This is a genomic window from Pseudomonas rhizozeae (genome assembly GCF_031583775.1).
GTDB lineage: Bacteria > Pseudomonadota > Gammaproteobacteria > Pseudomonadales > Pseudomonadaceae > Aquipseudomonas.
The window spans coordinates 1-57,671 of the sequence record NZ_JAVLSB010000046.1 but is presented as its reverse complement, the minus strand read 5'-3'; the positions used below and the strand labels follow the sequence as shown (position 1 = coordinate 57,671).

44 protein-coding genes (1 of these 44 running past the window's edge) are annotated in these 57,671 nt (G+C 60.6%); 26 read left to right on the top strand and 18 right to left on the bottom strand.

The window, feature by feature from the left end; all coding sequences use genetic code 11:
* Window positions 1-84, bottom strand: partial view of an isonitrile hydratase gene (inhA, locus tag RG836_RS15455; protein WP_310847016.1) — the 5' portion only. It extends 600 nt beyond the left edge of the window; 84 of the gene's 684 nt are visible here — the first part of the coding sequence; the start codon lies at window positions 82-84; its stop codon lies off the left edge, out of view.
* 91 nt (window positions 85-175) lie between these two features.
* On the opposite strand from inhA, the gene RG836_RS15450 reads away from it, so the two are divergent.
* The gene (locus RG836_RS15450) at window positions 176-1,168 is read left to right on the top strand and encodes a GlxA family transcriptional regulator (protein ID WP_310847015.1); all 993 of its coding nucleotides are present in this window, start codon (window positions 176-178) and stop codon (window positions 1,166-1,168) included.
* On the opposite strand, the gene RG836_RS15445 is transcribed toward RG836_RS15450, so the two are convergent.
* Entirely contained in the window at window positions 1,137-2,039 is a 903-nt protein-coding gene (locus tag RG836_RS15445) for an alpha/beta fold hydrolase (protein WP_310847013.1), read from the bottom strand. The genes RG836_RS15450 and RG836_RS15445 overlap by 32 nt on opposite strands.
* 459 nt (window positions 2,040-2,498) lie before the next feature.
* Here RG836_RS15445 and RG836_RS15440 point away from each other — a divergent pair, with 459 nt between their 5' ends.
* Entirely contained in the window at window positions 2,499-2,909 is a 411-nt protein-coding gene (locus tag RG836_RS15440; RefSeq protein WP_310847010.1) for a DUF6124 family protein, read from the top strand.
* A 305-nt stretch (window positions 2,910-3,214) separates the two neighbouring features.
* On the opposite strand, the gene RG836_RS15435 is transcribed toward RG836_RS15440, so the two are convergent.
* A complete protein-coding gene (locus RG836_RS15435; protein ID WP_310847009.1) occupies window positions 3,215-5,041 on the bottom strand; it encodes a glycoside hydrolase family 15 protein in 1,827 nt (608 codons plus the stop codon).
* The gene (locus RG836_RS15430) at window positions 5,034-5,834 is read right to left on the bottom strand and encodes a glucose 1-dehydrogenase (protein WP_310847007.1); all 801 of its coding nucleotides are present in this window, start codon (window positions 5,832-5,834) and stop codon (window positions 5,034-5,036) included. The genes RG836_RS15435 and RG836_RS15430 overlap by 8 nt, the downstream gene beginning before the upstream one ends.
* A 269-nt stretch (window positions 5,835-6,103) precedes the next feature.
* Between RG836_RS15430 and RG836_RS15425 the strand changes: the two genes are divergently transcribed.
* The gene (locus tag RG836_RS15425; RefSeq protein WP_310847005.1) at window positions 6,104-6,832 is read left to right on the top strand and encodes a thioesterase II family protein; all 729 of its coding nucleotides are present in this window, start codon (window positions 6,104-6,106) and stop codon (window positions 6,830-6,832) included.
* Between the two features lie 1,153 nt (window positions 6,833-7,985).
* Here the strand turns inward: RG836_RS15425 and RG836_RS15420 are convergent.
* The 3 genes from RG836_RS15420 to acnA all read right to left on the bottom strand — a co-directional run bounded on the left by RG836_RS15420 (window position 7,986) and on the right by acnA (window position 13,493).
* On the bottom strand, window positions 7,986-9,551 hold the full coding sequence (locus tag RG836_RS15420; protein WP_310847003.1) for a methyl-accepting chemotaxis protein: 1,566 nt from the start codon (window positions 9,549-9,551) through the stop codon (window positions 7,986-7,988).
* Between the two features lie 109 nt (window positions 9,552-9,660).
* Window positions 9,661-10,452, bottom strand: coding sequence for a CPBP family intramembrane glutamic endopeptidase (locus tag RG836_RS15415; RefSeq protein ID WP_310847000.1), 792 nt, complete (start codon window positions 10,450-10,452; stop codon window positions 9,661-9,663).
* Between the two features lie 299 nt (window positions 10,453-10,751).
* Window positions 10,752-13,493, bottom strand: a complete 2,742-nt coding sequence (gene acnA / locus RG836_RS15410; RefSeq protein ID WP_310846998.1) for an aconitate hydratase AcnA — start codon at window positions 13,491-13,493, stop codon at window positions 10,752-10,754.
* 222 nt (window positions 13,494-13,715) lie between these two features.
* Here acnA and rlmM point away from each other — a divergent pair, with 222 nt between their 5' ends.
* The 3 genes from rlmM (at window position 13,716) to pdxB (ending at window position 16,485) form a co-directional block, all read left to right on the top strand.
* Window positions 13,716-14,789: a 23S rRNA (cytidine(2498)-2'-O)-methyltransferase RlmM gene (gene rlmM / locus RG836_RS15405; protein WP_310846997.1), complete on the top strand. Its 1,074-nt coding sequence runs from the start codon at window positions 13,716-13,718 to the stop codon at window positions 14,787-14,789.
* 180 nt (window positions 14,790-14,969) lie between these two features.
* The gene (gene tusA / locus RG836_RS15400) at window positions 14,970-15,221 is read left to right on the top strand and encodes a sulfurtransferase TusA (protein ID WP_310846995.1); all 252 of its coding nucleotides are present in this window, start codon (window positions 14,970-14,972) and stop codon (window positions 15,219-15,221) included.
* 121 nt (window positions 15,222-15,342) lie between these two features.
* The gene (gene pdxB, locus RG836_RS15395; protein ID WP_310846994.1) at window positions 15,343-16,485 is read left to right on the top strand and encodes a 4-phosphoerythronate dehydrogenase PdxB; all 1,143 of its coding nucleotides are present in this window, start codon (window positions 15,343-15,345) and stop codon (window positions 16,483-16,485) included.
* 204 nt (window positions 16,486-16,689) lie between these two features.
* On the opposite strand, the gene RG836_RS15390 is transcribed toward pdxB, so the two are convergent.
* Window positions 16,690-16,869: a PA1571 family protein gene (locus RG836_RS15390; RefSeq protein ID WP_310846991.1), complete on the bottom strand. Its 180-nt coding sequence runs from the start codon at window positions 16,867-16,869 to the stop codon at window positions 16,690-16,692.
* 255 nt (window positions 16,870-17,124) lie between these two features.
* Between RG836_RS15390 and RG836_RS15385 the strand changes: the two genes are divergently transcribed.
* Both RG836_RS15385 and RG836_RS15380 read left to right on the top strand, forming a co-directional pair.
* Entirely contained in the window at window positions 17,125-18,894 is a 1,770-nt protein-coding gene (locus tag RG836_RS15385) for an ABC transporter transmembrane domain-containing protein (protein WP_310846989.1), read from the top strand.
* A 31-nt stretch (window positions 18,895-18,925) separates the two neighbouring features.
* A complete protein-coding gene (locus RG836_RS15380) occupies window positions 18,926-19,339 on the top strand; it encodes a Fic family protein (RefSeq protein ID WP_310846988.1) in 414 nt (137 codons plus the stop codon).
* Between the two features lie 92 nt (window positions 19,340-19,431).
* Here RG836_RS15380 and RG836_RS15375 read toward each other — a convergent pair whose 3' ends face one another.
* A complete protein-coding gene (locus tag RG836_RS15375; RefSeq protein WP_310846985.1) occupies window positions 19,432-21,360 on the bottom strand; it encodes a transglycosylase SLT domain-containing protein in 1,929 nt (642 codons plus the stop codon).
* 212 nt (window positions 21,361-21,572) lie between these two features.
* Between RG836_RS15375 and RG836_RS15370 the strand changes: the two genes are divergently transcribed.
* Window positions 21,573-23,492: an ATP-binding cassette domain-containing protein gene (locus tag RG836_RS15370; protein WP_310846983.1), complete on the top strand. Its 1,920-nt coding sequence runs from the start codon at window positions 21,573-21,575 to the stop codon at window positions 23,490-23,492.
* 183 nt (window positions 23,493-23,675) lie between these two features.
* Here the strand turns inward: RG836_RS15370 and RG836_RS15365 are convergent, their stop codons facing one another.
* Entirely contained in the window at window positions 23,676-24,113 is a 438-nt protein-coding gene (locus RG836_RS15365) for a universal stress protein (protein WP_310846982.1), read from the bottom strand.
* A 104-nt stretch (window positions 24,114-24,217) separates the two neighbouring features.
* Here RG836_RS15365 and RG836_RS15360 point away from each other — a divergent pair, with 104 nt between their 5' ends.
* The 7 genes from RG836_RS15360 to RG836_RS15330 all read left to right on the top strand — a co-directional run bounded on the left by RG836_RS15360 (window position 24,218) and on the right by RG836_RS15330 (window position 32,635).
* A complete protein-coding gene (locus tag RG836_RS15360; RefSeq protein WP_310846981.1) occupies window positions 24,218-24,655 on the top strand; it encodes a hypothetical protein in 438 nt (145 codons plus the stop codon).
* Between the two features lie 550 nt (window positions 24,656-25,205).
* Entirely contained in the window at window positions 25,206-27,353 is a 2,148-nt protein-coding gene (fadB, locus tag RG836_RS15355; RefSeq protein WP_310846978.1) for a fatty acid oxidation complex subunit alpha FadB, read from the top strand.
* Window positions 27,354-27,385: 32 nt separating this feature from the next.
* Entirely contained in the window at window positions 27,386-28,561 is a 1,176-nt protein-coding gene (fadA, locus tag RG836_RS15350; protein WP_310846976.1) for an acetyl-CoA C-acyltransferase FadA, read from the top strand.
* A gap of 98 nt (window positions 28,562-28,659) precedes the next feature.
* Window positions 28,660-28,893 carry a DUF1653 domain-containing protein gene (locus RG836_RS15345; protein WP_310846973.1) on the top strand — a complete coding sequence of 78 codons (234 nt, stop codon included), beginning with the start codon at window positions 28,660-28,662 and terminating at the stop codon, window positions 28,891-28,893.
* Between the two features lie 117 nt (window positions 28,894-29,010).
* Window positions 29,011-31,638, top strand: coding sequence for a type I DNA topoisomerase (gene topA / locus RG836_RS15340; protein ID WP_310846970.1), 2,628 nt, complete (start codon window positions 29,011-29,013; stop codon window positions 31,636-31,638).
* Between the two features lie 132 nt (window positions 31,639-31,770).
* Window positions 31,771-32,295, top strand: coding sequence for a DUF6586 family protein (locus RG836_RS15335; protein WP_310846968.1), 525 nt, complete (start codon window positions 31,771-31,773; stop codon window positions 32,293-32,295).
* 106 nt (window positions 32,296-32,401) lie between these two features.
* Window positions 32,402-32,635: a hypothetical protein gene (locus RG836_RS15330; RefSeq protein ID WP_310847031.1), complete on the top strand. Its 234-nt coding sequence runs from the start codon at window positions 32,402-32,404 to the stop codon at window positions 32,633-32,635.
* Between the two features lie 103 nt (window positions 32,636-32,738).
* Here the strand turns inward: RG836_RS15330 and sulA are convergent, their stop codons facing one another.
* Both sulA and lexA read right to left on the bottom strand, forming a co-directional pair.
* The gene (sulA, locus tag RG836_RS15325; RefSeq protein ID WP_310846965.1) at window positions 32,739-33,215 is read right to left on the bottom strand and encodes an SOS-induced cell division inhibitor SulA; all 477 of its coding nucleotides are present in this window, start codon (window positions 33,213-33,215) and stop codon (window positions 32,739-32,741) included.
* A 10-nt stretch (window positions 33,216-33,225) separates the two neighbouring features.
* Window positions 33,226-33,834 (bottom strand): transcriptional repressor LexA, encoded by a 609-nt coding sequence (lexA, locus tag RG836_RS15320; RefSeq protein ID WP_310846963.1) that lies wholly within the window; start codon window positions 33,832-33,834, stop codon window positions 33,226-33,228.
* A gap of 241 nt (window positions 33,835-34,075) precedes the next feature.
* Between lexA and RG836_RS15315 the strand changes: the two genes are divergently transcribed.
* The 4 genes from RG836_RS15315 to RG836_RS15300 all read left to right on the top strand — a co-directional run bounded on the left by RG836_RS15315 (window position 34,076) and on the right by RG836_RS15300 (window position 40,006).
* Window positions 34,076-34,783 (top strand): TetR/AcrR family transcriptional regulator, encoded by a 708-nt coding sequence (locus tag RG836_RS15315; protein ID WP_310846961.1) that lies wholly within the window; start codon window positions 34,076-34,078, stop codon window positions 34,781-34,783.
* A 155-nt stretch (window positions 34,784-34,938) separates the two neighbouring features.
* Window positions 34,939-35,937: a beta-N-acetylhexosaminidase gene (gene nagZ, locus RG836_RS15310; RefSeq protein ID WP_310847028.1), complete on the top strand. Its 999-nt coding sequence runs from the start codon at window positions 34,939-34,941 to the stop codon at window positions 35,935-35,937.
* 12 nt (window positions 35,938-35,949) lie between these two features.
* Complete coding sequence (locus RG836_RS15305) at window positions 35,950-36,687, top strand: S-methyl-5'-thioinosine phosphorylase (RefSeq protein WP_310846958.1); 738 nt, start codon at window positions 35,950-35,952, stop codon at window positions 36,685-36,687.
* A 10-nt stretch (window positions 36,688-36,697) separates the two neighbouring features.
* On the top strand, window positions 36,698-40,006 hold the full coding sequence (locus RG836_RS15300; protein ID WP_310846956.1) for a DEAD/DEAH box helicase: 3,309 nt from the start codon (window positions 36,698-36,700) through the stop codon (window positions 40,004-40,006).
* 105 nt (window positions 40,007-40,111) lie between these two features.
* Here RG836_RS15300 and RG836_RS15295 read toward each other — a convergent pair whose 3' ends face one another.
* The 3 genes from RG836_RS15295 to mfd are packed head-to-tail and all read right to left on the bottom strand — an operon-like array spanning window position 40,112 to window position 46,843.
* On the bottom strand, window positions 40,112-42,805 hold the full coding sequence (locus RG836_RS15295) for a DEAD/DEAH box helicase (protein WP_310846954.1): 2,694 nt from the start codon (window positions 42,803-42,805) through the stop codon (window positions 40,112-40,114).
* 11 nt (window positions 42,806-42,816) lie between these two features.
* On the bottom strand, window positions 42,817-43,383 hold the full coding sequence (locus RG836_RS15290; RefSeq protein ID WP_310846953.1) for a CsiV family protein: 567 nt from the start codon (window positions 43,381-43,383) through the stop codon (window positions 42,817-42,819).
* 10 nt (window positions 43,384-43,393) lie between these two features.
* Window positions 43,394-46,843 (bottom strand): transcription-repair coupling factor, encoded by a 3,450-nt coding sequence (gene mfd, locus RG836_RS15285; RefSeq protein ID WP_310846952.1) that lies wholly within the window; start codon window positions 46,841-46,843, stop codon window positions 43,394-43,396.
* A gap of 353 nt (window positions 46,844-47,196) precedes the next feature.
* On the opposite strand from mfd, the gene RG836_RS15280 reads away from it, so the two are divergent.
* Entirely contained in the window at window positions 47,197-48,660 is a 1,464-nt protein-coding gene (locus RG836_RS15280) for a glyceraldehyde-3-phosphate dehydrogenase (protein WP_310846950.1), read from the top strand.
* A 117-nt stretch (window positions 48,661-48,777) separates the two neighbouring features.
* Here the strand turns inward: RG836_RS15280 and tcuC are convergent, their stop codons facing one another.
* A complete protein-coding gene (gene tcuC, locus RG836_RS15275; protein ID WP_310846948.1) occupies window positions 48,778-50,076 on the bottom strand; it encodes an MFS transporter in 1,299 nt (432 codons plus the stop codon).
* Between the two features lie 277 nt (window positions 50,077-50,353).
* On the opposite strand from tcuC, the gene RG836_RS15270 reads away from it, so the two are divergent.
* Entirely contained in the window at window positions 50,354-51,340 is a 987-nt protein-coding gene (locus tag RG836_RS15270) for an FAD:protein FMN transferase (protein WP_310847026.1), read from the top strand.
* Between the two features lie 210 nt (window positions 51,341-51,550).
* A complete protein-coding gene (gene sthA, locus RG836_RS15265; RefSeq protein ID WP_310846945.1) occupies window positions 51,551-52,945 on the top strand; it encodes a Si-specific NAD(P)(+) transhydrogenase in 1,395 nt (464 codons plus the stop codon).
* A gap of 42 nt (window positions 52,946-52,987) precedes the next feature.
* On the opposite strand, the gene RG836_RS15260 is transcribed toward sthA, so the two are convergent.
* A complete protein-coding gene (locus RG836_RS15260) occupies window positions 52,988-53,710 on the bottom strand; it encodes a glycerophosphodiester phosphodiesterase (protein ID WP_310846943.1) in 723 nt (240 codons plus the stop codon).
* A gap of 13 nt (window positions 53,711-53,723) precedes the next feature.
* The gene (locus tag RG836_RS15255) at window positions 53,724-54,305 is read right to left on the bottom strand and encodes a PilZ domain-containing protein (protein ID WP_310846940.1); all 582 of its coding nucleotides are present in this window, start codon (window positions 54,303-54,305) and stop codon (window positions 53,724-53,726) included.
* 94 nt (window positions 54,306-54,399) lie between these two features.
* Here RG836_RS15255 and RG836_RS15250 point away from each other — a divergent pair, with 94 nt between their 5' ends.
* The 3 genes from RG836_RS15250 to RG836_RS15240 are packed head-to-tail and all read left to right on the top strand — an operon-like array spanning window position 54,400 to window position 57,646.
* Entirely contained in the window at window positions 54,400-55,650 is a 1,251-nt protein-coding gene (locus tag RG836_RS15250) for a lipoprotein-releasing ABC transporter permease subunit (protein WP_310846938.1), read from the top strand.
* 7 nt (window positions 55,651-55,657) lie between these two features.
* Complete coding sequence (gene lolD, locus RG836_RS15245; protein WP_310846936.1) at window positions 55,658-56,341, top strand: lipoprotein-releasing ABC transporter ATP-binding protein LolD; 684 nt, start codon at window positions 55,658-55,660, stop codon at window positions 56,339-56,341.
* A 60-nt stretch (window positions 56,342-56,401) separates the two neighbouring features.
* Window positions 56,402-57,646 (top strand): lipoprotein-releasing ABC transporter permease subunit, encoded by a 1,245-nt coding sequence (locus RG836_RS15240; RefSeq protein WP_310846934.1) that lies wholly within the window; start codon window positions 56,402-56,404, stop codon window positions 57,644-57,646.
* Window positions 57,647-57,671 lie beyond the last annotated feature (25 nt).

The window sequence follows — 57,671 nt, the reverse complement described above, 5'->3', positions numbered from 1 at the left end:
CAGAGAGGCCAGCACGTCATAAGGCCCGGTCAGATCGAGTTGCTGAACCTGCGGAAACAACAGAAAACCAATCTGCAGCGTCATGGCGGTGTTTCTCCTGATCAAGTGTGGACGCCTATACGTTAGCCCCGTAGGATCTGGCGCATACGCCAATCAGCCCTCGAATCACGCCAATATGAATCACGTCCCTAAATCCATTCATGTGCTGGCCTTCGCCAACGTGCAATTGCTCGACGTCACCGGACCGTTGCAGGTCTTCGCCTCGGCGAACGACATTGCCCGTCAGCAGGGCTTGCCCGCGCCTTATGTGCCGACGGTGATCGCCAGCGGTGGCGGGGCGGTCACGTCGTCGGCGGGTTTGGCGCTGCTGGCCGAAATGCTGCCCAAGCAGCCAAGCGATACCTTGATTATCGCCGGCGGCTGGGGCGTGTACGCGGCGGCGCAGGATCAGACGTTGGTGGCTTGGGTGCGCGAGCATGCTGCGAGCTGTCGGCGGGTTTCATCGGTGTGCACCGGGGCGTTTCTGTTGGCCGCCAGTGGCTGGCTCGACGGGCGCCGGGTTGTCACTCATTGGACCCGTTGCGAACAACTGGCCCGGCAGCACCCGCAGTTGCGGGTCGAGCCCAACCCGATTTTCATCCACGACGGCCCGGTCTGGACCTCGGCCGGAGTCACCGCCGGCATTGATCTCGCGCTGGCCATGGTTGAGGAAGACCTGGGGCGCAGCATGGCCCTGGAAGTGGCGCGGCAACTGGTGGTGTTTCTCAAGCGTCCCGGCGGGCAGTCGCAATTCAGCGTGACCCTGTCGTTGCAGCATGAAGGCAACCGTTTCGACGACCTTCACGCCTGGATCGCTGAACACCTGACCCTCGACCTCGGAGTTCCGGCGCTGGCCGAGCAGGCCGGCATGAGCGAACGCAGCTTCGTCCGCCATTACCGCGCCGACACCGGCCAGACACCCGCGCGCGCCATCGAACTGATCCGCGTCGAAACCGCCCGCCGTTTGCTCAGCGACACCGGTATCCCCATCAAACGCGTGGCCGTGCAGTGCGGTTTCGGCAGCGAAGAAACCCTGCGCCGCAGCTTTCTGCGGGCCATGGGCGTGACGCCGCAGGCTTATCGCGAGCGCTTCAGTGTCAGCGTCGCAACAGATCCAGCAATGCCCTGAGCGTTTCCTCGGGCGCTTCTTCGGGAATGTTATGGCCGACGCCCTTCAGCAACCGCCGCTCATAAGGGCCGGTGAAATGTTCCAGATCGTCATCGATCTCCGGCGGTGCGCCTACACCATCGTCGGCGCCACACAGGGAGATGGTCGGCACGCTGATCGTCGGCTGTTTTACCAGTGCGTCCTCCATCCACTCCAGCGCGGGATCGCCGTCGGCGTACATGAAGCGATGGCGATAGGAGTGGATCACCACGTCGACAAAGTCCGGGTTATCAAACGCCGGCGCGCTCAACGGATAGCGTTCGGCGCCTTCGGCCCAGGTCGGTGACCACAGGCGCCAGAGCAGGGCGCAGAGTTCGCGGCGGTTGGCGGTCAAGCCATCGACCCCGCGCGGGCCATGGAAGTAGAACTGATACCACAGCCGATATTCGGTTTCCGGCGCGCGCGGCAGCACCGAACGGGGGATGTTTTGCACGTTGTAACCGTCGCCGGTCACCAGTCCGCGCACGCGCTCGGGCCATAGCGCCGCGACAATGCACGCCGCACGGCCGCCCCAGTCATAGCCGCACAGGGTGGCTTGTTGGATCGATAACGCATCCATCAATTCCATCAGGTCCGCCGCCAACGCCGCTTGCTGACCGGAACGCAAGGTCTCGGCATGAATGAACCGCGTCGGCCCGTAGCCGCGCAAGTACGGCACGATCACGCGATAGCCCAGAGCGCCGAGTTCCGGGGCAATGGCGTCGTAGCCGCGCGGCGAATAGGGGAAGCCGTGCAACAGAATCACCGGCTCGCCGGATAGCGGGCCGTGGGCTTCGTAGGTGATCAAAAGTTGGCGGGTCTGGACCTGTTCGAGGGGGGCGGTAGGGCTCATGGGGGCTCCGGATTACAGCGTCTGGGAGGCTGAATGATCGGCGAAACTGCGCGTGGACTGTCTGCCGCATTCACATTAGACCGCAAGGACATTACAGGCGCTGCAAGTCAATTTGTGTGACGGCGACCTACGGGATCCAGGCCTTCGGGTGTAGGTCCAGTCCTACTGGCCGATGAAAAATGGCGATTCGTCTGACGCGTTTTGACGGTTGGTGGTTAGGACGCTGGATCGGTAGGCTTTTGAGGTCGCTGCAAATTCAGCGACCGGGTTTGGTCGCCCAGGTTTAGAATGGCGCGCATTGACCGCATCAGCGGTGTTTGCTTATGGCGAACTGTGCGCGGGAGGGCTTAGGCCCTGCCGGGTTTCCATTCCCTGGTCGACCAACCTGCGCACGGTTCGCCACCCTTTAGCTTGGTCGCTGAGATGGCGAACTCCACTTTACGAATGGAGTTTCACGTCATGCACAAAATCACCCCCAATCCCCCACAATCCGACTGCGTTTCGCCCTACGACACCTTCGACCCGCAACGTCTCCATGAAGCCGCCGAGCGGGCGCTGGACCACCACCTGCCGCCTCGTTCGCAACCCGCGAGTGACGCAGAACGTGGCAACGAGCAGCCAGAGCCGACTCGCAGCAATGGATCAAAAGCCCGGCCGGGCGCGATGTTCGCCGTGGTGCCTGATCTCGATAACGAAATCCTGCTGGTCCACGCCAGCGAAACCCTGGCCTCGCTGAACGTCATGGCCAGCGATTTGGCGTTCGACCTGGAAGATTCTCGCCGCCATGTGGCGCTGGCGATTCAGCAGCTGTCAGTGCTGGGGCGTTTGCTGGTGGACCGAGCGCTGGAACGGCTGGAGATGCCGGCGTAGTTGCAGCGTTGGGCAAGCCTTCGCTCATAGCTAAAAAGCGAGGGCCGCTCCGCGCCCCCACGGGGGCAAGCCCCCTCGCCACAAAAAGCAGATCAACAACACAGCAGAGGCAAGTCAGCAGCACAGCAGAAGCAAGTCAGCAGCACTGTAAAAAAGCCAGTCAAAAGCACTGCAAAAGCAGGTCAACAGCACTGCAAAAGTGATGCGGTTGCACAGAACTGAGCCTCACCGCAAAACCTGTGGTGAGGGGGCTTGCCCCCGTTGGGCTGCGCAGCAGCCCCAAACGCTTCAGACCGCCACGACACTCACGGCTGCCACGAACTCTTCTCGCCACTCAACTTGCGATCAAGAAAAGTCGCCGCGCTGATCAAGGCCAAATGCGTCAATGCCTGCGGGGTGTTGCCCAGGTGCCGGGCGTGGTTGTCGAATTCTTCCGCGTACAGGCCCAGCGGGTTGGCGTAGCGCAGCAATTGCTCGAATTCCAGGTGGGCTTTTTCCACTTGACCGGCGCGGGCCAGGCATTCGACGTACCAAAACGAGCACGCAGCGAAGGCGCCTTCTGTGCCGCTCAAGCCGTCGATCGGGCTGTCATCGTTGCGGTAGCGATAGACCATGCCATCGCGCACCAGGCTTTTCTCGATGGCCTTGAGGGTCGATAACCAGCGCGGGTCCTTGGCGCTGACAAAGCGCACCAGCGGCATCAACAGCATCGAGCCGTCGAGCGCGCTACCGCCCTTGTACTGCACAAAATGCCCGCGTTCCTCGTCCCAGAAGTTGTCCCAGATATCGGCATAAATCGCCTGCCGTGTCTGGTCCCAACGGGCGAACGGCGCCGGCAGCGAGCGTTTGTAGGCCAGGCGCAGCGCGCGGTCCAGCGCCACCCAGCACATCAGCCGCGAGTGCAGGAAGTGATGCTCTTCACCGCGCATTTCCCAGATGCCCACGTCCTTGTGCTGCCAGGTCTCGCACACCTGATCGACCACTTCCATCACATGTTTCCAGCCTTCATGCGAGACCGCTTCGCCGTACTTGTTGACCAGGTACACCGCGTCCATCAGCTCGCCGAAAATATCCAGTTGCACCTGATCGTAAGCCTGATTGCCGATGCGCACCGGTTGCGCGCCGCCGTGGCCGGCCAGGTGCGAGAGTTCGGTTTCGGGCAATTCCTGGCGGCCGTCGATGGCGTACAGGATGTTGAGTTTGGTCGGCTTGCCGCAGCAGTCGCTGACCCGTCCGCGCAGCCAGCCCATGTAGGCGTTGGCCTCGTCGACAAAGCCCAAACGCATAAAGGCGTACACCGTGAACGAGGCGTCGCGGATCCAGGTGTAGCGGTAATCCCAATTGCGCTCGCCGCCGGGGGTTTCCGGCAGGCCGAAGGTCGCGGCCGCGAGGATCGCACCGTGTTTGCGCGAGGTCAGCAGCTTCAGCGCCAGGGCCGAGCGGTTGACCATTTCGCGCCAGCGCCCGCGATAGGTGGACTGGCCGATCCAGCCGCGCCAGAACTTCAGGGTGCGCTCCATGCAGAATTCGGCAGCGCCCGCCGCGAAGCGCGGGTCGTCGATGGCGCCGAGCATAAACTGCGCATGCTCATCTTGTTTCAGGGTGAAACTCGCCAGCGCCGTGTCGTTATCCACGCTCATTGGCTGATCCGAGCGCAGGCGCATGGCGGGCTGCCCGTCGGCTTCGAAGCAGACGTCGGCCTCATCCGCGCGTGCCGTGGTCTGGGCGCGGGCGTAATCGTGGCGCACCGCGCAGCGCATATGGAAACGGGCCTCACCGCTGACCACCCGGACCTTGCGGATCAGCAGCGGCAGGTCGTCCTCGCTGTCGCTGATCGGCAGCAGGTCGGTCACCTCGACCACCGCGTTGTCACTCAGCCACCGGGTTTGCAGCACGTTGGTATCGGGCAGGTAGATCTGCTCGCGGCGGGCATCCGGCAGGTCGGGGATCAACTGAAAAATCCCGGCGTCGGGGGTGTCCAGCAGGGAGCAGAAAATCGTCGGGCTGTCGAATTCCGGCCAGCAGAAAAAGTCGACGCTGCCCTTGTCGTTGATCAGCGCCGCACTGCGCATGTCGCCGATGATGCCGTGGGCATCGATCGGGCTTTGTCGTTCGGGAGGATGCTCAGCCATTGTCACGGAACTCCGGGTAGAGGCTCATGCCGCCGTCGATAAACAGCGTAGTGCCAACGATGTAGTCGGAGGCGTCCGAGGCGAGGAACACCACGGCGTTGGCGACGTCCTCGACTTCGCCGACGCGGCCATAGGGAATCAGCTTCAGCAGTTTTTGCTCGGCATCGCCTTCGGTGGCGTCGCGGTTGATCGCCGTGCGAATCGCCCCCGGTGCGATGCCGTTGATGCGGATGCGCTCGTGGCTGACTTCCTGGGCCAGGGTCTGCATCAATTGGTCGACGCCGCCCTTGGACGCCGCGTAATTGACGTGTCCGGCCCACGGAATGCGCTGGTGCACCGAACTCATGTGAATGATCTTGCCCGCCGCCTGCGATACACCGGGGCGCACCCCTTGCTCGCGGAAAATCCGCAAAGCAGTGCGCGCACAGAGGAATTGCCCGGTGAGGTTGACGCTGATCACCTGGTTCCAGTCGTCCAGGGACATGTCGATGGCCGGGGCGTCTTTCTGCATACCTGAGTTGGCCACCAGAATGTCCAAGTGCCCAAAGGCTTCCAGGGTCTGCGCGAACAGCCGCTCGACATCGGCCTCTTTCGACACGTCGGCGCCGATGGCCAGCGCGCGGCCGCCCTCGGCATTAATCTGCCGCGCCAGTGCTTCGGCGGGTTCGGCTTGCGAGTTGTAGTTGATCACCACGGCGGCGCCGGCCGCGGCGAGTGCCTTGGCGGCACCCGCGCCGAGTCCGGAGCTGGCGCCTGTGACCAGTGCCACTTGTTGCTCGAGGGAAAGCTGCATCAGCAATAAAACCTTGAGGTGGGGGCGTAATTAGCTGACTGGCGGGGTGGGGCGAGAGTTCAAGGTTGACGGTGAAAACATCGTCATGTTCATGGGACGGCTTTGGCGCACGCAGCGGATTCTGGGTGGCCATCGCGGCGGGAGCGGGGGCTGCGGTGCAGAGCTTTCGGCATCTCAAGTAAGCCGGTTGCCTCCGGTAAAGCCGACATGGCTAATTCCGCTGGCCGCTCATCCGTTCTACAGGCAGACCCTTTTTCGAGGTAAGCCCGATGACCCCGCTGACGTTACTGTGCCTTCCGTACTCGGGCGCGAGCGCCATGGTGTACAGCCGCTGGCGGCGCAAACTGCCGGAGTGGCTGGCGCTGCAACCGGTGGAACTGCCGGGGCGCGGTGCGCGGTTCGGCGAGCCGCTGCACACCGACATGCGCGCGCTGGCACGGCAACTGGCCACCGAACTGCGATCGGCCTTGAGCGCGCCCTACGCGTTGTTCGGCCATAGCCTGGGCGCGTTGCTGGCCTGTGAGCTGGCGCATGCCTTGCGCGCGCTGGGCTGCGCCGAACCGGTGGCATTGTTCGCCTCTGGCACCGCCGCACCGAGCATGCGCGCCGATTACGACCGTGGCTTCGCCGAACCCAAGACCGATGCCGAGCTGATCAACCAGTTGCGCACGCTCAACGGCACCAGCGAAGAGGTGCTGGCCAACGCCGAGTTGATGAGCCTGACCTTGCCCGTCTTACGCGCCGATTTCCTGCTGTGTGGGCGCTTTGAGCCGCTGCAGCGACCGTTGCTCAATTGTCCGGTTCATGTGCTGGGCGGCACTGCTGATCGCGCGAGCACGGAGCAATTAATGGCGTGGCGCAAGGAGACGCATGGCAGTTTTTCGGTGGACATGCTGGGTGGGGGGCATTTTTTTATTCATGAGCATGAGGGGAAGGTGTTGAGGGTGGTTCGGGATCAGTTGGAGGGGCATTATCGGCGGTGGGCTTTGGTGTCTTGATGGTTTTGATTGTGTATATCCGTTGCTGCGGTAACGGCTGCTGGCGGTTTCGCTCTTACAGCGAGCGGGTACATATCCATTGTGCGGTAACGGCTGCTAATGGTTGCGCCCTGACGGCGCCTTACTTTGGCAAACGCCGGAGTGCCGGCCCAGCCCAAAGTAAGCAAAGGTCTCGCCCCTGACGTACGGCCCCTCGCTAAGGCTCGGGGTTCCTTCGCTCCGGCATTCATCCGGGGGCATCGCCCTCCGGTTGGCTTCGCTGCACCTACATGCGATGAGTTCGACTGCGTCGAACGGCGCTGCGCGCCAATCCCCGGATAAACGCCTCCGCTCAGCCTCCCGACGGGGCGGGTGGATCAAAATCAAAAGCGCGGCGAGCTGACACTCGACCTAGTGGGTGTACGCAATTCTGTGGGTACACGCGGACACTGTGGGAGCTGGCTTGCCAGCGATGGCGGCCTGACCGCCAACCAATCATTGCCAGATTCACACCCACCCTATTGTGGGAGCGAGCCTGCTCGCGAAAAGGGACTATTTGGCGATAGATTTCTAGTGCCTGAACAGAAGTCATCGCTGGCAAGCCAAGCTCCCACAGGGATTTGGGACATCCGGAATTAACGCGCTAGCAGAAATACAGCTTTCGCGAGCTGGCTCGCTCCCACAGTAGGAACGCGTACAACCCGAAGCCAGGTCGGCTATAAGGCCGCCTCGGCTGCTTTTGATCTGCTCTGCCCCGTTAACCAGAGGCTGAACGTAGGTCTTGCGCAGTGGGCACCTCGGCATGGATGCCGAGGTAGCCGCCCCCGGCCATGGATGGCCGATGGCGGCGGGCCCACGGAGCAAGGCCGGAGTGAGGGCATGCCGAGCCTAGGCGAGGCACCGAATGGAGGGGATTAGAGCCTTTGGTTACTTTGGGCTTTTCAAAGTGACCCGCTGTAAGAGCGGAACCATAAGCAGCCATCACATAAAGAATGGATATGTACACCCTCAAACCAAACAGCGCCTGACAATCAGCCATCGCTGGCAAGCCAGGCTCCCACAGGGTTTGGGGACATCCGCAATTAACTCGCCAGCAGGGAAATAGCCCTCGTCGAAACGCTGTACGAAGCAAGCCCGCCCCCACCTTTCTAAACGTGAGAGCGGCTGAATACGATCAGCGGTTAAACCGCTCCACCAGCGAATATTGGGTGTTCGCAGTTTTGGTCAGTTCTTCGCTCAATAACGCTGAGTTCTGCGCCTGTTCCGAGGTCTGGTCGGCGAGCGAGGAAATGTTGCTGATGTTGCGGCTGATTTCCTCGGCCACTGCGCTTTGTTCTTCAGTGGCGGCGGCGATTTGGGTGGTCATGTCGGTGATGTTGGCCACCGCTTCGCTGATGCCCACCAGTGCCTGATCTGCTTCCAGCACCCGTGCCACGCCTTCTTCGGCCTGGCGATGCCCGGCTTCCATGGTTTGCACGGCATTGCTGGCGGTGTGTTGCAGCTTGGCGATCAGGGCGTGGATTTGCCCGGTGGATTCGCTCGTGCGTTGTGCCAGTTGTCGCACTTCGTCGGCGACGACTGCGAAACCGCGGCCCATTTCACCGGCGCGGGCGGCTTCGATGGCGGCGTTCAAGGCCAGCAGATTGGTCTGGTCGGCGATGCCTTTGATCACGTCGACCACGCCGCCGATTTCGTCGCTGTCCTTGGCCAGTTGCGTGACGGTGACGCCGGTTTCGCCGACCACCACGGACAGGCGCTGGATGGCCTCGCGGGTTTCCCCGGCGATATCGCGGCCGCGGCCCGTCAGGCGGTTGGCTTCCTGGGTGGCGTCAGCGGTGCGCTGGACGTGGCTGGCGACTTCCTGGGTGGTGGCGGCCATTTGGTTGACGGCGGTGGCCACTTGCTCGGTTTCCACGCGCTGGCGTTCGAGGCCGCTGGAGCTGTTGTGCGCCAGGGTGTCGGACTGTTTCGCTTGTTCGGTCAGATGTTCGGCGGTGTCTTGCAGGCGTGTCAGGCAGGTTTTCAGGCGGGCTTCCTGGCTGAGAATCGACATCTCCAGACGTGCCTGGGCGCCACGGCTGTCGGTGTACATCTGCGCGATCAGCGGGTCGGAAGTGGTCTGTTCCGCCAGCAGCAGCAATCGCTTGAGACCCCGTTGTTGCCAGCTCAGGCCCAGCAGGCCGAGCGGCACCGACAATGCCGCCGCCAGGGCAAAGCCCCACTGCGAATTGAGCGATGCGCCGATCATGAAACTCAGCTGGCTGACCAGGATGAACGGCAGCCAGTCTTGCAGCACCGGCAACCATTTATCACGGCTGGGCACGGCGGACTTGCCTTGGTTGATGCGCTGATAAAGCGCTTCGGCGCGGCGGATCTGTTCGGCGGTGGGCTTGATGCGCACCGACTCGAAGCCGGTCACTTGGCTGCCTTCGAAAATGGGCGTCACGTAGGCGTTGACCCAATAGTGATCACCGTTCTTGCAGCGGTTCTTGACGATGCCCATCCACGGCAAGCCTTGTTTGAGCGTGCCCCACATGTGCGAGAACACCGCGGCCGGTACGTCGGGGTGACGAACCAGGTTGTGCGGTGCACGGATCAGTTCCTCGCGGGTGAACCCACTGACGTCCACGAACGCTTCGTTGCAGTAGGTGATCACGCCTTTGGCATCGGTGGTGGAAATCAACCGCTGCTGGGCAGGGAAGGTCCTTTCCCGCTGGGTGATGGGCTGGTTGTTACGCATGGGTTCAATCCCTTTTTTCCGCAAGGCTTTGACAGGTTGTCGGCGGTGTCAGGAATTTATTGAATGCAATTTCCAGGATTCAGCACAGCGTCACAGAACAGCCCTTGCTTCAACCGGCCAGCATCGGATAGGTGAACAGGAAAAAGTGCAGCAGGTTCAGGGTCAAGTGCGTGGCAATCGCCGCGAGCAGGCCGCCGAATCGATAGGCCAAGCCGTAACCAATGCCCGCCAGGCTCGCCAGCAACACCCACTGCCAGCCAGCGCCGATGTGAATCAGGCCGAACAGGATCGCCGCGACCACCAGCGCCAGGGTCTCGCCGTACGGCAAATGCTTGAGACGCTGACTGAGGCCGCCCTGGATGTAGCCGCGAAACAGCGCTTCCTCGACCAGGGTCACCAGCAGCAGGTTGTTGAACAGCCAGAGCCAGGTAGGTGCCGGCCACTTCGGCGCCCAGCTGATGATCCCTAACAGCAGCGCACCGCCCAGGGCCAAGACCACGCTGACCCCCAGGCCAAGTGCAACGGCGGGCGTTAGCACCCGCCAGGAGCGCCGAGCGACGATCCACGGGCAGACCAGCAACAGCCAGAAACCCACCAGCGGTTTGTCCTGGTTGAGGTACATCGAGAACGGCACGGCATCGGCGGTGAACCGCTGCGGTTCGATCACCCGTCCGTTGTAAAAACCCGGCAGCCAGTGCATCACCAGTCCCAGGGCCACCAGCAGAAACACGGCATGGCCCGAGTACCGAGCCCATGGCCGTGGCTGACGAACCGCGAAAACGGTCAGCACCAACAAGGCAAAGGTGATGAGGGACAACAAGCCGAGGTGTCCATAACCCAGAGCAGCGACAAAACCGAGGGAGAGCAGGGCCAGGTAAGGCCATGGCAGAGCGGCGAGCATTGAGCGTCCTTATTTTGGCGAAAGTGCTGATTCGAGATCTTCAGTGGCTGACAGATTGCCTTCGCGAGCAGGCTCGCTCCCACAGTTAATCGGGGTGGTTTGATGATTTGTGACCGACCACACATCTCTGTGAGAGCGAGCCTGCTCGCGAAGACGCCAGCCCATTCACCGTCTGGCTATCGAAATAAACACCCAAGCCAGCCGATTTATTCCGGCAGTGTAGGGCGAGCATCGGTCAGCATTATGTCCAGCGCAAAAAAACACCGCCCGAAGGCGGTGTCCTGTCCATCAAGCAAGCTTCAGGAAGCGATCAACTGCCGCAACACATAGTGCAGAATCCCCCCGGCCTTGAAGTATTCCACTTCATTCAGGGTATCGATCCGGCACAGCACTTCGATGCGTTCCTGGCGGCCGTCCTCGCGGGTGATGACCAGCGGCAAGTTCATCCTCGGGGTCAGTTCCACGCCGGTCAAACCGTGGATTTCCAGGGTTTCCTTGCCGGTGAGGTTGAGGCTCTTGCGGTTCTGGTCGAGTTTGAACTGCAACGGCAACACGCCCATGCCCACCAGGTTGGAACGGTGGATGCGCTCGAAGCTTTCGGCGATCACCGCTTTGACCCCCAGCAGATTCGTACCCTTGGCCGCCCAGTCGCGGCTGGAGCCGGTGCCATATTCCTGCCCTGCGATTACCACCAATGGTATGCCTGACGCTTGATACCGCATCGCGGCGTCATAGATCGCCAGTCGCTCGCCGGTGGGGATGTAGATCGTATTCCCGCCTTCCTCGCCCCCGAGCATTTCGTTGCGAATGCGGATGTTGGCGAACGTGCCGCGCATCATCACTTCATGGTTGCCGCGCCGTGAGCCGTAGGAGTTGAAGTCGCGCGGTTCCACACCTTGTTCACGCAGGTAGTGCCCGGCGGGGCTGTCGGCCTTGATGTTGCCGGCGGGGGAGATGTGGTCGGTGGTCACCGAATCGCCAAGCAACGCCAGGACGCGCGCGCCGACCACGTCCTTGATCACCGGCAACGGCCCGGCGATGTCATCGAAAAACGGCGGATGCTGGATGTAGGTCGAGTCTTCCTGCCAGACATAAGTCGCCGCTTGCGGCACTTCAATGGCTTGCCACTGTGCATCGCCGGCAAACACCTCGGCGTATTCCTTGTGGAACATCCGCGTGTTGACCTGGGCCACGGCGTTGGCGATTTCCTGGGTGCTCGGCCAGATGTCGCGCAGGTACACCGGATTGCCGTCCTTGTCGTCCCCCAGCGGCTCGCTGCTGATGTCAATGCGCACGGTGCCGGCCAAGGCGTAAGCCACCACCAGCGGCGGTGAGGCCAGCCAGTTGGTTTTCACCAGCGGGTGCACCCGCCCTTCGAAGTTACGGTTGCCCGAGAGCACCGAGGCCACGGTCAGGTCGGCTTTCTGAATGGCTTTCTCGATCGGTTCCGGCAAAGGCCCGGAGTTGCCGATGCAGGTGGTGCAGCCATAACCCACCAGATCGAAGCCCAACTGATCGAGGTACTGCGTCAGACCCGCGGCGTCGTAGTAATCGGTGACCACCTTCGAGCCAGGCGCCAGGGAGCTTTTGACCCAAGGCTTGCGCTTGAGGCCTTTCTCCACGGCTTTTTTCGCCAACAGCCCGGCCGCCATCATCACACTAGGGTTGGAGGTGTTGGTGCACGACGTGATCGCGGCGATCACCACCGCGCCGTTTTTCAGGCGATAGGTATGGCCGTCGTACTCGTATTCCGCCTCGCCCACCAAGTCAGCATTACCGACCGCGACGCCACCGCCGCCTTCACTTTCCAGACGACCTTCTTCCTTGGTGGTGGGTTTCATCTGCAGGCCTAGGAAGTCGCTGAAGGCTTGCGCCACGTTGGGCAGCGATACGCGGTCCTGCGGGCGTTTCGGTCCGGCGAGGCTGGCTTCGACGCTGGACATGTCCAGCGTCAGGCTATCGGTGAACACCGGCTCCTGGCCGGGCAGGCGCCACAGGCCCTGGGCCTTGGTGTAAGCCTCGACCAGCTTCACGGTTTCGGTCGGCCGACCAGACAGGCGCAGGTAATCGAGGGTGACGTCGTCCACGGGGAAGAAACCGCAGGTGGCGCCGTACTCCGGGGCCATGTTGGCGATGGTCGCACGGTCGGCCAGCGGCAGGTCGGCCAGGCCATCGCCATAGAACTCGACGAATTTGCCGACCACGCCTTTCTTGCGCAGCATTTGCGTGACGGTCAGCACCAGGTCAGTGGCGGTGATGCCTTCCTTGAGTTTGCCGGTGAGTTTGAAACCGATCACTTCCGGAATCAGCATCGACACCGGTTGTCCGAGCATCGCCGCTTCCGCTTCGATGCCGCCGACGCCCCAGCCCAGTACGCCGAGGCCGTTGATCATGGTGGTGTGCGAATCGGTGCCGACCAGGGTGTCGGGGAATGCGTAAGTGCGGCCGTCTTCATCTTTGGTCCACACGGTGCGGCCGAGGTATTCGAGGTTGACCTGGTGGCAGATGCCCGTGCCCGGTGGCACCACGCTGAAGTTGTCAAAGGCGCTCTGGCCCCAGCGCAAGAAAGCGTAACGCTCGCCGTTGCGCTGCATTTCGATGTCGACGTTCTGCTCGAACGCACTGGAGCTGCCGAACTTGTCGACCATCACCGAGTGGTCGATCACCAAGTCCACTGGCGATAATGGGTTGATCCGCTGCGGATCGCCACCGGCCTTGGCCACGGCGGCGCGCATGGCGGCCAGGTCGACCACCGCCGGCACGCCGGTGAAGTCCTGCATCAGCACCCGCGCCGGGCGATATTGGATTTCACGGTCGGAGCGGCGCTCCTTGAGCCAGGCGGCAATTGCCTTGAGGTCGGCGCCGGTGACGGTTTTTTCGTCTTCCCAGCGCAACAGGTTTTCCAGCAGCACTTTCAACGACATTGGCAGCTTGTCGAGATCGCCAAGGCTTTTGGCAGCGTCCGGCAAACTGAAATAGTGATAGGTCTTGTCGTCGATTTGTAAGGTCTTGAGGGTACTCAGGCTATCGAGGGACGGCATTTGCAATGACTCCTTTGGGCCCGCACGGCTACGGGCTGAGGGAACGGACTGAGGTTTAAACTAGTCCTGTTTGAACCGTAAGGCTAATAACTGGACTCTATGGGTAAGTCCGAGGTTCCGAACTCGGCTATCATGCGCCGGTTTTCGTGACAGGCTTTGCTTCAGCGCAAGCCTGGGCGTCGCGCAGTGGCTGAATTCTTCGCCCTCTGCCCAGGAGTAACCATGAACACCCTTTTTATGCATTGCCGGCCGGGCTTCGAGAGCGAAGTCTGTTCCGAGATCGCCGAGCACGCGGCACGCCTGAACGTGGCCGGCTACGCCAAGGCCAAGGCTGCTAGTGCCTGCGCCGAATTCATCTGCACCGAAGAAGACGGCGCCGAACGCCTGATGCGCGGCCAGCGCTTCGCCGAGCTGATTTTCCCTCGGCAATGGGCGCGGGGGATCTTTATCGATCTGCCGGAGACCGATCGGATCAGCGTGATCCTTGCGCACATGGCCGACTTCCCGCTGTGCGGCAGCCTGTGGCTGGAAATGGTCGACACCAACGACGGCAAAGAGCTGTCGAACTTCTGCAAAAAATTCGAAGTGCACCTGCGCAAGGCGCTGCTGGCCGCCGGCAAACTGGTGGACGATCCGCTCAAGCCGCGCTTGCTGCTGACCTTCAAAAGTGGCCGCGAAGTGTTCATGGGGCTGGCCGAGTCGACTAACTCGGCGATGTGGCCGATGGGCATTCCGCGCCTGAAGTTTCCCCGCGAAGCGCCAAGCCGTTCGACGCTGAAACTGGAAGAGGCGTGGCACCACTTCATCCCGCGCGACCAATGGGACGAGCGCCTGCACAGCGACATGACCGGCGTCGACCTCGGCGCCGCGCCCGGTGGCTGGACCTGGCAACTGGTCAACCGGGGCATGCTGGTGACCGCCATCGACAACGGCCCGATGGCTGAAAGCCTGATGGAGACCGGGCTGGTTCAGCATTTGATGGCGGACGGCTTCACCTTCAAGCCCAAGCAACCGGTGGACTGGATGGTCTGCGACATCGTCGAGAAACCGGCGCGCAATGCCGCGATGCTTGAAGAGTGGATCGGCGAGGGTCATTGCCGCGAAGCGGTGGTCAACCTCAAACTGCCGATGAAACAGCGTTACGCCGAAGTGAAGCGCTTGCTCGAACGCATCGCCGACGGCTTCAAGGCCCGAGGCATTCGTGTAGAAATCGGCTGTAAACAGCTGTATCACGACCGCGAAGAAGTGACCTGCCATCTGCGCCGGATCGACGTGAAAAAGCCCAAGACCCGCTGATCACGCTGCCCCTTTGTAGGAGCGAGCCTGCTCGCGAAGAGGGCGTGTCAGTCGATGTCGATTCGGCGGACACAAGGCCTTGGCGAGCAGGCTCGCTCCCACAAGGGCCTGGGCGTGATGCCACAGGTGACCGAACACCCGCCATTGCGCGACAATGCCGGCCAGTTTCAGGAGTAGACCATGAGTGAATTGATCAACACCCCGGTGGACGGCACCCTCGACGCCACCGGCCTCAATTGCCCCGAGCCGGTCATGATGTTGCACCAGCACATCCGCGATCTGACGCCGGGCGGCTTGTTGAAAGTCATCGCCACCGACCCCTCGACCCGGCGCGATATCCCCAAGTTTTGCGTGTTCCTCGACCATGAACTGGTCGGCCAGCACGAAGACGCCGGGACCTACCTCTACTGGATTCGCAAAAAGACCGATTAAAGCTTCGTGTCGAGGCTGCGGATCTTTCAGGAAGATCCCCGCGTTGCGGATTTGTAAACGGCGCGGCTGGCCCATCACTGCGATCTGCAACTACACTGCCGGTCCCCAGAAGGAGCCTGCCATGTTGATTGTTGCCGACGAAAATATCCCGCTGCTCGATGAGTTCTTCCACGGTTTCGGCGAAATCCGCCGCCTGCCGGGTCGCGCCATCGACCGCGCCGCCGTCGCCGAGGCTGACGTGCTGCTGGTGCGCTCGGTGACCAACGTCAACCGTGGCTTGCTCGAAGGCAGCCCGGTGCGCTTTGTCGGCACCTGCACCATCGGCACCGATCACCTTGATTTGGATTACTTTCAACAGGCAGGAATCAGTTGGTCCAGCGCGCCGGGCTGCAATGCTCGCGGAGTAGTCGACTATGTGCTCGGCAGCCTGCTGACCCTCGCAGAAATCGAAGGCGCCGACCTGACCCGACGCACTTATGGCGTGGTCGGGGCTGGTGAAGTCGGTGGGCGACTGGTAGCGGTGCTCAAAGGGCTGGGCTGGAAGGTGCTGGTGTGCGATCCGCCACGGCAGGCTGCCGAAGGCGGCGATTTCGTCAGCCTGGAGCAGATTATCGAGCAGTGCGATGTGATCAGCCTGCACACGCCTCTGACTAAACAAGGCGGGCAGCGCACCTGGCATTTGCTCGACGAGGCGCGGCTCAACCAACTCAAGCCTGGCGCCTGGCTGATCAACGCCGCACGCGGGCCGGTGGTGGATAACGCCGCATTGCGTCGCGTGTTGCTGCAGCGTGAAGACCTGCAAGCGGTGCTGGACGTGTGGGAAGGCGAGCCGCAGGTCGACGTGGCGCTTGCCGATCTGTGCGTGCTGGCGACCCCGCACATTGCCGGCTACAGCCTCGATGGCAAACAACGCGGCACCGCGCAGATTTATCAGGCGTACTGCCAGTTCATTAGCCAGGCGCCGCAGGTCAGCCTCGATGATTTGCTGGCGGCGCCGTGGTTGTCGCAGGTGCAGCTGAGCGCCGCCACCGATCCGGCCTGGGCCTTGGCGACCTTGTGCCGTGGCGTGTACGACCCGCGCCGCGACGACGCGGATTTCCGCCGTAGCCTGGTCGGCACCGTGGATCAACAGCGCTTCGCCTTCGACCAGTTGCGCAAGCAGTACCCGCCGCGCCGGGAGATCGACGGGTTGAGTGTGCGGGTTGACGGTGAATCGCCGGCGTTGCAGAAGATCATTGCTGCGTTGGGCGCGACGGCGATCTAAGCGTGGCGAGGGTGCTCGCTCCTGTTGGACCGGGCTGTCGTTCCAGAGGGCAGCTGCCCGAAAATCTCATTGTCTTTTTGGGTCTGCTGCGCAGCCCAGCGGGAGCAAGCTCCCTCGCGACAAAAAAGCTTCAGCTCCTGATCCAGTCTGCCGCCCATAAAAAACCCGGCCATCAGGGCCGGGTCAAAGAAGACGGTGGCGATATCACTCTTGTTCGGCAGGCTTGACCAATCGCTGTTCCAGTTCGCGGCAGGCGGTCTGGATCATGTCTTCAGTGATCGGTACTTCGCGCCCATCGGCGTCGATAATGGAGCAACCCAGAGACTGGTCGGGTTGCGTGCGGATCACTTGAATCTTGTCATCGCTGCTGTTTTGCAAGGACATGGCCTGTCTCCTCATCAGGTTGTGTACCTATTTTAAAACCGCCGGGTGACCAGGCTGTGACAGCTCCATGCGGTCTAGCGGGGCGGCAATGCCAGTCCACCAGAAATGGCTCGGCGTTTCCACCCGGACTTTAGACCGATAGTGTCTATGCCCTAGTCACGACAGTCATAATTAACCTGACTCATTGTGATTTACAGAGTTCCTGTTCGGCGACGAGTGTAGGCTTGGACCCAATCGTAACTTCGGATGATCTGCATGTTCTCTTCCCGCCAGCGCCGCGCCCTCAGTCTCGCCAGTCATTTCATCGCGCCGTATCGCTGGCAGGCGCTTGGGGCCTTGCTGGCGTTGATCGTCACGGCAGGCATTACGCTGTCGATGGGGCAGGGCATCAAGATGCTGGTGGACGAGGGTTTCATGACCCAATCCCCGCAGTTGCTCAACCAATCCATCGGCGTGTTCATGGTGCTGGTGGTGGCGTTGGCCATTGGCACCTTTGCCCGGTTTTACCTGGTGTCGTGGATCGGTGAGCGCTGCGTCGCCGACATTCGGCGGCAGGTGTTCAACCATTTGGTCTACCTGAATCCGGGTTTCTACGAAGACAACCGCAGCTCGGAGATCCAGTCGCGTCTAACCACCGACACCACGCTGCTGCAATCGGTGATCGGTTCGTCGCTGTCGCTGTTTTTGCGCAATGCGCTGATGGTGATCGGTGGCATCGTGTTGCTTTTCATCACCAACCCCAAACTCACCAGCATCGTGGTGGTGGCCTTGCCGCTGGTGCTGGCGCCGATCCTGATTTTCGGCCGACGTGTGCGCAGCCTGTCGCGGCTGAGTCAGGACCGGATTGCCGATGTCGGCAGCTACGTCTCGGAAACCCTCGGCCAGATCAAAACCGTGCAGGCGTATAACCACCAGATCGAGGACCAGTGCCGATTTGCCGTGACCGTCGAAGACGCCTTCGATACCGCGCGCATACGCATCCTGCAGCGCGCCTGGTTGATTACCCTGGTGATCGTGCTGGTGCTCGGCGCGGTGGCGGTGATGCTGTGGGTCGGCGGCATGGACGTGATCGCCGGGCGTATTTCCGCCGGTGAGCTGGCGGCGTTCGTGTTCTACAGCCTGATCGTCGGCAGCGCCTTCGGCACGCTCAGCGAGGTGATCGGCGAACTGCAACGGGCCGCTGGCGCGGCGGAACGGATTGCCGAACTGCTGCGGGCGCAGAACATCATTCAACCGCCGAGCGAAGGTTTGGTGACCCTGCCGGAACGGGTGCTTGGCGAATTACAGCTGCAGGACGTGCGTTTTTCCTACCCGTCGCGTCCTGAAAGCTACGCCGTGGATGGGCTCAATCTGACGATCAATGCCGGCGAAACCCTGGCGCTGGTCGGGCCTTCCGGTGCTGGCAAGTCGACGGTGTACGACTTGCTGCTGCGCTTCTACGACCCCGCCAGCGGTCGCATCCTGCTCGACGGTGTGCCGCTGACCCAACTCGATCCCCTCGACTTGCGCCGCTGCTTCGCCCTGGTGTCGCAGAACCCCGCACTGTTTTTCGGCAGCATCGAAGAGAACATCCGTTACGGCAACCCGGCCGCCAGCGCCGAACAAGTGCGCGAAGCGGCAAAAATCGCCTATGCCGACGACTTCATCGAAAAAATGCCCCACGGCTACCAGACCCACCTCGGCGACGGCGGCCTCGGTCTGTCCGGCGGCCAACGCCAACGCCTGGCAATTGCCCGAGCCATCCTGGTGGACGCACCGATCCTGCTGCTCGACGAAGCCACCAGCGCCCTCGACGCGCAAAGCGAATATCTGATTCAGCAAGCATTGCCGACCCTGATGAAAAACCGCACCACCCTGGTCATCGCCCATCGCCTGGCCACCGTGAAAAACGCCGACCGCATCGCTGTCATGGACCAGGGCAAACTGGTGGCCGTGGGCACACACCAAGAGCTCATTGCCAGCAATGCGCTGTATGCGCGGCTCGCGGCGTTGCAGTTTAGTGATGGACACAAGTCTGCCGAATAAGGGCTGCTGATCGCACCTGGGTTCGGGCATTATGTCGACCTTCCTTGCAGCCATGACTCGGGAGCAGCAGGATGCCTACTACGCTGCGTTGTCAGAAGCTGACCGCATGGCTGAGGCGACACCGTTCGTGGAGTTTATGTTGCGGGCGTTGAGTTTGGCGCTGGAGGAGGCAGCCAGTGCCGAGACCTGCACCGACCAAGTAACCGACCAAGTAACCGACCAAGCAGACAAGTTGCTTCATGCGCTTGATGGCAAGGCACCTTTGAAGGTGAATGAGCTGATGTCGGCAGTAGGGCTGGCACACAAGGCGACGTTCCGGGCGAATTACCTTACGCCTGCCTTAGAGGCGGGTTTGATTGAGATGACCTATCCGGACTCGCCAAGAAGTCCATCCCAGAAGTATCTGATGACGGCAATGGGTAGGCAGAGGATGCGCAAATCCTGAGTTGCACAGTTTCGTAGACCGCCCATAAAAAATGCCCGCATTCGGCAATGCGGGCATTTTTGTTTCAATCAGCCGGTGGTTGTGGAGAGTGCTTATTGATCGTCGAAGTAGCGCTCGTGCCAGTCCACCAGCGGTTGCGGTGAGTTGAGTTTCTGGCCGTAGATCACCGAGTACGACAGGACGTTTTGCACGTATTGGCGGGTTTCGTCGAAGGGAATGCTTTCCACCCAGACGTCAAAGCTCAGGTGGTCGGCGCCGCGCAGCCATTGGCGCACGCGGCCGGGGCCGGCGTTGTAGGCGGCGGAGGCAAGGACGCGGTTGCCATTGAACTGGCTGTGCACCTGGCTCAGGTAAGCAGCGCCGAGCTGGATGTTTTTGTCCGGGTCGAGCACTTGCTGCGGCGAGGCCAGCGGGATGCTGAATTTGCGCGAGGTTTCCTTAGCGGTGCCGGGCATCAGCTGCATCAGGCCGGTAGCGCCGACGCCGGAGCGGGCATCGTCCATGAAAGCGCTTTCCTGGCGGGTGATGGCGAACACCCAGCTCGAATGCAGGCCACGGACCTTGGCTTCACGCACCAATGTTTCGCGATGGGCCATCGGGAAACGGATGTCCAGGTCGTCCCAATATTGCGCCTGGCTGATGGTGCGGATCGCCGGGAAATACCATTTCAAGTCATAGGCGAGTTTGGCCTGGGCAACCATTTCGTCACGATTGAAGTGGCGGCTGACGTGGTACCACTCGCGCCGACCGTCGACGATCTGCCCCCGGGCATGGAATTCCAGGGCACGGCGCACACCTGGGGTGTTGCGCACTTTATTGATCAGCGCCTGGCTCATCACCAGTGGCTTGTTCAGCAGCGAGTAGGGTTGTTGCGAGCGGTCGGCGGCGAGGAAACCGTAGAAGTCGCGCTCACGGGCGAGGTTCTTGTAGAGATTTTGCGCTTCCGGGTTCTGCGGCTGCGCCAGCTCCAGGCTGCGGGCCTGCCAGTAGCGCCAGCGGTTGGTGGTGGCCAGGTCTTGCGGCAGGCGACGGGTCAGTTGGTAGGCGTCGTCCCAGCGGGCCAGGCGCAACAGTAGGCGCAGGCGCCATTCGGACACGGTGTTGTCGCGCAGTTCCGGGTCGTACTTGGTCATCACGTCGAGGGCGCGGCTGTCGAAGCGGCGGGCCAGGGTCAGGCCAATTTCGCGGGCGATCGCCACTTTTTCGTCACGGGAGAAGTGCATGCTGGCGGCGTAGCCATCAAGCATTTCCATGGCTTTGTCGGGGTCTTGGCGAGCGAGGCGCCGCAAACCGAGACTGACCACGTCCGACATCGGCTCATCTGCCGGAACGAAGCGCGACGGCTGATTGAGCAGCTCCGGTTTCTGCGCCACGTCCACCAGCAAGCGACCGCGCGGGGCAAGGGTGCTGAGGCCGTTGACCAGGCTGTTGGCCAGCGGATAGTTGCGCGCCTGGGCCGCGAGCTTGGTGCGCTCCCAGCGTTTCTGTTCGGTCAACTGGCCATCAGCGGCCCAAACGCCGAACAAGCCATCGCAGGCCGCCGGTTGGGTTTTGCCGGTAAGCCACAATTTGTCGGCGTTGGCATAGCCCTCGGCTTTTTGATTGTGGCTGATCTGGTATTGCGCGTTCAGGCAGTCCAGTTCGGTGAAATTGAGTTTGGGGTCGTAGTATTTGACGAAGGTCGGCCAGTCGCCACGGTCCGCCAGCCAGCGCAACCAGCGCAGTTTCATCCAGTTGGCCTGGGGCAGGTCACCGTGTTCGGCGAGGAATTTCTCGATCTCGACGTTGCTCGCGGTCTTCAGGCGCGCGGTCAGTTCGTCGTAGGCCAGGTACGGTTCCAGGGGATAATCGCTGAGGGCCTGGCTGTAGCGGAAGTAGGGGCCGCTGTCGCCCTTGGCCAAGGCCCGTTTGGCCTCGTCGTAATACTGGCGTTGGGTGGAAAGGTCCACAGCCTGGGCGGATTGAACGGCAGTGGCGGAAAGAAGCAGACAAGATAAAAGACTGACAAGGCGACTGCGCATGAGACATCCGGGCAGAGAAATCGTGACAAGCCAGGGCTGCGCCAAGGCGGATTGCCTGTAGCTTAGCCTTTTGCCAGCAACGGGCGAAAGCTTTGCCGGTCCGTCTGCACAAGTTCGCAACAATTGTCATGCACGGCGTCGCCAAGGTGAAATTGCCGGCCTTCTGAGGCCCTAAGTCAGGTAGAATGCGCGCCCGGTTTTTGGAGAAGCTCATGACCCTGCTCAAATTCAGCGATGTGTCCCTTGCTTTCGGCGCTATGCCGTTGTTGGACAAGGTGTCCTGGCAGATCGCCCGTGGTGAGCGGGTGTGCATCATCGGCCGCAATGGCACTGGCAAATCCAGCATGATGAAGCTGGTCAAGGGCGATCAGAAGCCCGATGACGGCTCTGTCTGGCGTGCCCCAGGGCTCAAGATCGGCGAATTGCCGCAAGAACTGCCGGTGGCCGACGAGCGGACCGTGTTCGACGTGGTTGCCGAAGGTCTGGATGGCGTCGGCGAGTTGCTGGCGCAGTATCACCACCTGAGCCAGAACATTGTCACCGACGCCGACCTGGACAAGCTGATGCACGTCCAACACGACCTCGAAGCCCGTGATGGCTGGCGCTTGCAGCAACTGGTCGACAGCACCTTGAGCCGCCTGCAACTGCCGGCTGACAAAACCCTCGCCGAGTTGTCCGGCGGCTGGCGTCGTCGCGTGCTGCTGGCCCAGGCCCTGGTGTCCGAGCCGGACCTGCTGCTGCTCGACGAACCGACCAACCACCTGGACATCGGCGCCATCGCCTGGCTTGAAGAAGCCCTCAAGGATTTCCAAGGCGCCGTGTTGTTCATCACGCACGACCGGTCGTTCCTGCAAAACCTGGCCACGCGCATCCTTGAACTGGATCGCGGCGGCCTGATCGACTGGAACGGCGACTACGCCAGTTTCCTGGTGCACAAGGAAGCGACCCTGGCGGCCGAAGAAACCGCCAACGCGCTGTTCGACAAGAAACTGGCCCAGGAAGAAGTCTGGATCCGTCAGGGCATCAAGGCTCGGCGCACCCGTAACGAAGGCCGCGTCCGCGCCTTGAAAGCCTTGCGCGTTGAGCGCAGCGAACGTCGCGAACGCACCGGCAAGGCCAACATCCAGCTGGACACCGCCGACAAGTCCGGCAAGCAGGTGATGGTGCTGGAGAACGTCAGCTTCCATCACCCGGACGGCCCGTTCCTGATCAAAGACTTCTCGATGGTCCTGCAGCGCGGCGACCGCATCGGCCTGCTGGGTGCCAACGGCACCGGCAAGACCACGTTGCTCAAGCTGATGCTCAGCGGTCTGCAGCCAACCAGCGGCACCGTGGAAGAGGGCACGCGCATCGACGTGGCTTACTTCGACCAGTTGCGTCATCAGTTGGACCTGGAAAAAACCGTGATCGACAACGTTGCCGAGGGTCGCGACTTTATCGATATCGATGGCCAGAGCCGCCACGTGCTGAGCTATCTGGGTGACTTCCTGTTCAGCCCGCAACGTGCTCGTACCCCGGTGAAGGCTTTGTCCGGTGGCGAGCGTGCGCGTCTGTTGCTGGCGAAATTGTTCAGCAAACCGGCCAACCTGCTGGTACTCGACGAACCGACCAACGACCTCGACGTGGAAACCCTCGAGTTACTCGAGGAAGTGCTGCTGACCTTCAACGGCACCGTGTTGATGGTCAGCCACGACCGGGCATTCCTCGACAACGTGGTCACCAGCACATTGGTCTTCGAAGGCGAAGGCAAGGTGCGTGAATACGTCGGTGGTTATCAGGACTGGCTGCGTCAGGGCGGCTCGCCGCGCTTGTTGGGTGTGACCGAGAGCAAATCCGGCAAGGCTGACTTGAACTCCGCCGTGGTCACCGCCGAGCCTGCGGCCCCTGCTGTATCGGTCGCCGCACCGGCAGCGAAGAAGAAACTCAGCTACAAGCTACAGCGCGAGCTGGAAGCCTTGCCGGGCGAGATCGACGCCAAGGAGCAACAGATCGCCGCGGTCAATGCGGAAATGGCTGACGCTGCTTTTTATCAGCGCCCAGCCGCCGAGACGGCCAAAGTGATCGCTTCGCTGGAGACCTTGCAGGCCGAACTCGACGTATTGGTCGAGCGCTGGGCCGAACTGGATGCCTGATTGATCCAGTAACAAAAAGCCCGACGTTCAGCGATGAGCGTCGGGCTTCTTGTATGGCTGATGCCCATCTAGTGTGGGAGCGAGCCTGCTCGCGAAGACGGAATGACCCACACATCGATGTTGGGCATGCCAGCGCATTCGCGAGCAGGCTCGCTCCTACAGGGGGGGGCTCGCCGGTGAGTATCAGCTTTTGACCAGCTTCACGGCCAGTACATCGCACGGCGCACCGTGCAGCACGTCGTTGGCGGTGGAGCCGAGCAGCAGGGCCAAGCCGTGACGGCCATGACTGCCGACCACGATCATGTCGCAGCCTTGTTCCTTGGCCAAGTGATGGATTTCCTGGCGCGGTTGTCCGTAGGTCAGGTGGCTGAACTCCCGCGACAGTTCTGGATACTTGACGATCAATCGGTCCAGACGCTCCTTCGCCTGGTCGAACTGCTGCTGTTGCAGCTGCGACAGGTCCATCGGCACGTCGCCGCCAAAGGCCATGGCCATCGGCTCGACGATATGCACCAGGGACAGTTTCGCGCCGCTGCCGACCGCCAGCTCGCGAGCGCGCTTGATCACAGGGTCGCACTCTTCGGTAAGGTCTACAGCGACCAGAATATGGGTGTAGGGCATGAGGTGCTCCTCCTGAGGATTGCAATATTGGTAAGTATGGCTGGTTTCAAGCGCATTGGTTCCAGAGTGGCGCAATGGGCTCATGAAGAATCGGGAGTACAGATATGACGGTCTGGATAGTGGTGTCAATCCTGCTGGTGGTTCTCAGCCCCTTAGCGTGGTTGCGGCCGTCCCGTGGTCAGAGCGGACGGATGAGCCTGCGCATGGAAGCGCGGCGCATCGGTCTGTCCATGCAACTGGCGCCGCAAGAGTGGCCGCATTGGCTCAGCCACGAGCCGCCAAGCCCCTGCGCGCAGTACCATCGTCCGCGTCGAGGCACGCAGCGGGTGTGCTGGAGCTACTGGCAAAAGTCGCCGGGGGTGTGGGTCAATCAGTGGCAGGAACCGTGTGAGGATCCGGGGTTGCTGATTCATTTCGAAAAGTTGCCGGCCAACCTGTACAAGGTCGAGGCCGATAAACAGATGATTGCGGCGTACTGGGGCGAGAAGGGCGAAGTCGAAGTGTTGCAGCGCATCGACGCTTTGTTGAAAGCACTGGCCTGATTCGGCGAAATTTCGCGCTGCAACGGTGCGAAATGTCTGGCAGACGCGCATTAAAAAGCCCGACATCATCATCGGGCTGGGGTTGGCCAGGCAGGCCGGTAATTCTTTTTGCTCAAACGTGGCGCGAATACTACGCGAGCGGTTGCGCAAATGCGCCATCTATTTCCTGAAGAGTACCGCCAGCGGAGCCTCGGCTAGCCGCCCATGCGATGGGTTAGGGCGACATTTCTAATAATTGATCTTATGAATGGCTGAACATGCGTATGCGTGTTGTGGTTCTTCACGCTGCGCGAATGACTGGAAAGTCGCGTTTTAACTCGTCTTTTGGGCGATTGACAATTGTCGGAAATTCCGTGAAGGTGACGTACCCAAATCAAACGGGCGTATGAATTGAGCGTTTGCATGGCAGACCGCTCCTACAGAATCCCGACTATCGCGTTGGCGGGTGTGCCTGCTGGATTGGCGTAGCATCGACGGAAACGTCCGTGCCGAGCCAGGAAGACAGCGTCCGACGTGTACTGTTCAGCTTCCATATCGTGGAGATCAGTTGATGATTTACGAAGGTAAAGCCATCACGGTTAAGGCTCTTGAAAGTGGCATCGTCGAATTGAAATTCGACCTCAAGGGTGAGTCCGTCAACAAGTTCAACCGTCTAACCCTGAACGAACTGCGTCAGGCCGTGGACACCATCAAGGCAGATGCTTCGATCAAGGGTGTGATCGTCAGCAGCGGCAAGGACGTCTTCATCGTCGGCGCCGACATCACCGAATTCGTCGAGAACTTCAAGCTGCCGGATGCAGAGCTTGTCGCTGGCAACCTCGAAGCGAACAAAATCTTCAGTGATTTCGAAGACCTCAACGTGCCTACCGTGGCGGCCATCAACGGCATCGCCCTGGGTGGCGGTCTGGAAATGTGCCTGGCCGCGGATTACCGCGTCATGTCGACCAAGGCCAAGATCGGCCTGCCGGAAGTCAAGCTGGGCATCTACCCGGGCTTCGGCGGTACCGTGCGGTTGCCGCGCCTGATCGGTGCCGACAACGCTATCGAGTGGATCGCCGCCGGTAAGGAAAACAGTGCCGAAGACGCGTTGAAAGTGAGCGCCGTCGACGCCGTGGTCGCTCCTGAGAAACTGCAGGAAGCAGCGCTGGAGCTGATCAAGCGCGCCATCTCCGGCGAGTTCGATTACAAGGCCAAGCGTCAGCCAAAGCTGGAAAAACTCAAGCTCAACGCTATCGAACAAATGATGGCTTTCGAGACCGCCAAAGGTTTCGTGGCTGGCCAGGCCGGCCCGAACTACCCGGCACCGGTCGAAGCGATCAAAACCATCCAGAAAGCCGCGAACTTCGGTCGCGACAAAGCACTGGAAGTGGAAGCCGCGGGTTTCGTCAAACTGGCCAAGACCTCTGCCGCGCAAAGCCTGATCGGCCTGTTCCTGAACGATCAGGAACTGAAGAAAAAAGCCAAGGCATACGACGAAATCGCCAAGGACGTGAAGCAGGCCGCTGTACTGGGCGCAGGCATCATGGGTGGCGGTATCGCTTATCAGTCGGCGTCCAAAGGCACGCCGATCCTGATGAAAGACATCAACGAACACGGTATCGAACAGGGCTTGGCAGAAGCCGCCAAGTTGCTGGTCGGCCGCGTCGATAAAGGCCGCATGACCCCAGCGAAAATGGCTGAAGTGCTCAACGGCATTCGTCCTACGCTGTCCTACGGCGATTTCGGTCATGTCGACCTGGTGGTCGAAGCGGTGGTCGAGAACCCTAAGGTCAAGCAAGCCGTTCTGGCTGAAGTCGAAGGCCAGGTCAAAGAGGACACCATCCTCGCCTCGAATACCTCGACCATTTCCATCACCTTGCTGGCTAAGGCCCTCAAGCGTCCGGAAAACTTCGTTGGCATGCACTTCTTCAACCCGGTGCACATGATGCCGCTGGTGGAAGTGATCCGTGGCGAGAAGTCCAGCGAACTGGCTGTCGCTACCACCGTTGCCTATGCCAAGAAAATGGGCAAGAACCCGATCGTCGTCAACGATTGCCCGGGCTTCCTGGTCAACCGCGTGCTGTTCCCGTACTTCGGCGGTTTCGCCAAGCTGGTCAGTGCCGGTGTGGATTTCGTGCGTATCGACAAAGTCATGGAAAAATTCGGCTGGCCAATGGGCCCGGCGTACCTGATGGACGTGGTCGGCATCGACACTGGCCACCACGGTCGCGACGTTATGGCTGAAGGTTTCCCGGACCGCATGAAAGACGACCGTCGTTCGGCTGTCGACGTGCTCTACGAAGCCAAGCGCCTGGGCCAGAAGAACGGCAAGGGTTTCTACGCCTACGAGACCGACAAGAAGGGCAAGCAGAAGAAAGTCGCCGATCCGTCGGTGCTGGAAGTGCTCAAGCCAATCGTCTACGAGCAGCGCGAGGTCACAGACGAAGACATCATCAACTGGATGATGATCCCGCTGTGCCTGGAAACCGTGCGTTGCCTGGAAGACGGCATCGTCGAAACCGCCGCCGAAGCCGACATGGGTCTGGTCTACGGTATTGGTTTCCCTCCATTCCGTGGCGGTGCGCTGCGTTACATCGATTCGATCGGTGTGGCTGAGTTCGTTGCCCTGGCTGACCAGTACGCTGATTTGGGCGCGCTGTACCACCCGACCGCGAAGCTGCGTGAAATGGCCAAGACTGGCCAACGGTTCTTCGGTTAAGCGTCCAAACACTTGAGTGAGAGTGAAATTTTATGAGCTTGAATCCAAGAGACGTCGTGATTGTCGACTTCGGTCGTACTCCGATGGGCCGCTCCAAGGGCGGCATGCACCGCAACACTCGTGCCGAAGACATGTCGGCACACTTGATCAGCAAGTTGCTGGAACGCAACGTCAAGGTTGACCCGAACGAAGTCGAAGACGTGATCTGGGGCTGCGTCAACCAGACCCTGGAGCAGGGCTGGAACATCGCGCGCATGGCGTCGCTGATGACCCAGATCCCGCACACCGCTGCCGGCCAGACCGTCAGCCGCCTGTGTGGCTCGTCCATGAGCGCGCTGCACACCGCCGCGCAAGCGATCATGACCGGCAATGGCGACGTGTTCGTCGTCGGCGGCGTCGAGCACATGGGCCACGTGAGCATGATGCACGGTGTCGACCCGAACCCGCATATGTCGCTGTACGCGGCAAAAGCGTCGGGCATGATGGGCCTGACTGCGGAAATGCTCGGCAAAATGCACGGCATTACCCGCGAACAGCAAGACGCCTTTGGCGTGCGCTCCCACCAACTCGCCCACAAGGCGACCGTGGAAGGCAAGTTCAAGGACGAAATCATCCCGATGCAGGGTTATGACGAGAATGGCTTCCTGAAGCTGTACGACTTCGACGAAACCATTCGTCCGGAAACGACCCTGGAAAGTCTGGCGGCGTTGAAGCCGGCGTTCAATCCAAAGGGCGGCACCGTGACGGCGGGTACTTCGTCGCAAATCACCGACGGTGCCTCGTGCATGATCGTGATGTCGGCGCAGCGTGCCCAGGACCTGGGCATCCAGCCAATGGCGGTTATCCGTTCCATGGCGGTCGCCGGTGTGGATCCAGCGATCATGGGCTATGGTCCAGTACCGGCTACACAAAAAGCCCTCAAGCGTGCGGGCCTCTCGATCAACGATATCGACTTCTTCGAGCTCAACGAAGCTTTCGCCGCACAGGCCTTGCCGGTGCTGAAAGATCTGAAAGTGCTCGACAAGATGAACGAGAAGGTTAACCTGCACGGCGGCGCGATTGCCCTGGGTCACCCGTTTGGTTGCTCCGGCGCCCGTATCTCCGGCACTTTGCTGAATGTAATGAAGCAAAATGGCGGTAACCTCGGCGTTGCTACCATGTGCATTGGTCTCGGCCAAGGCATCTCCACCGTCTTCGAACGCGTTTAAGCGAACGGATGACGGAAGCCGGGGCCCAGTGCCCCGGTTTTTGTTTTTCTGAATTTATTTTGTTTTTATTTTGAAAAGATTTGAGTGAGGGCCAAAGCATGCCGATACAACCTGGGCTCTACCAACATTACAAGGGTCCGCAGTACCGCGTATTCAGTGTCGCGCGGCATTCGGAAACCGAAGAAGAAGTGGTCTTCTACCAAGCCCTGTATGGCGATTACGGTTTTTGGGTACGCCCGTTGAGCATGTTCCTGGAGTCGGTCGAGGTTGACGGCGAACAGGTGCCACGCTTTGCTTTGGTTCAAGCCGAACCGAGCCTTTTTTCGGCGTAATAAGCTGAGTTCGCGCAGTACCCTGCGCTTGACCTCACCTTGTTGCCACTATATATAGCGGTGCCGCGTCAGGCGCCAACCGCCTTTCACTTCTCGAATTCAGGAATTTTCTGATCCATGGGCAAATCGCTGGTCATTGTGGAATCCCCGGCTAAGGCCAAGACCATCAACAAGTATCTGGGCAACCAATACGTGGTGAAGTCGAGTATCGGCCATATCCGAGACCTGCCCACCAGCGGTTCGGCTAGCGCCAGCAAAGAGCCAGCCGCCAAGCGTGGCAAGGCTGCCGCGGGCGAAGCGCCGGCATTGTCGCCGAAAGAGAAGGCGCGCAAGCAGTTGGTCTCGCGCATGGGTGTCGATCCGGATCACGGCTGGAAAGCCCAGTACGAGATCCTTCCCGGCAAGGAAAAAGTCATCGAAGAGCTGCGCCGGCTCGCCAAGGATGCTGACACCATCTATCTCGCAACCGACTTGGATCGCGAGGGGGAAGCCATTGCCTGGCACCTGCGCGAAGCCATCGGTGGTGACGACAGCCGCTACAAGCGCGTGGTGTTCAACGAAATTACCAAGAAGGCGATTCAGGAAGCCTTCTCCAAGCCCGGCGAGCTGGACATTGACCGAGTCAACGCCCAGCAGGCCCGGCGTTTTCTCGACCGCGTCGTCGGTTACATGGTCTCGCCACTGCTCTGGGCGAAAATTGCCCGAGGCCTGTCGGCCGGCCGTGTGCAGTCGGTTGCCGTGAAGCTGGTGGTGGAGCGCGAGCGGGAAATCCGTGCGTTCAATCCTGAAGAGTATTGGGAAGTGCACGCCGACCTCGGCACCGCCAAGGGCGCGACTGTGCGCTTCGACGTGGCCCGTGAAAACGGCGAAGCCTTCAAGCCACTTAACGAAGCCCAGGCCATGGCTGCGCTGGAGAAGCTCAAGGCTTCCAGCTACAGCATCGTCAAACGCGAAGACAAACCGACCAGCAGCAAGCCGTCGGCACCGTTCATCACGTCCACCCTGCAGCAGGCAGCAAGTAACCGCCTGGGCTTCGGCGTGAAGAAAACCATGATGATGGCCCAGCGGCTCTACGAAGCGGGCTACATCACTTACATGCGTACCGACTCCACCAACCTGTCGGTGGACGCGGTCGCGATGGCGCGTACTTATATTGAAGGCGAGTTCGGCAAGAAGTACCTGCCGGAAACCCCGAACGTCTACAGCAGCAAAGAAGGCGCACAGGAGGCTCACGAAGCGATTCGTCCTTCCGACGCCAATACCGAGCCGAGCAAGCTGTCGGGCATGGAGCGTGATGCAGAGCGGCTCTATGAGCTGATCTGGCGCCAGTTCCTCGCTTGCCAGATGTTGCCGGCGCAATACCTGTCGACCACCGTCAGCGTTGGTGCGGGCTCTTTCGAACTGCGCGCCAAGGGCCGCATTCTGAAGTTCGACGGCTACACCCGTGTAATGCCGCAAATCACCAAGCCAGGCGACGATGATGTGTTGCCGGACATGGCGCAGGGCGACGTGATGAAGCTGATCAAGCTTGATCCGACCCAGCACTTCACCAAGCCGCCGGCCCGTTATTCGGAAGCCAGCCTGGTCAAGGAAATGGAAAAACGCGGTATCGGTCGTCCTTCGACCTACGCGGCGATCATTTCCACTATCCAGGATCGCGGCTACGTGGCGCTGCATAACCGTCGTTTCTACTCGGAAAAGATGGGCGACATCGTCACCGAACGCCTGGCCGAGAGTTTCTCCAACCTTATGGACTATGGCTTCACCGCCGGCATGGAAGAGAACCTCGATGACGTGGCTCAGGGCGAGCGCGACTGGAAGAACGTTCTCGACGAGTTCTACGGCGACTTCAAGAAGAAACTCGAAGTAGCCGAGAGTGCCGAAGGTGGAATGCGCGCCAACCAGCCGGTGATGACGGACATCCCGTGCGTGGTGTGCGGCCGTCCAATGCAGATCCGCACCGCATCGACCGGTGTGTTCCTCGGTTGCTCGGGTTACAGCCTGCCGCCGAAAGAACGCTGCAAAGCCACGGTCAACCTGGTGCCGGGCGACGAAATCGCTGCGGATGACGAAGGTGAGTCGGAATCCCTGGTACTGCGCGGCAAGCACCGCTGCCCGATCTGCAGCACCGCGATGGACGCCTACTTGCTGGATGAGAAGCGCAAGCTGCACATCTGCGGTAACAATCCGGATTGCGCGGGTTACGAGATCGAAGAGGGTAGCTATCGCATCAAGGGTTACGAAGGTCCGAGCCTGGAGTGCGACAAGTGCGGCAGCGAGATGCAGCTCAAGACCGGTCGTTTCGGCAAGTTTTTCGGCTGCACCAATCCAACCTGCAAGAACACCCGCAAACTGCTGAAAAGCGGTGACGCGGCGCCGCCGAAGATGGACCCGGTGAAGATGCCAGAGCTGAAATGCGAGAAGGTCAACGACACTTACATCTTGCGTGACGGTGCTTCAGGCCTGTTCCTGGCGGCCAGTCAGTTCCCGAAAAACCGTGAGACCCGTGCTCCACTGGTGATCGAGATCGTGCCGCACAAGGATGAGATCGATCCTAAGTACCACTTCCTATGCGAAGCGCCGAAGAAGGATCCGGACGGCTTGCCGTCAGTCATCCGCTACAGCCGTAAAACCAAGGAGCAGTACGTACAGACTGAAGTCGACGGCAAGCCGACTGGCTGGAAGGCGTTCTACGACGGCGGCAAATGGACCGTCGAAGACAAGCGGCCCGCCGCCAAATCCTGAGTAAGTGCGATTGAAAAAGCCGCGTGCAACCTTCGGGTGACACGCGGCTTTTTTGTTTCAGGCTTGCAGTCGGCTTGGTCGATCCACGACACTGTCCGACCTGCGTGAACTTTCGTTGTGGAGACTGCCTTCATGGCCCACGAACTCTATACTCGTACCAACCAGAAAATTTACTTCGCCGGTTTGTCGCTTGAAGCGCTGGCCAAGGCTGAAGAGGCACGGGCGATGAACTCCCTGGCATTGATTCAGGCCGGGCGCGAATCCGCGTTGTTTCACCTGTATGGCGCATTGTTGGGGCTGTGCCATGAAATCGCCGGCTTTTATCGACTGCCGCAAGCCAATTCGCCGCGCGCCGAGGCATTGCTGACCCGCGAAGTGCTGGATGCGGTGGCGATTCCAGAAATGGCAGAAATGGTCGAGCTGGCAAACAACCCGGAAACCTGGCTGGCGAAACTGCTCGCCGCGCATGCCGCGCTGTTCCAGCCGCCGCGGGCACCGCACAAGCCCAAGGGCGACGTGACACAGCCGTTGATTCTGGCCGTTAACCTGGATGAAGAGCAGAGCCCAGCGGAGTTGAGCCGGGAAGAGCTGGAGGCTTGGAGGCAGAACTTGAAAGGCCTGGCGATCCGTTTCCGCGAAGGGTTGAACGAATGCTGATGGGCATCAGTGGTAACAATGTCCCGCCGGTGCTTCTGGTCAAGATACCGAGCGAAGCTTGGCCGATGCCTATATAATCCCCGCCTTTCGTGGAGAAGAAATCGTTATGCCTACGTCCTTTCTTGAAATTGTCGAATTGCCAGACGGCCGTATTGAGCTGCGCAGGGCTGAGGACGAGGGTTCTCTGGTGACTTTGGATTTTTCAGCAGACGCCAAGGCGTTCCTGCAAGGCCAGCACGTAGAAGTCGCAAAAGCGATGTTGAGCGTTGGTGTGCAGATGGCAGGGCGCTTGGTTGAAGGTGAATTCAACAAAGACGAAGGCCCGCGGGTTCTTCACTGATCCCGCCCATCGTTTTTCTTTTTTATGGCTTAAGAATACTGATACCGACCGGCTTCTCTGTTCTGGAGAAGCCCAAGCAATTCAAGCTCACCTTGCGTGAGGCTTATCCCAAGCGAATATTCAGGCTTTGCGCGTCGCCGATCCGGGCAGCGCTGACCAATTGTTGCCGTGCGCTGGCGTTCGGCAGATTGAGCCAGCTGACCACGGTGTGGCTGCGACCCAGTCGCAACGCTTCGCAGGTCAACTCCTGGGCACTTTGATTGCCGCGCGGTTGCAACAAAAGAATGCGTTCACGGTTCAAACCGGCGTCACGCAGCCAGGCTTGAGTTAGGCTGGCGGGCGGCGCGATGAGCGTCAGCCAGCGTGCGTCCTGATCCTGGCTCAGTTCCCGCAGGACGGGTGCCAGTAGGTTCAGGCAGTTCCCGGCTGCACCACGCAGCGATAGTTCGCTGAACACTTCAGGTTCGGCAACCCAAGGTGATGACTCGACCACTTCGTGCAGGATGGGCGCCAATGGCTGCGCCATGAATGCTTCAAACAAAGACAGTTGTGCTTGCTGTGGCATGTGCGGGAACTGCATAGAGCCTCCTTTAGCGGCGAATAACGCCGACACTCAAACCTTCGATCACCAGTTCCTGATCTTTCAGATTCACTTCGATGGGGGCGAAGTCAGGGTTTTCGGCAATCAGCCAGACTTTGCTACCGTCACGCTTGAAGCGTTTGACGGTCACTTCGTCGCCGATTCGTGCCACCACAATCTGGCCGTTGCGGGCTTCGCGAGTCGTGTGGACGGCCAGCAGGTCGCCGTCAAAGATGCCGACGTCCTTCATGCTCATGCCGTGAACCCGCAGCAGGTAATCGGCGCGCGGATGGAAGAAGCTCGGATTGATGTTGCAGGACTCTTCAACGTGTTGCTGGGCGAGGATCGGTGCCCCGGCAGCCACGCGGCCAATGATCGGCAGGGTGGAATCGTCGGCCTTGGCTTCAAAGCCAGGGATGCGGATACCGCGAGAGGCGCCGGGCGTCATCTCGATCGCCCCCTTGCGGGCCAGGGCCTTGAGGTGCTCTTCCGCCGCATTGGGCGATTTGAAACCCAGTTCCTGCGCGATTTCTGCGCGGGTCGGCGGATAGCCGTTGTCTTCAAGGCAACGTTTGATGAAGGCCAGAATCTCGGCTTGGCGTGGCGTCAGCTTAAGCATATTGATCGCTCTGTCTTTTTATACAGTGACTGGGATTATATACAGTGAAAGCGTCTTGGCAATCCTCCATTTTTTATCGGCCGCCGGACGGTCAGTGAGGGCACCGTTTATGGGCGTTCCTACAGCCTCGGACTTCTATGGTTAAATACCTGACCGACCATTCCCAAAATGGTCTGGCAGGCTTGACAATGCCCAGGCTGAAACGTATGTTTCAAACAAGTGTTTGTCAGGCGGAATAACCATGGCCCAGTCGGAAACCGTTGAGCGCATCCTCGATGCTGCCGAGCAGTTATTTGCGGAAAAAGGTTTCGCGGAAACCTCGTTGCGCTTGATCACCAGTAAGGCCGGTGTAAATCTGGCAGCGGTGAATTATCACTTCGGTTCGAAAAAAGCCCTCATCCAGGCCGTGTTTTCACGTTTCCTCGGGCCTTTCTGCATTAGCCTCGATAAAGAGCTCGAGCGGCGTCAGGCCAAGCCTGAAAACAAGCCATCGCTCGAAGACCTGCTGGAAATCCTCGTCGAACAAGCCTTGGTCGTGCAGCCTCGCAGCGGCAATGATCTGTCGATCTTCATGCGGCTGCTGGGCCTGGCGTTCAGCCAGAGTCAGGGCCACCTGCGCCGTTACCTGGAAGACATGTACGGTAAGGTTTTCCGCCGCTACATGCTGCTGGTGAACGAAGCCGCCCCACGTATCCCGCCTATCGAATTGTTCTGGCGTGTGCACTTCATGCTCGGTGCCGCCGCCTTCAGCATGTCCGGTATCAAAGCCTTGCGCGCGATCGCCGAGACTGACTTCGGCGTCAACACCTCGATCGAGCAGGTGATGCGCCTGATGGTGCCATTCCTCGCCGCCGGCATGCGCGCCGAAACCGGTGTCACCGACGACGCCATGGCCAGCGCGCAATTGCGCCCACGCAGCAAATCCTCGCCAGCGGTGGCCAAGGCCTGACCACGCACGGGTGGGCGCGGCAGCTGACATCCGCTAAGCTAGCCGCCCATGCCGACTCTCGTTGTAAACCCGCATCCGCAGACCGTTCCCGCCTTGGGTGGTGAGCCGGTCTGTGCGGGTTTTTTCGTATTCAAGGAATTGCTATGACTGCTGGCCTGCAAGGCTCGTTGATGGTGGACGTCGCCGGTACCTGGCTGACGGCCGAAGATCGCCAATTGTTGCGCCAGCCCGAGGTGGGTGGCCTGATCATTTTTGCGCGCAACATCGAACACCCGCGTCAGGTACGTGAGCTCAGCGCAGCGATCCGCGCGGTTCGTCCTGATTTGCTCCTGGCCGTCGACCAGGAAGGCGGGCGGGTACAGCGGCTGCGTCAAGGATTCGTGCGTTTGCCGGCCATGCGCGCTATCGCCGATAACCCGAATGCCGAGTACTTGGCCGAGCAGTGTGGCTGGATCATGGCCACCGAGGTATTGGCGGTAGGTCTGGACCTGAGTTTCGCCCCGGTGCTCGACCTCGATTACCAGCGCAGCGCCGTGGTGGGTACCCGTTCGTTCGAGGGTGATCCGCAGCGTGCCGCGCTGTTGGCCGGAGCCTTTATCCGGGGCATGAACAGCGCCGGCATGGCCGCCACCGGTAAACATTTCCCGGGCCATGGCTGGGCGGAGGCAGACTCCCACGTTGCCATTCCGAATGACGAACGCAGCCTCGACGACATCCGCGCCAACGACCTGATCCCGTTCGCGCGCTTAAGCAAACAGTTAGCCGCTGTGATGCCGGCCCACGTTATTTATCCACAGGTCGATCCGCAGCCTGCCGGTTTCTCCCGGCGTTGGCTGCAGGACATCCTGCGCGGTGAGTTGCAGTTCGACGGCGTCATTTTCAGTGACGATTTGTCTATGGCGGGTGCGCACGTGGTCGGCGATGCTGCCAGCCGCATCGAAGCGGCGCTCAGCGCGGGTTGCGACATGGGCCTGGTATGCAACGACCGGGCAGCCGCTGAACTGGCACTGACGGCCGCTCAGCGCATGAGGGTCACGCCGTCAATGCGCATTGCGCGCATGCGCGGCCAATCCTATGTCCGCACCGATTACCGTCAGGAGCCACGCTGGCTCACGGCAATCAACGCGCTCAAAGATGCTCAATTGATTGATTAAGGACGGCTGGCTATGACGGTTTACGCAATTATCGGTGGCACTGGCCTGACGCAGCTCGACGGCTTGAGCATTCGCCAATCCCTGGCGGTGGACACACCCTACGGCGCGCCCTCGGGTGAAGTGCAGATCGGCGAATACGCAGGCAAGGAAGTCCTATTCCTGGCTCGTCACGGCCACCCGCACCGTTTTCCACCGCACCAGGTCAACTACCGCGCCAACCTGTGGGCGCTGAAACAGGCGGGAGCCGAAGCGATCCTGGCGGTGAATGCCGTCGGCGGGATTCACCCCGACATGGGCACCGGTCATTTCTGCGTACCCCATCAGTTGATCGATTACACCAGCGGCCGTCAGCACACGTTTTTCGCCGATGACCTGGAGCAAGTCACCCACATCGACTTCAGCTACCCCTACAGCGAAACCCTGCGTCAGCAATTGATTGCCGCATTGGCGGGCGAGGGCGTGGCCTACAGCGATTTCGGCGTCTATGCCTGCACCCAGGGGCCACGTCTGGAAACGGTCGCTGAAATCATCCGTCTGGAACGTGACGGCTGCGACATCGTCGGCATGACTGGCATGCCAGAAGCGGCGCTGGCTCGTGAGCTTGAGCTGGAATACGCCTGCCTCGCGCTGGTGGTCAACCCGGCGGCCGGCAAGTCCACAGCGGTCATTACCATGGCCGAGATCGAGCAGGCGCTGCACGACGGCATGGGCCAAGTGAAGTCGACCTTGGCGCGAGTGTTGAAGGGCTGAAAACCAGGTCATGGCGCATATCATCGAACAGCTGCATAAGTACGACTGGGAAGATAACTTCAGTCGGCCGGCCCTGGAGAAGGCTCGTCGTTATGCCGAAGAGAACCGCGTAGCGTTCGGTGATCTGGAGCCCACGACCATCAACTCGACCTGTAGAGGTTCCCAGGGCTTCATCTACGAGCAGTTCATCGAGATGGTGGAGGTCGTCCCGGGTCATGTGGAGTTCTTCAACACCTGCTCCTGCCCGATGACCGTTGATTGCAAGCATTGCGCAGCCGTACTTTATACCCTGCAAAATTTGCCTCTTGATTCCTTTGTGGACCTGGCATCCGGCCCCGAGCCGCTGAACCGGGAGCTGGAGCGCTGGATCAGCGACTTGGCCAGGCCGGCTGATGAGGGTGAAGTGCCCGCCCAAGGGAACAGCACCCGGATGTTCTACAAACTCCAGTCCACGTCGGTCCCCGGCAAATGGATGTTGGAGATTTTCAGAGCGCGCCAGCTCAAGGACGGCCGGCTGCAAGACATCAAGGCACTTAATTCGCTCTCGGACACGCTGATCCGCCAGCCCGGTTACTTGACGGAACCGGACCTGCGCATCGCCCGTTTGTTGGTATCGATTCATTCCCATTACTCGGTCTATGGCGGCTATCCGCTGCAAGGCAGCAGCGGCGCGGAGGTCCTTGAGCTGGCGCTGAAAACCAAGCGATTGGTGCTCGATCTGGAGCATCCGCTGCCGTTGACCAACGGGTCAGGGCGCGCGGCGGAGTTCGTCTGGAACGAATTGGACGACGGCACTTACCGCCCGCAATGGCGCGTCGACGGTGAGCCGGTTGACGATTTTCTCGCCCTTGAACCTCTTTTTTACGTTGATCCAACGCGCCGGGAAGTCGGGCGGTTGCTGAGCGGCCTGGATGAGAGACTCGCCTGTCATCTGTCGCTGGCCCCCGATATCCCGGCGAACCAGGCGCTGCAGTTCAGCCACCGGATGAACGCCGTGACCCGCGCTGCGCCGGCACCGCAGGCCGTGGTCGAGCGGGTCATCGAGGATGTTGAACCGCAGGCGTTGCTGACGCTGGCCAGCCATAACCAGTACTCGCGGTGGAAATACCAGCTCGTGCACCGCGCGGCGCTGACATTTACATACAACGGCCAGGCCGCTTCAGGCAGTTCCAGTGAAGTGCTGGTGCTGGAGGGCACCGAAACCCAGCGCATCCAGCGTAAACCCGCAGCGGAAAAAGCCCTGCGCCAAGCGTTGCAGAAGCACGGTTTCAAAAAGGAAAGCCGCAAGAGCGACGCATTGCCGAACATTGTCGGCGAATTGCTGGAGCTGCCGGACGATGCTGCCTGGCTGGCGTTCATGCACGCGGGACTACCGGCATTACGCGCAGCCAATTGGCGAGTCGACATCAGGCCTGGCTTCCATTTCAACCTGATGCCCGTGGAGCAGTGGTACGTCGACGTCGACGAGGCGCCGGGCCATGAATGGTTCGATTTGGCCTTGGGCATCGTCGTCGATGGCGAGCGCTACAGCCTGCTGCCGATTCTGCTGCATCTGCTGCGCACGCAACCGCAGTTAATGAACCCTGCTGCCCTGGCGCTACGCGATGACGACGAACAACTGTTGATCGATCTTGACGCCGGGCATTCTTCCAAGAAGAAAAGCGGCCGTAAGGCAATGCTGGCTTTCGGCCGGATCAAACCCTTGATGGCGACCCTGGGTGAGTTGTACCTCGGCGCGCACCAAGGCGATGCCTTGCGGTTAAGTGCCCCGGACGCCGCACGGCTCAGTGACCTGGAAGACTTGCCCCTGGTGTGGCAAGGCGGGGACCGCTTGCGCAGCTTCGCCAAGCGCTTGCGCGAGTCCACGCACACCGAAATCCAGGCCCCCGCAGGGCTCAATGCGATGTTGCGGCCTTATCAGCTCGAAGGCCTGAACTGGATGCAGACCCTGCGCGAGCTGGAGGTCGGCGGCATTCTTGGTGACGACATGGGACTGGGCAAGACCCTGCAAGCCCTGGCGCACCTGCTCACGGAAAAGCAAGCCGGGCGCCTCGATCGTCCGGCGCTGGCGGTGATGCCCACCAGCCTGATTCCCAACTGGCTCGACGAAGCCGCGCGCTTCGCCCCGCAGCTCAAAGTTCTGGCGTTGCACGGCGCGGCGCGGCAGAAAGACTTCGCCGAACTGGCCAATTACGATCTGGTGCTGACCACTTACGCACTGCTGTCGCGGGATCTGCCCGTGCTGCAGGCGCAACCCTGGAGCGTGCTGATTCTCGACGAAGCGCAAAACATCAAGAACCCGGTGAGTAAAGCGGCGCAGGCCGCGCGCGAACTCGACGCCCGTCAGCGTCTATGCCTGAGTGGCACGCCGCTGGAAAATCACTTGGGCGAGCTGTGGTCGCTGTTTCACTTTTTGCTGCCGGGCTGGCTCGGCGACGCCAAGAGCTTCAACCGCGACTACCGCACGCCGATCGAAAAACATGGCAACAGCGAGCGGATGCGGCACCTGACGGCTCGCATAAAACCCTTCTTGCTAAGGCGCAAAAAAGAGCAGGTGGCGACCGAGCTACCGGCGAAAACCGAGATCATCCATTGGGTCGAACTCAATGATGCCCAGCGCGACGTGTATGAAACCGTGCGCGTGGCGATGGACAAGAAGGTCCGCGACGAAATCACCCGCAATGGCGTGGGTCGCAGCCAGATCATCATCCTCGACGCACTGCTGAAATTGCGTCAGGTCTGTTGCGACTTGCGTCTGGTGAACATGACCCTGACGGCCAAGGCTCTGCGTGCTGGCAGCGGCAAACTCGCGAGCCTGATGGACATGCTGGAAGAGTTGCTCAGCGAGGGGCGCAAGATTCTGCTGTTCTCGCAATTCACCTCGATGCTGGCGTTGATCGAGCAAGAGTTACAGCAGCGCGAAATCGGATATTCATTGTTGACCGGCGACACCACCGACCGACGCACACCGGTCAGGCAGTTCCAGGACGGTAAAGTACCGCTGTTTCTGATCAGCCTGAAGGCGGGCGGGACCGGGCTCAATCTCACCGCCGCGGACACGGTGATCCATTTCGATCCATGGTGGAACCCGGCGGTGGAAAACCAGGCGACCGACCGCGCCTATCGGATTGGCCAGGACAAACCGGTGTTCGTCTACAAGATGATCGCCAAAGGCACGGTAGAGGAAAAAATTCAGACGCTGCAGCAGGAAAAAGCCGCACTGGCAGGTGCCGTTCTGGAAGGCGGAACCACCGGTGGCTGGAAGCTTGAACAGGGCGATATCGAGGCGTTGTTCGCGCCGTTGCCTGTTTCCCAATAACACAGCGTCGACTTTTCGCGAGCGGGCTCGCTCCCACAGGGGGGAACTTGACCGAAGTGGGGGCCAGCCTCGCTCGCGAACGTTGCCCGTTAAATGCTGATCACCTCAGCGTTTTTCCAGCTTATCCGGCAGCGGCGCGAACAGCGCTTCGATGTCGTCACTCTGCAGTTTCCAGTCACCGGTGGTGCGGCCGTCCAGTACGCCCGCCGCCAGGTCGGACTTTTCTTTTTGCAGGTGCTGAATCTTCTCTTCGACGGTGCCGCGAGCAATGAGCTTGTAGACGAACACCGGTTTTTCCTGGCCGATGCGGTAAGCGCGGTCGGTGGCCTGGTTCTCCGTCGCTGGGTTCCACCAGGGGTCGTAGTGAATCACCGTATCGGCTTCGGTGAGGTTCAAGCCCACACCACCAGCCTTCAGGCTGATCAGAAAAATCTGACGCTTGCCGCTCTGGAAGTCCTTCACCGGTGCGCGGCGATCGCGGGTCTGGCCGGTGAGGATGGCGTACTCGACGCCGCGCTTTTTCAGTTCGTCTTCAATCAGCGCCAGCATCGAGGTGAACTGCGAAAACAACAAGATCCGCCGATCTTCCTCAAACAGTTCTTCGAGCATTTCCATCAGGCTGTCGAGCTTACCCGAGGTGCTGCCCCGGGCCGGCAGCGCGGCTTCGTTGACCAGGCGCAAGTCGCAGCAGACCTGACGCAACTTAAGCAGTGCCTCAAGAATGATGATCTGGCTGCGTGCCACGCCTTTGCGGGTGATTTCGTCGCGAACCTTCTTATCCATGGCCAGGCGCATGGTTTCATAGACGTCACGCTGGGCTTCGTTGAGCTCGACCCAATGGATGATCTCGGTTTTCGGCGGCAACTCGGTGGCCACTTGTTCCTTGGTACGACGCAACAGGAAAGGTTTGATCCGACCGTTGAGGTGCTGAAGTCTGACGTCGCTGGCGTGCTTTTCAATCGGCACGCGGTAATCGCGGTTGAAGCTCTTCACATCGCCGAGCCAGCCCGGCAGCAGGAAGTGGAACAGCGACCACAACTCACCCAAGTGGTTTTCCAGCGGCGTGCCACTCAGGCACAAGCGCTGGCGCGCATTCAGTTCGCGGGCGGCTTGGGCGGCTTTGCTGGTGGGGTTCTTGATGTACTGCGCTTCATCCAGCACCAATACGTGCAAGGGCTGCGCGGCCAGGCGTTCGACGTCTTTGGGAAGCAGTGCGTACGTGGTCAGGATCAGGTCGTAATCGGCCAGGTGCTCGAAGTGTTTCTTGCGCGTGGCGCCGTACAACGCCAGGACCTTCAACTGCGGGGCGAAGTGCGCCGCCTCGTCGAGCCAGTTGGGGATCAGGCTGGTGGGCATCACCACCATGGCCGGGCGATCAAGGCGCCCAGCGATTTTTTCGCTAAGAATATGCGCCAGGGTTTGTAGGGTTTTGCCCAGGCCCATGTCGTCCGCGAGTATGCCGCCGACTTCCAGTTGTCGCAGCGACTGCATCCAGCTGAGGCCTTCCAGTTGATAAGGTCGCAACGTCGCGTTCAAACCTTCCGGGGCGGCGGCGCTGTAATCCTTGATGTCGCGCAGCCGCTGGGCAAAGGTGCGGATTTGCTCGCCACCTTCCCACAACAGCGGCATGCCTTCGAGCGGATTCAGGCGAATCGCATCGGCCTTGCTCAGGCGCAGGCTGGTCTCGCCGGACTCCTGCAAGTAGAACTCGCCGAGGGTGGCCAGTACCGGTTTCAAGCGCCCGAGAGGCAGGGCGACCTGCAGCGGCCCGTGCTCGGAGTTCGGGCGGTGCGGGATGTTGACCAGAATCAATTCATCGTCGCGGCGCCGGGCCAGGCGTTCCGGGTTGAGGATTTCCGCGTGGGAACGCATCAGGTTGAGCAGGATCGGCAGCAGGCTCAGGCGTTCGCCGTTGACGATGATCCCCAATTCCAGATCGAACCAGTCGCGCTCCGGGGCCTGTTCGACGGTGGCGTACCAGTCATCGACGGCGGTCAGATCGAAGCCAAAGTCGTCGTCGATCTGCAGCTCCCAGCCTTGAGTGCGCAGCTTGGGTAACTCGTTAAGGGTGAAGGTCAGCCAGGCGCTGTCATTGACCATCTCGTAGAGTTCGCCGGCACTTTCCGGCAGCGCCTTGCTTTGCCGCGTGGCGATCTTGAAACCAAGGATGCGCAGTTGCTCCCGGTAGGTCTGTTCGACCTCTGGGTGGCGTTTTATCCGTAAGGTTTGGGTTTCCTGGCGGATCAGCACGTCGGCATTTTTCTGCCCAGCGACGTATTCGTCCAGGTAGCTGAAGGACAGTGCCGCGCGATGCTGGATATAGCGCTGCATCTTGCCGTTGCGCGGTTCGAAGGCGCTGAACTCGATGCTCGCCAGCCACAGGCGCGGCACCGGTTGCACGTTCTCCACCAGCACTTGCGGCGGTGCCTTGGGGTTGCGGTTCTCCAATACAGCCTGGAGTTTTTCCAGCAGTTGCGCGTCTTTGGCGGCGGCCGGGTAATCTAGGGTGTCCTGCACTTGCAGCAGTACCGCCGCGCAGTGTTTGCAGTTGAGGCGGACCGGACAGGTGCAGTTGGCGTCCACCAGCAACAGGGTGCCTTTGGCTGACTCGCGCAGGTGAATCGTCTGACGGTAAACGTTGCCGCCGGAGCCTTCGCAACTGGCGGTCAGCGTGCTGTCGCCAGCCTCGACAATCCGCACCCGGTTCTCCTGGGCATAGCGCCGGCCTCGCTCCAGGCTCTGTTCCTTGAATCGGCTGACCCAGGAAGGTCCGAGGGGTTTGCTCAGGGGCGAGGACATAGAGGCGTCAATCAGTCCGGAATTTCATCGGGTACTGGCCGAGGCGCAGGAGCGGTCAGGGAGGTGATCTTGATCAACAGGCCGAGGTGGCCGTTGTCGAGAAAATTCAACTGGCCGTTCTTGGTATGGCTGTCCTGTTTCAGGCGTTCGCTGGCGGTGACCAGGCCGTTGGCGTCGATTTGATTGACCCAGAAATCGGCGCCGACATCGGTGAAGCGCCCGAGCTTCATTTCCAGCGTGCCCTCGATCGGGAACTGGCCGAACTGTTCGACGCCATCGCTGATCGCCACTTTGGTTGGCGTTTCGCCGAGAGTCTGCTGCCAGGCCTTGTGCAACAACACTGTGTATTGACTGCTGGCGGTGAGCTTGTCCACTTCGCTCTTGAGGCTCGGCGTGCGCTGCGCATCCGGGCCGACGCGCTGGGCGCCCGCTGCCCAGTCTTCCGGCGCCGCGCGGCTGACGATGGCCGGCACGGCATTCTGGCGCACCAGAATCATTTCAACCTGGTACAGGTCATCGGCAAACGCCGTGGGTGCGATCAGCGTGATCAGCAAGGTCAGCGAGCGAAACAGGCGCATGCGGCGTCCTTCAAGCAGTTTTCGGGAGGAGGTGCTCAAACAGCGCCTCGACAATATTAAAGCGCTCTTCCGGGCGCTCCATCGGCACCATGAATTTGAACATCGTGGCGCCTTCGAATTTGTAGCGTTTAGGCTGGCTCTGGATCAGCTTGATCAGCACCAGAGGGTCAACCGGGGTCTGCGCCTCGAACTCGATCCGGCCACCCTGCGGCCCGCCGTCGACCTTTTTGATCCCCAGTTGCTCGGCCTGCAGTTTGAGCAAGGTCATGCGCACCAGGTTCTTGGTCGGTTCCGGCAACAGGCCGAAGCGGTCGATCATCTCCACTTGCAGGTCTTTCAAGCCTTCCTCATCGGTGGCCGAGGCGATGCGTTTGTAGAGGATCAGCCGCGCATGCACGTCCGGCAAATAGTCTTCGGGAATCAGCGCCGGCAGGCGCAGGTTGATTTCCGGACCACCGCCCAGCGGTTGATCGAGGTTCGGTTGCTCGCCCTTGCGGATCGACTTCACCGCGCGTTCGAGCATTTCCATGTACAGGGTGAAACCCACGGCCTGGATCTGCCCGCTCTGGCCGTCGCCGAGCAATTCACCGGCACCACGGATTTCCAGGTCGTTGGTGGCGAGGACGAAACCGGCACCCAGGTCCTGCGTATTGGCGATCGCCTCCAGGCGCTTTTCGGCGTCGCTGGTGATCTGCTGGCGCGGCGGCGTCAGCAGGTAAGCGTAGGCCTGGTGGTGACTGCGCCCGACCCGGCCACGCAACTGGTGCAGTTGCGCCAGGCCGAACTTGTCGGCGCGCTCGATGATGATGGTGTTGGCGCTTGGCACGTCGATGCCGGTCTCGATGATGGTCGAGGCGATCAGCACGTTAAAGCGCTTGTGGTAGAAATCGCTCATCACCTGTTCGAGTTCGCGCTCGCGCATCTGACCGTGGCCGATGCCGATCCGCGCTTCCGGCACCAGTTCGGCAAGGTCGGCGGCGCATTTCTCGATGGTCTTGACGTCGTTGTGCAGGTAATACACCTGGCCGCCACGCAGCAATTCGCGCAGCAGGGCCTCTTTGACCGTGCTCTTGTTTTGCTCCATGACGAAGGTGCGCACCGACAAACGTCGCGCCGGCGGCGTGGCGATGATCGACAGATCGCGCATGCCTGACACCGCCATGTTCAGCGTGCGCGGGATCGGCGTCGCGGTCAGGGTGAGGATGTCGACTTCGCTACGCAGAGCTTTGAGCTGCTCTTTCTGGCGCACACCGAAACGGTGTTCCTCGTCGATGATCACCAGCCCGAGGTTTTTGATTTTCACGTCATCCTGCAGCAACTTGTGCGTGCCGATCACGATGTCGATCTTGCCCTCGGCCAGCTCGGCGACCGCCGCGTTGACTTCCTTGGCCGACTTGAAGCGACTCATCACCTCTACAGTCACCGGCCAATCGGCAAAGCGGTCGCGGAAGCTGTTGTAATGCTGTTGGGCGAGCAGGGTGGTGGGCACCAGGATCGCCACCTGGCGACCGCCGTGCACCGCGATGAAAGCCGCGCGCATCGCCACTTCGGTCTTGCCGAAACCCACATCGCCGCACACCAGTCGATCCATTGGCTTGGGCGCGAGCATGTCGGCGCGCACGGCATCAATGGTGGTCTGCTGGTCCAAGGTTTCCTCGAACGGGAAACCGGCGCTGAAGGTTGCGTAATCGGCTTTCGGATCGGCGAAGGCGTAGCCCTCGCGGGCGGCGCGGCGGGCATAAATGTCGAGCAATTCAGCGGCAACATCGCGAACCTGCTCGGCGGCCTTGCGCTTGGCTTTCTGCCAGGTCTCGGAACCCAGGCGATGCAGGGGCGCGAGGGCGTCGTCGCTGCCGGTGTACCGGGCGATCAAATGCAGGTTGGCCACCGGCACATACAACTTGGCACCTTCGGCGTACTGCAAGGTGAGGAATTCGGCGGCCTGGTTGTCGATCTCGAGGATCGTCAGGCCCAGATACCGGCCGACGCCGTGGTCGATGTGCACCACCGGCGCGCCTTCGCGCAGTTCGGTGAGGTTCTTGATCACCGCGTCGTTGTTGCCATCGGCGCGCTTTTCGCGGCGCCGGCGCTGCATCACGCGCTGACCGAACAGCGGGCTCTCGGCCACCAGCGCCAGGGCCGGATCGTCCAGCACCAGGCCTTCATCGAGCGGCGCGATGGTGATCGCCAGGCGATCCTTGCTGGCGACAAAGTCCGGCCAGCTGTCGACGGTTTTCGGCCGCAGCTTCAGGCGCTCCAGCAGTTCCAGCAGCACCTCGCGACGGCCCGCGGATTCAGCTGTGAACAGCACGCGGCCGGGGAATTGCTCGAGGAAGCCGGCGAGCGCCGACAAAGGTTGGGTGGCCTTGGCTTCGATCGCCAGGTCGGGCAGTGCCCGCGCCGGGAAGCGTTCGCGGCCGACGCCGGTTTCCACGTCTTGCTGGCTGGCGACTACCCGCGGCCAAGCCTTGAGGCGGGCGAAGCAATCTTCCACCGGCAGGAACAGCTCGGCTGGCGGTAATAAAGGACGGGAGGGATCGACGCGGCGTTCTTCGTAACGATTGCGCACGTCGTTCCAGAAGTTTTCCGCAGCCTGCTCGATGCCCGGCAGCGAGAACACTTGGGTGTCCTGGGGCAAGTAATCGAACAGCGTCGAGGTCTCATCGAAGAACAACGGCAGGTAGTACTCAATGCCGGCGGGAGTGATGCCGCTGCTCAAGTCTTGGAAGATCGGGCAGCGCCGGAAATCGACGTCGAAGCGTTCGCGGAAACGCGCCTTGAAGCGCGTGACCGCATCTTTCTGCAACGGGAATTCCCGCGCCGGCAGCAGGCGCACGGTCTCGACCTTGTCGATCGAGCGCTGGTTTTCCGGATCGAAGGTGCGCAGGGTTTCGATTTCATCGTCGAACAGGTCGATGCGAAACGGCAGTTTGCTGCCCATCGGGAACAGATCGATCAGCGAGCCGCGCACAGTGAATTCACCGTGCTCGTACACCGTGTCGACGTAACGATAACCGCTGGCTTCCAGGCGCGTGCGCATTTGCTCGACGTCGAGCTTCTGGCCGATGTCCAGCACCAGGCTGCTGCCGAGCAGGAACTTGGTTGGCGCCAGACGATGCAGGGCCGTGGTGATCGGCACCACCAGCACGCCATGTTCCAGTTCCGGCAGCCTATAGAGGCTGGCGATGCGCTGGGAGATGATGTCCTGGTGCGGCGAAAACAGGTCGTAGGGCAGGGTTTCCCAGTCCGGGAAATGCAGCACGGGCAAATCCGGGGCGAAGAAACTTAGCTCCTGCTCCAGGCGTTCGGCACTTTGGCTGTCGGCGGTCAGCAGCAGGGTAAAGCGCTTGGCAGCGCTGGCAGCCTCGGCAATGGCCAGGCTCAGGGCGGCACCGGGCAGGTTGCCCCAGTGCTGTTTACCTGCCGCGGCAGGGAGAAGCGGTAGACGCAGAACGGGCACGGAAGGTTGAGCTCCAAGCGTTGCGACGAAAGTCGACAATTGTAACGGCCCCGGGTGCTGCCTGTCAGTGGCTGATGTGTCTATTACGCGGGTTACGCAAAATGTAGTGGCTTTACCAAAAAATGCCGCTTTTTTGCCAATTATGTAGTGCCGAAACCGCTGGGTGTTACGGAGGGTTACAGACAAGGCAGCGTTATCTTCAAAAATTTGACGGCGCTGAAAGCCGCGTATTTACTGGGCTCGGGCGAGGTGTGATTTTTTTGAACAGAAAATTGTTACCGCTCGCACGACAGGCGCGCATTGCTACGCGAGGCACTCGGCGGCATAATGTAGCCCCTTTTTTCAGCCCCTACATGTGGAAGGTTCCCGTGACTCAGAAGCCCGACCAGTGTCTTGGTGAATGGATCGACCGTGAAGCACTCGCAGAAGCGATGATTCCGCTTATCGGTCAGCTCTACCGCAATAACAACGTGGTGAGCTCGATCTATGGCCGCAGCCTGATCAACCAGTCTGTCATCGCGATTCTCAAAGCTCACCGCTTTGCTCGCCATCGTTCTTCGGACGATAGCGAACTCTCCGTCCACGAAACATTCCCCCTGCTCAAAGCCATGAGCGAGCTCAAGCTCGGCGCGGCCTCGGTAGACCTGGGCAAGTTGGCGTTCAAATTCCGTACCGAAGCCAACGGCCGCAGCGCCGAGCAGTTCGTGCGTGAAGAAATGGCTGACGTGGTTGGCCAGCAAAACGCTTCGGCCCGCAAAGGCACTGACGTCGTCCTGTACGGCTTCGGTCGCATCGGCCGTCTGCTGGCGCGCATCCTGATCGAGAAAACCGGTGGCGGCGACGGCCTGCGTTTGCGTGCCATCGTGGTGCGCAAAGGCGCCGAAAACGACCTGACCAAACGCGCCAGCCTGCTGCGTCGTGATTCGGTTCATGGTTCGTTCAACGGCACCATCACCATCGACGAAGAAAACAACACCATCACCGCCAACGGCAACCTCATCCAGGTGATCTACGCGAAGAACCCGACTGAAGTGGATTACACCCAGTACGGCATCAAAGACGCGCTGCTGGTGGATAACACCGGTGTGTGGCGTGACGCCGACGGCCTCGGCCAGCACCTGGCATGCCCGGGTGTCGACCGCGTCGTGCTGACCGCGCCTGGCAAGGGCAAGCTGAAGAACATCGTTCACGGCATCAACCACACTGAAATCACCGCAGACGACAAGATTGTCTCGGCTGCTTCCTGCACCACCAACGCCATTGTGCCGGTGCTCAAAGCGGTCAATGACAAGTTCGGCATCGTCAACGGTCACGTCGAAACCGTTCACTCGTACACCAACGACCAGAACCTGATCGACAACTTCCACAAGGGCGATCGCCGTGGTCGTAGCGCCGCGCTGAACATGGTCATCACCGAGACCGGTGCTGCCACCGCTGCTGCCAAGGCCCTGCCTGAGCTGGCTGGCAAGCTCACCGGTAACGCGATCCGCGTTCCGACGCCGAACGTGTCGATGGCTATTCTCAACCTCAACCTTGAGAAAGCTGCCACCCGTGAAGAGATGAACGAGTACCTGCGCTACATGGCGCTGCACTCCGATTTGCATAAGCAAATCGACTTCGTCAACTCGCAGGAAGTGGTGTCCACCGACTTCGTCGGCTCGCGCCACGCCGGTGTAGTCGATGCTGAAGCGACCATCTGCCAGGATAACCGCGTTGTACTGTACGTCTGGTACGACAACGAATTCGGTTACAGCTGCCAGGTCGTTCGCGTTATGGAAGACATGGCCGGGGTCAACCCGCCTGCGTTCCCGCGCTAAGTATTAGCCGCACAAGAAAACGCCCCGACTTAGGTCGGGGCGTTTTTGTTTGTATGAATCGCCAACCGGATAAAACTGCTTCTTTTTGGTTCAATCCCGGCGTGTGCTCGCGAGGGATCAGGCGCCGCCAGCCACCGCCGCTTCTGCCGTGCGCAACTCATGCTTGTTGCCACGGAACAACACCAACGTCGCAATCAAACCCAGCACCGCTGCACCGCTGAGCCAGATCCCTGGCGCCGCTTTGTTGTCCAGCACATGGATCAAGTAGGTGCAGGCTGCCGGGGTGAATCCACCAAAGGTTGCAGTGGCCAGGCTATAGGCCAGGGAGAAACCGGTGGTGCGCACTTCAATCGGCATGATCTCGGTCAGGGCCACGACCATGGCGCCGTTGTACGAGCCATAAAGGAACGACAGCCACAACTCGACGATCAGCAAATGGCTGAAGCTTGGGTTGACCACCAGCCACGACAACGCCGGATACGCCGTCAGGATCGCCAGAATCGTCGCCGCCAGCAGGAGGGGTTTGCGACCGATCTTGTCGGACACCGCGCCCATCACCGGCAGCCAGAAAAAGTTCGACAGGCCGATGCACACGGTCACCAGCAAGGCATCAAGGTCCGACAGGTGCAGTTCGGCTTTACCGAAGGTCGGTGTGTAGGCGGTGATCAGGTAGAAAGACACCGTGGTCATCACCACCAGCGCCATGCCGGCGAGGACGATGCCAAAGTTCTGACCGATCGAGCGGACCACTTCCTGCAGGGTAGGGCGATGTTTTCTGGCCTGAAATTCCGGGGTTTCTTCCAGCGAGCGGCGAATCATGAAGATTGCCGGGACGATCATGCACCCCACCAGGAACGGCACGCGCCAGCCCCAGTCGCCCATTTGCTCTGGGCTCAGCCAATGGTTGAGGCCGACACCGAGTAAACCGGCGAACACCACGGCCGCTTGTTGGCTGGCGGATTGCCAACTGACGAAAAAGCCCTTGCGGCCCGGTGTGGAAATTTCCGCCAGGTACACCGAGACGCCGCCCAGTTCCACGCCGGCAGAGAAGCCTTGCAGCAATCGTCCAAGTAATACCAGCAGTGGCGCCGCAACGCCGAGGGTGGCGTAGCCTGGTACACAGGCAATCAACACCGTGCCGGCGGCCATCATCACTAAGGTAATGATCAAGCCCTGGCGACGGCCGTGGCGGTCGATATAGGCGCCCAGGAAAATGGCCCCCAGCGGACGCATCAGGAAACCGGCACCGAAGGTCGCCAGCGACAACATCAGCGAGGCAAACGCGCTATCGGTTGGAAAGAAGGTCTTGGCAATGGCCGTGGCGTAGAAGCCGTAGACCATAAAATCGAACATCTCAAGAAAATTGCCGCTGACAACCCGGAAAATCGCTTGGCCTTTGCCCGTACTCGAGGACATTTGAACCTACTCACTGTGTCTGCTTTATTGGAAATCCCTGATCTAGACGCGTCCTCGCTGTCGCTTGAAGAGAAGGCAGCCTCTGCGAACAGTTTTGTAACCTTATGTGTAACAAGATCGATAGGCAACAACTAGTTAGCAAGCTGCTTAAACGGTAAAGCCATAAAGACAGTGGATTTGAGGCTGTGCAGGAATTAACGCTGAAGGCTGACGCATAATGGCGGCTTTCGAAAACCGCTGGGTGTTGCACATGAGTCGATGCTGGGTCGTGATGGTCATGCTGCTGGCCGCGCTGTCCGGCTGCGGTACCGGCGAGTCTATGGAAAGCTTCAGCGGACCCACCATGGGCAGCACCTATACGATCAAATACCTGCGCCATTCCGGTCTGCCGGCAGCGCGAGAGGTTCAGGTCGAGGTCGAGCAGATCCTCGCCGAAGTGGACCGGCAAATGTCCACCTACCGAAGCGACTCGGACATCGAACGCTTCAACGCGCTACCGGCCAACCGTTGTCAGGTCATGCCAGCGCCGGTGCTCGAATTGATCCGCGTCGGCGAACAACTCTCACAACAAAGCGGCGGCTCCTACGACCTGACCGTCGAACCGCTGATGAATCTCTGGGGCTTTGGCCCACAAAGCCGCGAGGAGAAAGTCCCGAGCGCGGAAGCCTTGGCCACCGCTCGCCAGCGCGTCGGTCATCAACACCTGCGCATCGACGGCGAGCAGTTGTGCAAAGACGCGGCGGTAGAAGTCGACTTCAACAGCATCGCCGCTGGCTACACCGTCGACCGTATCGCCGCGCGGCTGGAAGCTCTGGGTATCCACGACTACTTGGCGCAAGCCACCGGCGAACTCAAGGCGTCCGGACACAAGCTCGACGGTTCACCGTGGAAAATCGCCCTTGAAGTGCCTCGGGATGATCAGCAAACGGCACAGCGCATCCTGGCTCTGGACGGTCAAGGCGTGTCGACGTCCGGCGACTATCGGAATTATTTCCTGCAGGACGGCCGACGCTTTTCCCACACCTTTGATGCCCGTACTGGGGAACCGGTCCTGCACACGCTGGCGTCGGTAACGGTCATTAATCCTTCAACCCTGATGGCCGATGGACTATCGACGCTGTTGCTGATTCTCGGCCCTGAACGGGCGTGGGACTATGCCCAAACCCATGACATTGCTGCATTCTTTGTGCTGCGTGCCGATACAGGTTTTGTCACCCGCGGCAGTCCGGCATTTGAGCGGCTGAGCGCCGGGGAAGGCAAATGAAAATGGCCGGATCGGGCATGTTCCGCTGGCGCTGTAGTGCAGGCAAAACTAGCCTACGACGCGACCAAGGGTTAATGTGCCCGGCGTTGACGCTTCTATAGACTGTGTCCGGGTTCTGCATTGACCCCAAATTGTTCCTTCGCGCCGCACGGGTCGGCGCGATTTAGCCGCAGGTGCCGATGGCATCGCGGCCTGTTCTGAGGAGTACGCATGGCTGTCTACAACTACGACGTGGTGGTGCTGGGTTCCGGCCCAGCGGGAGAAGGCGCGGCAATGAACGCCGCCAAAGCGGGGCGCAAAGTGGCCATGGTCGACAGCCGTCGCCAGGTCGGCGGTAACTGCACCCATTTGGGCACCATCCCGTCCAAGGCCTTGCGTCACTCAGTCCGGCAGATCATGCAGTTCAACACCAACCCAATGTTCCGGGCCATCGGTGAGCCGCGCTGGTTCTCCTTCCCGGACGTGTTGAAAAGCGCCGAAAAGGTCATTTCCAAGCAAGTCGCCTCGCGTACCGGCTACTACGCGCGTAACCGCGTCGACGTGTTCTTCGGTACCGGCAGCTTCGCCGACGAGCAAACCATCGAAGTGGTCTGCGCCAACGGCGTGGTCGAAAAACTGGTGGCCAAGCACATTATCATCGCCACCGGCTCGCGCCCGTATCGCCCGGCGGACATCGATTTTGGCCATGCGCGTATTTACGATAGCGACACCATCCTCAGCCTCGGCCACACCCCGCGTAAACTGATTGTCTACGGCGCCGGTGTGATCGGTTGCGAATACGCGTCGATCTTCAGCGGCCTCGGCGTGCTGATTGAACTGGTGGATAACCGCGGGCAGTTGCTCAGCTTCCTCGACTCGGAAATCTCCCAGGCGTTGAGCTACCACTTCAGCAACAACAACATCACGGTTCGCCACAACGAAGAGTACGAACGCGTCGAAGGCTGCGACAACGGCGTGATCCTGCACCTCAAGTCCGGCAAGAAGATCAAGGCCGACGCCTTGCTCTGGTGCAATGGCCGGACCGGTAACACTGACCAGTTGGGTCTGGAAAACATCGGCGTGAAGGTCAACAGCCGTGGCCAGATCGAAGTTGACGAGAACTACCGCACCGGTGTGCAAAACATTTACGGTGCCGGTGATGTGATTGGTTGGCCGAGCCTTGCCAGTGCTGCTCACGACCAGGGTCGTTCCGCCGCCGGCAGCATCGTCGACAATGGCAGCTGGCGGTTCGTCAATGACGTGCCGACCGGGATCTACACCATTCCGGAGATCAGCTCGATCGGCAAGAACGAGCAGGAGTTGACCCAGGCAAAAGTGCCGTACGAAGTGGGCAAGGCGTTCTTCAAAAGCATGGCGCGGGCGCAGATTGCCGGCGAACCGCAAGGCATGCTGAAGATCCTGTTCCACCGTGAAACCCTGGAAGTGCTGGGCGTCCACTGCTTCGGTTATCAAGCGTCGGAGATCGTGCACATCGGCCAGGCCATCATGAGCCAGCCGGGCGAGTTGAACACGTTGAAGTACTTCGTCAACACCACGTTCAACTACCCGACCATGGCCGAAGCCTATCGTGTTGCCGCGTACGACGGCCTCAATCGGCTTTTTTGAGTGGCTCCGGCCGGTGGCCTGAGCCGGCCGGGGATACCGATTTCAGCAATTCTCAAGGGTGGCAGTGGCCAAACCGGGAAAGTCTGTAATCAGGCTGTCAACGCCGAAGTCGGCGAGTCTGCGCATCAGCGCGGGCTCGTTGACTGTCCATACCGACACATGCAACCCCTGACGTTGTGCCTTCTGCAGGCGTTCCGGCGTACACAGGGTCCAGTTCAGCGCCAGAATCTCACAACCGTAGCTTTGCGCGACTTTCAACGGGTCGAGCCAGGCGTATTCGGCCACCAGCCCGCGTGACACGTCTGGCACCAGATCCAGCGCCGCTTTCAGCACTTCGCGGGAGCTGGAGGTGATGGTCACCTTGTCCAGCAAGCCAAAGCGCTGAGCCATTTCACGGATCGCCAACACGGTGGTGGCGGCGCGGGTGCGTGAAGCGCTTTTGACTTCCAGTTGCCAGTGCTCGAAATCGCACTGCTCGAACAGCGTTTCCAGGGTCGGGATCGGGCAGGGCTTGATCCAGCCTGGACCACCCTTGCGTGCGTCGTAGGTCGCCAGATCCGCCGCCATGTGCTCATTGACTTTGCCGCGGCGGTCAGTGGTGCGCTTGAGCGTCGGGTCATGGATGACCATCAACTCGCCGTCCTTGGACAGGTGCAGGTCCAGCTCGCAACGGCGCACGCCGTGCTTGAGGCATTCCTGGAAACTGGTCAGGGTATTTTCCGGTGCTTCGCCTTTGGCGCCGCGGTGGCCGTAGATAAGGGTCACGGTTCTTCCTTAATTAAATGCCTGATTCATTCTGCTCGCGGGCCAGCCGCCGCTCCTGCGCCTGCTTCTGCAGGATGTAGCGGGCCAGCAACTGGCGCTGGGCATCGGTCGGGTGTTCGAACTCGGTGCCAACGTCGTAACCACCGCCCTTGCGGTCACAATGGGTGACTCGGGCGCGCAACAACAGGCCGAGGGCCTGAGGCATCAACACCAGTTTGACCGACAGGCGTGCGCCGGGGTTGATCGGGGTAGGATGCTGGAAGTCCACGCCCCCCTCGGAGATGATCACCGGCTGCGGTTCGCCAATCTGCCCAAGCACCGTCAGGGCCACCACCTGGCTGAGCAGGTCGATGCGTTTGTTCTGGGCTTTGAGGAATGCCGCGGTATTGCGATCGCGCTCGCTGATCTGGCGCAGCAAGTGTTGCGACTCGAATTCGCTCAGGTGCAGTTCGCTGAGCAGATTGAACAGCGGGGAAGTATCCTGCAACACTTCCTGGCCTGCGGCTTCGAGAGCGGACAGGGGCCGAATTTCCAGTGCGATCGAATCCTCGATACGGTAGTATTCGCGGCGATCTTCTTCATCTAATGTCGACATGGCGAACCCATGGTAGCGGCGGTGGTCTGAGTGTAAAGCTGGTTATCGACCCCCGCCACAAGGACGTTCCTTTTCCCTCCGAACAAGCCCCGACATGTTCAGACCTCTCTTCGTATTTATCGGCACGCGTTACACCCGTGCAAAGCGTCGCAATCATTTCGTTTCATTCATTTCCCTGACTTCAATGATCGGGCTCGCCCTTGGCGTGGTCGTGATGATTGTGGTGCTGTCGGTGATGAACGGCTTCGACCATGAGATGCGCACCCGCGTGCTGGGCATGGTGCCCCACGCGACCATCGAGTCCGGTGAAGCCATCAGCGATTGGCCGGCGCTGGCCGCCAAGGTCAAGCAGAACCCGCAGGTGGTCGCCGTCGCGCCCTTTACCCAGATGCAGGGTTTGCTGACCAACAACGGCAAGGTCTCCAAGGTGCTGCTCAATGCCATCGACCCGGCGCAGGAGCGCCAGGTGTCGATCATTGATAATTTCATGCAGCAGGGCAAACTCGACGACCTCGCGCCCGGCGAGTTCGGCATTGTCATCGGTGACAAGGCTGCGACCAAGCTCGGCGCGGCCCTCGGCGACAAGCTGACCTTCGTCGCCCCGGAAGTCACCGTGACCCCGGCCGGCATGTTCCCGCGCATGAAGCGTTTTACCGTAGTCGGCATCTTCCATGTCGGCGCCGGTGAGCTGGACGGCTACCTGGGGATCACCAATCTGCAGGATCTGGCCCGGCTGCACCGCTGGAAGCCGGATCAGGTCCAGGGCCTGCGCCTGAAGTTCGACGACTTGTTCCAGGCACCGCGCACGGCGTGGAGCATTGCCCAGCAACTCGGCGAAAACCATTACTTCGCCCGCGACTGGACTCGCACCCACGGCAACCTTTACCAAGCGATCCGCATGGAAAAAGCCATGATCGGCTTGCTGTTGTTGCTGATTGTCGCCGTGGCCGCGTTCAACATCATCTCGACGCTGGTGATGGTGGTTAACGACAAGAAAGGCGATATCGCGATCCTGCGTACCCTCGGCGCCACGCCCGGGACGATCATGGCGATCTTCATGGTGCAAGGCACGGTGATCGGCGTGGTCGGGACCTTGATCGGCGCGGTGGTCGGGATCTTCGCCGCGCTCAACGTCAGTGCCGCGATCTCAGCGCTTGAAGGCCTGATCGGGCATAAATTCCTCAACGCCGATGTGTATTTCATCGATTACCTGCCTTCGCAAGTACAAAGCCAGGACGTGGTGCTGGTGTGCGCGGCGGCGTTGGTCTTGAGTTTCCTCGCCACCCTGTATCCCGCCTGGCGTGCCGCGCGCACCCAGCCGGCGGAGGCGCTTCGTTATGAGTGAGTCGGGCATGAGTGATAAAGCAATCTTGAGCTGCCGCAACCTGGGCAAATCCTATGAGGAAGGTCCGGAGTCGGTGGTGGTGTTGTCGGGCCTGCAACTGGAGTTGCATCCGGGTGAGCGCGTGGCCATCGTCGGGACCTCGGGTTCCGGCAAAAGTACCTTGCTCAACCTGCTTGGCGGCCTCGATACGCCGACCCAGGGCAGTGTCTGGCTGGCCGGTGAAGAACTGTCGGCGCTGAACGAAAAAAACCGCGGTCTGTTGCGCAATCGCTCGTTGGGCTTTGTTTATCAGTTCCACCATTTGTTGCCGGAGTTCACCGCGCTGGAAAACGTCTGCATGCCGCTGCTGATCGGCAAGACTTCGATCCCGGAAGCCCGTCAGCGCGCCACCGCGTTGCTCGAGCGGGTAGGGCTGGGCCATCGCCTGGAGCACAAGCCGTCGGAGTTGTCCGGTGGCGAGCGCCAGCGAGTGGCAATTGCCCGCGCACTGGTCAACAAGCCGGGGCTGGTAATGCTCGATGAGCCCACCGGCAACCTGGACTCCCACACCGCGCAAGGCATTCAGGATTTGATGCTGGAACTCAGCACCTCGATGCGCACGGCGTTTCTGGTGGTGACCCACGACATGAACCTGGCCCGCCAGATGGACCGCGTGTTGCACCTTCAAGAAGGTTGCTTAACGCCCATTTGATGGGCTGAACCCGGCATTTGAAAGCGTCGGGTCTTTTATTTTTTTACGGTGCCCCAGCCAATGTTCAGACCGTTATCGATCTTTATCGGCATGCGCTACACCCGCGCCAAGCGCCGCAATCGCTTTGTTTCGTTTATCTCGATGACCTCGATGATCGGCCTCGCCCTCGGCGTGCTGGCAATGATTGTGGTGTTGTCGGTGATGAACGGCTTCCAGCGCGAGATGAGTTCGCGAATTCTCGGCATGGTGCCCCACGCAACCATCGTGGGCGTCAACCCGATCAGCGACTGGCAACCGGTGGCCGCCGCCGCGCTGAAGAACCCGGAAGTCACCGCTGCCGTGCCGTTCACCGAGATGGAAGGCATGCTCTCCTACAAGGGTTCGATGCAGCCGATCCAGATCAGCGGCGTTGACCCGGCGCAGGAAGGCAAGGTGTCGATTGTCGCCCAGCACATCGTTCAGGGCCGTCTCGATGCCTTGAAGCCTGGCGAGTTCGGTGTGGTAGTGGGGGAAATCACCGCCCGCCGTTTCCGTCTGAACGTCGGCGACAAAATCACCCTGATCGTGCCAGAAGTCAGCACCGCACCCGGCGGCATCACCCCGCGCATGCAGCGTCTGAACGTAGTCGGCGTGTTCAAGGTCGGCGCCGAACTGGACGGCTCCATGGCATTGATCCACGTCGCCGACGCCGCGCAGATGCAGCACTGGGAACCGAACCAGGTGCAGAGCGTTCGTCTGGCGGTCAAAGACCTGTACGCCGCGCCGCACGTCTCCGGCGCAATCGCCACTGGCCTTGGCGCCGAGTACAAGGCGGACGACTGGACCCACACCCAAGGCAGCCTGTTCAGTGCGATGAAGATGGAGAAGACCATGATCGGCCTGTTGCTGCTGATGATCGTCGCCGTCGCCGCGTTCAACATCATCGCCACCCTGATCATGGTGGTGAATGACAAGGGCGCCGACATCGCGATCTTGCGCACCATTGGCGCCACGCCACGGCAAATCATGGCGATTTTCATGGTTCAGGGCACGGTGATCGGCATTGTCGGTACGCTGATTGGCGGTGTGCTGGGCGTGATCGCCGCGCTTAACGTCAGCGCGCTGGTGGGCTGGCTGGAGCGGGTCAGCGGTCAGCACATCTTCAGTTCTGACGTGTACTTCGTCAGCAATTTGCCGTCGGAATTGCAGGGCGGCGATGTGCTGCTGATCTGCTCGGCGGGCTTTATCCTCAGCTTCCTGGCCACGGTCTATCCGGCGTGGCGCGCGGCGAAAATCGAGCCGGCCACGGCGTTGAGATATTCGTAAGCTCTGAGGCCGCTTTCGCGAGCAG

Bases quoted from the DNA above. Each gene is read 5' to 3' on its own strand.
- RG836_RS15450 (WP_310847015.1), top strand. From the start codon at position 176: ATGAATCACGTCCCTAAATCCATTCATGTGCTGGCCTTCGCCAACGTG.
- RG836_RS15445 (WP_310847013.1), bottom strand. From the start codon at position 2,039: ATGAGCCCTACCGCCCCCCTCGAACAGGTCCAGACCCGCCAACTTTTG.
- RG836_RS15440 (WP_310847010.1), top strand. From the start codon at position 2,499: ATGCACAAAATCACCCCCAATCCCCCACAATCCGACTGCGTTTCGCCC.
- RG836_RS15435 (WP_310847009.1), bottom strand. From the start codon at position 5,041: ATGGCTGAGCATCCTCCCGAACGACAAAGCCCGATCGATGCCCACGGC.
- RG836_RS15430 (WP_310847007.1), bottom strand. From the start codon at position 5,834: ATGCAGCTTTCCCTCGAGCAACAAGTGGCACTGGTCACAGGCGCCAGC.
- RG836_RS15425 (WP_310847005.1), top strand. From the start codon at position 6,104: ATGACCCCGCTGACGTTACTGTGCCTTCCGTACTCGGGCGCGAGCGCC.
- RG836_RS15420 (WP_310847003.1), bottom strand. From the start codon at position 9,551: ATGCGTAACAACCAGCCCATCACCCAGCGGGAAAGGACCTTCCCTGCC.
- RG836_RS15415 (WP_310847000.1), bottom strand. From the start codon at position 10,452: ATGCTCGCCGCTCTGCCATGGCCTTACCTGGCCCTGCTCTCCCTCGGT.
- acnA (WP_310846998.1), bottom strand. From the start codon at position 13,493: ATGCCGTCCCTCGATAGCCTGAGTACCCTCAAGACCTTACAAATCGAC.
- rlmM (WP_310846997.1), top strand. From the start codon at position 13,716: ATGAACACCCTTTTTATGCATTGCCGGCCGGGCTTCGAGAGCGAAGTC.
- tusA (WP_310846995.1), top strand. From the start codon at position 14,970: ATGAGTGAATTGATCAACACCCCGGTGGACGGCACCCTCGACGCCACC.
- pdxB (WP_310846994.1), top strand. From the start codon at position 15,343: ATGTTGATTGTTGCCGACGAAAATATCCCGCTGCTCGATGAGTTCTTC.
- RG836_RS15390 (WP_310846991.1), bottom strand. From the start codon at position 16,869: ATGTCCTTGCAAAACAGCAGCGATGACAAGATTCAAGTGATCCGCACG.
- RG836_RS15385 (WP_310846989.1), top strand. From the start codon at position 17,125: ATGTTCTCTTCCCGCCAGCGCCGCGCCCTCAGTCTCGCCAGTCATTTC.
- RG836_RS15380 (WP_310846988.1), top strand. From the start codon at position 18,926: ATGTCGACCTTCCTTGCAGCCATGACTCGGGAGCAGCAGGATGCCTAC.
- RG836_RS15375 (WP_310846985.1), bottom strand. From the start codon at position 21,360: ATGCGCAGTCGCCTTGTCAGTCTTTTATCTTGTCTGCTTCTTTCCGCC.
- RG836_RS15370 (WP_310846983.1), top strand. From the start codon at position 21,573: ATGACCCTGCTCAAATTCAGCGATGTGTCCCTTGCTTTCGGCGCTATG.
- RG836_RS15365 (WP_310846982.1), bottom strand. From the start codon at position 24,113: ATGCCCTACACCCATATTCTGGTCGCTGTAGACCTTACCGAAGAGTGC.
- RG836_RS15360 (WP_310846981.1), top strand. From the start codon at position 24,218: ATGACGGTCTGGATAGTGGTGTCAATCCTGCTGGTGGTTCTCAGCCCC.
- fadB (WP_310846978.1), top strand. From the start codon at position 25,206: ATGATTTACGAAGGTAAAGCCATCACGGTTAAGGCTCTTGAAAGTGGC.
- fadA (WP_310846976.1), top strand. From the start codon at position 27,386: ATGAGCTTGAATCCAAGAGACGTCGTGATTGTCGACTTCGGTCGTACT.
- RG836_RS15345 (WP_310846973.1), top strand. From the start codon at position 28,660: ATGCCGATACAACCTGGGCTCTACCAACATTACAAGGGTCCGCAGTAC.
- topA (WP_310846970.1), top strand. From the start codon at position 29,011: ATGGGCAAATCGCTGGTCATTGTGGAATCCCCGGCTAAGGCCAAGACC.
- RG836_RS15335 (WP_310846968.1), top strand. From the start codon at position 31,771: ATGGCCCACGAACTCTATACTCGTACCAACCAGAAAATTTACTTCGCC.
- RG836_RS15330 (WP_310847031.1), top strand. From the start codon at position 32,402: ATGCCTACGTCCTTTCTTGAAATTGTCGAATTGCCAGACGGCCGTATT.
- sulA (WP_310846965.1), bottom strand. From the start codon at position 33,215: ATGCAGTTCCCGCACATGCCACAGCAAGCACAACTGTCTTTGTTTGAA.
- lexA (WP_310846963.1), bottom strand. From the start codon at position 33,834: ATGCTTAAGCTGACGCCACGCCAAGCCGAGATTCTGGCCTTCATCAAA.
- RG836_RS15315 (WP_310846961.1), top strand. From the start codon at position 34,076: ATGGCCCAGTCGGAAACCGTTGAGCGCATCCTCGATGCTGCCGAGCAG.
- RG836_RS15305 (WP_310846958.1), top strand. From the start codon at position 35,950: ATGACGGTTTACGCAATTATCGGTGGCACTGGCCTGACGCAGCTCGAC.
- RG836_RS15300 (WP_310846956.1), top strand. From the start codon at position 36,698: ATGGCGCATATCATCGAACAGCTGCATAAGTACGACTGGGAAGATAAC.
- RG836_RS15295 (WP_310846954.1), bottom strand. From the start codon at position 42,805: ATGTCCTCGCCCCTGAGCAAACCCCTCGGACCTTCCTGGGTCAGCCGA.
- RG836_RS15290 (WP_310846953.1), bottom strand. From the start codon at position 43,383: ATGCGCCTGTTTCGCTCGCTGACCTTGCTGATCACGCTGATCGCACCC.
- RG836_RS15280 (WP_310846950.1), top strand. From the start codon at position 47,197: ATGTGGAAGGTTCCCGTGACTCAGAAGCCCGACCAGTGTCTTGGTGAA.
- tcuC (WP_310846948.1), bottom strand. From the start codon at position 50,076: ATGTCCTCGAGTACGGGCAAAGGCCAAGCGATTTTCCGGGTTGTCAGC.
- RG836_RS15270 (WP_310847026.1), top strand. From the start codon at position 50,354: ATGCTGCTGGCCGCGCTGTCCGGCTGCGGTACCGGCGAGTCTATGGAA.
- sthA (WP_310846945.1), top strand. From the start codon at position 51,551: ATGGCTGTCTACAACTACGACGTGGTGGTGCTGGGTTCCGGCCCAGCG.
- RG836_RS15255 (WP_310846940.1), bottom strand. From the start codon at position 54,305: ATGTCGACATTAGATGAAGAAGATCGCCGCGAATACTACCGTATCGAG.
- RG836_RS15250 (WP_310846938.1), top strand. From the start codon at position 54,400: ATGTTCAGACCTCTCTTCGTATTTATCGGCACGCGTTACACCCGTGCA.
- lolD (WP_310846936.1), top strand. From the start codon at position 55,658: ATGAGTGATAAAGCAATCTTGAGCTGCCGCAACCTGGGCAAATCCTAT.
- RG836_RS15240 (WP_310846934.1), top strand. From the start codon at position 56,402: ATGTTCAGACCGTTATCGATCTTTATCGGCATGCGCTACACCCGCGCC.